This is a genomic window from Allobosea massiliensis, from assembly GCF_042655245.1.
Classification (GTDB): Bacteria; Pseudomonadota; Alphaproteobacteria; order Rhizobiales; family Beijerinckiaceae; genus Allobosea; species Allobosea massiliensis.
Genome location: NZ_JBHSLU010000022.1, coordinates 1 through 55573, shown reverse-complemented (window position 1 = coordinate 55573; position 55573 = coordinate 1). Strand labels below are relative to the sequence as shown.

Sequence of the window (55573 nt, the reverse complement as noted above, 5' to 3'; positions counted from 1 at the left end):
GGGCCGGGACGCCGTCCGAGGGCCAGCGATCGAGCGCCAGCCGGAAGGCTTCCGCAAGCGCATCCTCGGCCGCTGCCAGATCGCGCCAATCGCGGGCCAGCAGCGAGAGCAGGCGGCCATAGGAGGCGCGGGCGGCGAGATCGGCCGCCCTCCGCGCCTCGTCGGCGGCGCCGGCCTCCGCTGTCATCAGGCGGAGGGCTGCGGCGGAGGCGGTAGCACCGGGCGCACCTCGGTCGAGCCATAGGACGAGGCCGGGCTGCGCGCCGCCCAGTCGAGCGCGGCGTCCAGATCGGGGACGTCAATGACGAAATAGCCGCCGAGCTGCTCCTTGGTGTCGGGATGCGGGCCGTCCTGGACCTGGCGCTGGCCGTTACGAACGCGCACCATCGTGGCGCTGTGAGGCGGTTGCAGGCCCGCGCCGCTGACCACGATCCCGGCCTGGTTGAGCGCACCGACATAGGCCATCCAGGAGGCCCAGTAGGCCGGCCCCTTGGCGGGGTCGTCGCGCAGGCCGAATTCGCTGTCCGTCTCGCGGAAGATCAACATGTACTGCATGGGGCGAACTCCTTGCCACCTGACGCCGGAGAACCATCCCCCGGCTGCCATGATGACGTCCAGCCCCGGCCGGTTTCGACAGGCGGTCGAAAAAAATCCGCCGGCGTCCGATCTCAGCCCTTCGCCAGCCGTTCGGCGTGCCAGGCGATATGCTGGGCCATGAAGGTCGAGATGAAGTTGTAGGAGTGGTCGTAGCCCTCGCGCATCTGCAGCTCGAGCGGAATACCGGCCGTGGCGCAGGCGACCTCGAGCAGCTGCGGCCGCAGGCCCTCATCGAGGAAGCCGTCGGCGGTGCCCTGATCGATCAGCAGATCCTTGACCCTGTGGCCGTCGGCGATCAGCAGCGTCGCATCATAGGCGCGCCAGCTGCGCTCGTCGGGGCCGAGATACTTCTCGAAGGCCGGGCGCGACCAGCCGGCGGTCGAGGGCTGGGCGATGGGCGCGAAGGCGGAGACAGAGGCGTAGCGATCCGGGTTCTTCAGCGCGAGCGTGATCGCGCCATGGCCGCCCATGGAATGGCCGAAGATGCCCTGGCGGGTCATATCGACCGGGAAATGCCGCGCGACCAGCTCCGGCAGCTCGTCGCGGATGTAACTCTCCATCCGGTAGTTGGTGTCGTAGGGCGCCTGCGTCGCGTCGAGATAGAAGCCGGCTCCGGAGCCGAACTGCCAGTTGCCCGGCTCGTCGGGCACATGCTCGCCGCGCGGGCTGGTATCGGGGCAGATGATGGCTATGCCGTTGGCGGCCGCCGCCGCCCGGTACTCGCCCTTGTCCATGACGTTCTGATGCGTGCAGGTCAGCCCCGAGAGATACCAGAGCAGGGGAACGGGCCCGTCCTCGATCTGCGGCGGCAGGAAGATCGCGAAGGTCATCGGGCAGGCGCAGGCCGCGCTGTCATGGCGATAGACGCGCTGCGAGCCGCCGAAGGCCTTCGAGGACGAGACGAGTTCCATGGGGTGTTCCTTATGGTTGCGCGACCTCTGTCATTCCGGGGCTTCGCGAAGCGAAGAACCCGGATCCCCTGACCGGGCGATCGCGCCCGGCTACTCTGTCAAAGGTCGCACCCAGTCGTGGGTTCCGGGTTCGGCGCTGCGCGCCGCCCCGGAATGACAGGCTGTATTGCCCTGCCGATAAGGCCGGAAAGCGGCGCTCAGTACACCACCACGCTGCGGATCGACTTGCCCTCGTGCATCAGGTCGAAGCCGTGGTTGATCTCGTCGAGCGACAGCTTGTGGGTGATCAGGTCGTCGATGTTGATCTTGCCCTCCATGTACCAGTCGACGATCTTCGGCACGTCGGTGCGCCCGCGCGCGCCGCCGAAGGCCGTGCCCTTCCAGACGCGGCCGGTGACGAGCTGGAACGGGCGCGTCGCGATCTCCTTGCCGGCTTCGGCGACGCCGATGATGATCGACTCGCCCCAGCCGCGGTGACAGCATTCCAGCGCTTGGCGCATGACGTTGACGTTGCCGGTTGCGTCGAAGGAGAAGTCGGCGCCGCCGCCGGTGAGATCGACGATCGCCTGGACGACCTTGTCGTTGCCGACCTCCTTCGGGTTGACGAAGTCGGTCATGCCGAATTTGCGCGCCATCTCCTGCTTGGCCGGGTTGATGTCGACGCCGATGATCTTGTCGGCCCCGACCATGCGGGCGCCCTGGATCACGTTGAGGCCGATGCCGCCCAGCCCGAAGACCACGACATTCGCGCCCGGCCAGACCTTGGCGGTGTAGATCACCGCGCCGATGCCGGTGGTGACGCCGCAGCCGATGTAGCAGATCTTGTCGAAGGGCGCGTCCTCGCGGACCTTGGCGAGCGCGATCTCGGGCAGGACGGTGAAGTTCGCGAAGGTCGAGCAGCCCATGTAGTGGAAGACCTCGCCGCCATCGCAGGAGAACCGGCTCGTGCCGTCGGGCATCACGCCCTGGCCCTGCGTGGCGCGGATCGAGGTGCAGAGATTGGTCCGGCGCGACAGGCAGGACTTACAGCTGCGGCATTCGGGCGTGTAGAGCGGGATGATGTGGTCGCCGGGCTTCAGCGATGTCACGCCGGCGCCGACCTCGCGGACGATGCCCGCGCCTTCATGGCCGAGGATCGCCGGAAACTTCCCTTCCGAATCCATCCCCGACAGCGTGTAGGCGTCGGTGTGGCAGATGCCGGTCGCCATGACCTCGACCAGCACCTCGCCGGCCTTGGGGCCGCCGATCTCGATGGTCTCGATGGTGAGCGGCTTGCCGGCTTCCCAGGCGACGGCGGCGCGGGTCTTCATCGGGCGGTTCCTTCCTCGGTTTTGCGGGTCATTTCAGGTAGGGGCGGATCACACGCATGATCTCGCCGATCTCGGCCGGCTCGCTCGCGGGAGCATGGTCGTGGGCGTCATGGTCGCCGCAGGCCTGGCCCGTCAGCGTCTCGCGCAGATGACTTTCCAGAACTTCGGCCATCAACCCAGTGGCGGCGCCGCGCAGGGCCGAGAGCTGCTGCAGCAGCGCGCCGCAGGGCTCGCCGCGCTCGACGGCGGCGATCAGCGCATCGGCCTGGCCGCGGATGCGTTTCAGCCGCGTCACCGCGCGCTTCTTTTCCTCGGGGGTATGCGGCATCGGCGCCCTGATACTGGGGTGGAGTATCTGCCGCCTGTTCTAGAAGGGTCGCGGGCGGGCGTCAACGCGGGCCGTGGCGCCAACACAAAAGGCGGACGCATCGCTGCGCCCGCCTTGATGGAGAGGTTTCGTGACGCGAGCGTGGCGCGCGTCGGTGGCCCGTGGTCAGAAGCTGTAGGCGGCCTTCACCTTGACGAGGTGCTGGCTGAAATTGGTCAGGTCGAGATCGCCCGGCTGGCCCTTGGCCTTGCCCGCCACCTGGATGTTGTAGGCGGCCGAGATCGCGAACTGCTTGCTCGCCTGCCAGAAGATGCCGGGGCCGGCGAAGGTGGCGTAGCCGGCCTCGTTGCCGAAGCCGAGATCGGTGTAGCGGCGCTGGTGGCGGACCTCGCCGCTGAGATAGACGCCGTCCAGCGCCTGCCAGGCGAGCGCGCCGCCGACCGTGAAGGTCGAGGAGCGGCCATAGGGGTCCGGGCCCGTCCAGGTCATGTCATGCGACAGGTTCAGCGCGGCATAGAGCTTGCCGGGAACCAGCGTCTTGTCGGCGAAGAGGCGGATGCCGGTGTTGTAGGTGGTGAAGCGGCCGGCGCCGTCGGGGTCGGTGCGGTTGACGCTGGGGTCGAGCACCACGGTGAGGCCGAGGCCATGCAGGTCGCGGCCGAGCAGGCGGTACTTCATCTCGACGCCGGCGCCGTAGCTGGTGGAGTCGGCGCTGACGCCGCCCAGGGACGCATTGGTGTAGCCGCCGAGCAGATAGGGGCCGACCTCGAGGCAGGGCAGCAGGCCGTAGGAACCCTGCAGCTGCAGGCCATGGCCATTGGACGAGCCGGTGCGCGTGCCATAGGCGCCGCCATAGGTCAGGCTGGCGCCGAAGGAGCCCTTCTCGGCGACATCGGAGCCGGTGGTGAAGCCGAAGGCGTCGGTCGGGATGCCCTCGCTTTCGGTGCAGGCCGACAACACCGGCGGCGCGACGGGAGCTCCCTTGCGCGACGGCAGGTCGGCGGCGGATGCGAACGTCGCGGAGGCCAGCAGGATCGCGACGAATGAGAGGGCGGAGGGTTGCAACGTCATGGCGCGATTCCTGTTGCAGCGGCGCGGTGATCGGCCGACGACGAGCCCTTGCGCGGCGCGTCCAATCGTGGAGGAAGATGGTTAACGCTTCGTCATCCTGTGATGACGGGCTCATGATGCGGTGCGGGAGCAGGGCGCGTCCAGACCTCCCCCCTCCTCATGATTGTTATATTGTTACATGTTGCCGTTCTGCGACAGGCCGCCGGGCGGCGTCAGGCTGCGGATCCGCGCGAGGCCGAGCGGGGCGATGTCGGCGAGTTCGGCGAGAGGCTTCCAGGCGGCGGCATGGACCTCCTCGATCTGCGCGACGAGCGGCGCCTCCGGATCGGCCAGGAAGAGATATTGCAGGTCGTGATGGATATGGGCCGGCTCGCCGCGCGCGGGCTTGCCGGGCACGTCATGGCTGTCGACGACGAAGGGGATATCGCTGCCCTTGTGCCAGGGATGCAGGCGCAGGCCCTGCACGCCGGTTTCCTCGAGCGCCTCGCGAGCGGCCGACTCGGCGAAGGTCGCGGCCTCCTCCCAATGCCCTCCCGGCTGGAGCCAGCGGCCGATCACGACATGGTCGATCAGCAGGATGCGGGCATGATCGGGCGAGAGCACATAGGCGCTGGTCGTGACATGGCCGGGAAAGGTGTCGCGCGAATCCAGCGCATGGCCCTGATCGATCTGCCAGCGCAGCAGCGAGAGATGTTCGCGCGGGCCCGCGACCTCGGCGCGATAGTGCTCGACGGCTTCGGCGAGGCGGACGGCGAAGGCGGTCTGGCTCATTGTCGGATCACCCTGTTGGTTTCGTTCGCCTTGTAGCGTTCCGCGGCGGACTTGCACGCGACTTGAAGTTGTGGCTTTGAGCCTGCGCCCGGCTCGGGCCCTGCGAGTACGCCGTGTCGAACCAGCTCGTCTGCCCCTATTGCGACGCCGAACTCAACCCCGGCGCGATCTCCTGCCGCTGCTGCGGGCGCGACCTGACGCCGGTGCTGCCGCTGCTGCGCCGGCTCGACGCCGCCGAACGCCGGATAACCGGGCTGGAGGAGGCGTGCGCCGCGCTCGAACAATCCCTCGACGAGGTCCGCCGCTCCAAGGCCGAAGCCGTGCCCGCGCCCGCCGCGCCGGGCGAGGCTGCCCCGGCGGCGACCGACGAGGTGGCGCTGGCCGATGCCGCCGATGCAGCAGCCGCCGCGCTGGCGCCGCCGCCCCGCCGCCGCCTGCTGGCGCTGCCGCTCGGCTTCCTCGTCCTGCTCGGGGCCTATGCCAGCGTCGTGTTCTGGCTCGACCTGCCGCTCTGGGTGCTGCGCACCGCCTCGATCGTCGTGCCTTTCGCCACGGGCGCCGCCTATCTCGGCGTGCGGCCGCGGCTGGGGAAGCGCGACATCGCGGTCGCGGTGAGCTTCGCGATTATTTCTGTCGCGACCATGAACGCGTGGCTCGGCTGGAGCGACAACATCCCCGTGCTGCCACAAGGAGTCGCCGCCTGGCGCGAGACCATGTTCTATGCGCTGAGCATCGGCGCCTCGTTCTTCGCCGGCATGCTGCTGCGCGTGTCCCAGGCCGCTCTCAGCGCCAAGGGGCTCGCCTCGCTGCCGGGGCTGCGCCAGGGGCTGTCGACCGTTCACGGAAAACTGCCGCTCGAAACGCTGAAGACGATCGAAACCGCCATCCTCATGGCCAGCACTGTTCTCTCCGTCGCCGCCGGCCTGATCGCCGGCCTCCTGGGATTGAAGTGACCGCGATGATCCAGCCGACCGCCTGCCGCCTTCTGCCTGCCGCCTTCCTCCTCGCCTGCGCCCTGCTGCCCGCACCGTCGCCCGCGGGGGCTGCCGAACCCGTGCAACTCATCACCCGCGAGGAGGCCGGCCCGCCGGCGCCCGATGCCGCGGGTGTGCCGACGCGCAACCTGACGCGCGGCCCCGGTGTCGACACGCAGGGCACGCATGGCAGCGGCGTCGCCGGCAAGCCGCTGCGGCTGGCGGTGAAGTTCCTGCCGAGCAATGGCGTGCCGGTCGATCCCGAGAAGGTGCAGGTGATCTACCGCCGCCAGCCGGCGCTCGACGTCACCGCCCGCGTCAAGGCCTTCATCACGCCCCAGGGCATCGAGGCGCCCGCCGTTCTGGTGCCGCCGGGCAAGCACGTCATCGAGATCCAGGCTGTCGACAAGGAAGGCCGCATCGGCCGCGCCCAGATGACGCTGACGGTGGCGCCGGCGCCGTAGGGCCGCGCGCGTCATGCTCGGGCTCGACCCGAGCATCTCGGGACGAGCGAGGCTCCTCGCCCTTATCGGCCTGAGATTCTCGGGTCTGCGCGGAGCCTGTCCTTGGGCCGGCCGAAGGCCGGACCCGAGGGCTTCGCCCGAGAATGACGGACACACCAAATCCCCGCCCGCGCTCGCACGCAGGCGTAACAAACGAGGGGCAGCGGAGCGCCGCGAGGCGCGTAGTCTGAAATCCGCATCCGTTGAGCCAGGATGCGGCGCGGGCAGATTGAGCCACTGCCCGCACGCCCCGTGGCGCTCCGCTTGTCGGCGATTTTGGGCTCCGGGCCGCGCTTATCGGGTCGAAGGCCAGCCTTCGCCGCGAGCCCTTTCGACGCCAGTTCCCCTCATCGGGTTGTCGCGTCTATTCGGGCATGGGACGAAGGCGTGATGCCGCCGACCGGTCCAGCGAGCTCCTCGCACAGGGGCCGTAGTACCCCCAGGGCGGTGCCCCGAAGCCTCCCGAGTGCGGGGTGCAAACCCGCCCGCAGGCGCCGCGCCCACCCCCACCAACGGCTTGCCTTCCGGATGGCTGCCCCTCGGGGGTGAGGTGGTGGCAGAGTAAGGGCGGTGTGGGAGGCGGGGATAAACTTCAGTCGTGGATTCGGTTTCGGCGCTTTCTCTTAGCTGTGCGAGCCTGCTAAGAGCGCTATGGTGCGGTTGTCGAGAACCCGGACTCTGAGCGTGCAATGCGAATAGACCAATCCTCCGTCGATATTTCGACCCTTGTCGATAAAGTCCGGCGAAGCGAGATCGATCTACAGCCGAGTTTCCAACGCGGCCAAGTGTGGGCTGAGTCAAAGAAGCGGCGCCTCATCGATACGATTTTGCGGCAATGGTATGTGCCAGCCATTCACATTGTGGTAGTAGATGAATTTGACCGAGAGGAAATTCTTGACGGTCAGCAAAGGCTTAGAGCAATAATCGATTTTATGGAGGATAGATTTACAGTAGACGGTCGCATTGAGCCGGAAGACGAAGAAATAATATCTCTTCACGGTTCATTTTACTCGCAGCTACCTGAAAGAATAAAGTCAAAATTTCGTCGATTTACAATAACTACGGTCAGGCTTAGGGATTTTAATCCAGAGGAACCGGGCGAGCTATTTTTCAGACTGAATCAGCTGACGGCATTGACTGCTGCTGAGCAGCGAAATGCTTTGATAGGGGCGCCTCGTAATCAGGTTCGTGATTTAGTACGCCTTTTAGAAGAACAGATATCAGGCTATGGTATCGGTTTTACTAATGCTCGCATGAATTTTGACGACACTATCGCGCGCGTTGCAATTTATCTTGAACTTGGATCTTTAAGTGAGAAGGTTACAGCTAGCGTGCTCGAGAGACGATATAGGGCCGGAAATTCGTTTCCGTCCGGCATTCTAGATCGAATTGCGCGTTCAATATTTGCGATATCTAAATTAATAATTGTAAATAACGTTAGAACTCGGCTTAATAAAGCTAGCTTATTCTCCTGGTTGTATTTTTATTCATATTATGGAGTCGGGCAAAGCGAAGAAGCGCAATCCGATTTTTCGGAGTTTTTTGCTGCATTCGAAGCTGTTCGACTCGGACTGAGTGACACCAGTTGGTTAAAATCTAGGTTGAGTGATAGCGTGGGGGTTCGAACGCTGGAGGTTATTGCTTCGATATTTAACGATCGAGCCTCTTCTCGCGTGAATGATACTGCCTCTGTGGTTTTGAGAGATATGTGCCTTGCTGTTTCTTTCGTTGCTGCTTACCCATCATTCTTAAGGCATTCTCCGACTCTTGGCGATCGGATTGAGGTTGTAAATAGTACTCTGTATATTTTATCGGAATTTCCAAGCGACGTAGCGGAGCGCGCAATGGCGGAGTATCGCTTAGCGCGCCAGTGGGAGTCGCGCCGTGCGATTGGCTGAACTCAATAAACTGCGAGAAGATCTCAGCTCTCGTCACAAAGCAGCGGCTCCATCTATCGAATCGTTTAGAATCAAGAACCTCTCCGGCTTTGCAGATTGTGTTATCAATCCAAAAGGAGGCTTCTTGGTCATCTGCGGTGGAACAGGTGTCGGAAAAACAACGCTGTTGGAGCTACTCTATTCGTCGCTCCGCGGCGAAGATGACCCCGCGCCGAGGAATATGAGTCGATTATCCGGGGCTTTTGCTGAGGTGAATGTCGCGTTTCCAGCTGAAATGAAGGGGGATTACAGAGGGATATTTACATTAGATCAGGCTCCGGCAGGAGTTCAGACGGGAGTCCGTTTTGTGGGACTTGAGGCGAGAACTGCGGAGATTCAGTTTGCGCTTGCGGATGAGGATTTCGACGTACTTAAAGAAGGAGCAGGTCGGAAGTTTTTTGATAGAAGCTTGGTCGATTTGGTTTCTTTGGTTTGCTCTAAGTCTTATGATAGAATTTCATTTTATGAAACAGAGATTGGTGATAGAAACGTGCCAATTTTTGAAGTTGAAATGGATGGCCTGATTTACAATTCAAATTCGATGGCGACAGGGGAGCTTTCTGTATTTTATCTTGCATGGGTTATTTCCACGGCGCCTCCTTATAGTATTCTTATAATTGAAGAACCTGAAGCTCATCTTCCGCCGCTGAGTCATTTTGCAATATTTGGTTTGCTTGCGAGATATACTTTAAAACTTAAGCTGTGTCTTGTTATTTCTACGCACTCTCCCACTATTGCTTCAGAGGTGCCGGATCGTTCGCTGGTTTCGATTCGGCGCGCTGGAAGGCAGTCGATATTGCCTGTTGGCATAGAATCGAAAACAAAGATTTTGGCGCGTCTCGGTCTCCAACCCAGGCGTCAAGCCGTGCTGTTCGTAGAAGATAACCTCGCTCGAGATGTCCTTTACGAGCTAATTGCGGAACATGAAATCAATAGTGCTTGCTTTGTTGAGATCCATGTCTGTATAAACGGTGCTGGTGAGATTAAAACAAGACTTGAGAATATTCCATCAGGACTAACGTCTATATCATTTGTGGGCGTATTGGACGGGGATATGAGGCAGAAATCGGCGAGTTGGAAGACTGCAAATCCGATCGTGTTTTTACCTTTTGTAAAGGAGATGGAAGTTGAATTTTTAGATTCGGCTGAATCTAGCTTAGCTAATTTTACCAAACGAATTGGACGAAAGGTCGACAATCTAGAATATTCTTTGTCTTCGACTCAAGGTCAAAATTATCACGATAGGTATAAAAACGTTTCATATAAATTGAGAATGGATGAAATTGCGTTCACTAACCATGCTCTGAAGCATTGGGTTTCTAAAAAAGGCCGTACGCGCGCCGTCAAGCGCTTCATGTCTTCTTTGTCTAAGGCTATCGGATTGAATGGTATTTAGTTCTCTATCAAAAAATACATTTTGATATTCTATTATATGAGTATTTGAAAAAATTTAATCTTATTAAGTGCGTGGATCGGTTTGATTTTTTTGCTTTGCTCCGCTGCACGCGATTCAAGGCGAAAAAGGCGCCGCCTCGCGGCGGCGCCCTCGCATCATTAGTGCCTTAGCCCCTCACAGCTTCCCATAGGCCGGCAGGGTCAGGAAATCCTCGAACTGCGGAGCGAGCGAGAGGTCCGAGAACAGCGCGATCGCCTCGGGGAAGCGGCCCTTGTCGTAGGCTTCGGCGCCGAGTTCGGTCTTCACGCGGGCCATCTCCTCGGTGAGGCAGCGCCTGAACAGGTCGGGGGTGACCTTGGTGCCGCCTTCGAGTTCGACGCCGTAGCTGACGAACTGCCAAATCTGGGCGCGGCTGATCTCGGCCGTCGCGGCGTCCTCCATCATATTGTAGATCGGCACCGCGCCGCGGCCGCGCAGCCAGGCCTCGAGATACTGGACGCCGACGCGGATGTTCTCGCGGAAGCCCTCTTCGGTGCGCGTGCCCTGATGGACTTCGAGCAGGTCCTGCGCCGTGACCTGCACATCGTCGCGCTTCTTGTCGAGCTGGTTGGCCTGCGGCATCAGCCGGTCGAAGACCTCCATGGCGACGGGGACGAGGTCGGGATGGGCGACCCAGGTGCCGTCATGCCCGTTGCCGGCCTCGCGCTCCTTGTCGGCCTTGACCTTGGCGAAGGCGGCGGCGTTGGCCTCGGGATTGTTCTTGACCGGGATCTGCGCCGCCATGCCGCCCATGGCGAAGGCGCCGCGGCGGTGGCAGGTCTTGATCAGCAGCAGCGAATAGGCGTTCAGGAAGGCCTTGGTCATCACGACCTGCGAGCGGTCGGGCAGGACATAGGCCGGGTTGCGGGCGAGCTTCTTGATGAAGGAGAAGATGTAGTCCCAGCGGCCGCAGTTCAGGCCGGCCATGTGGTCGCGCAGCTCGTAGAGGATCTCGTCCATCTCGAAGGCGGCCGGCAGCGTCTCGATCAGGACGGTGGCCTTGATCGTGCCGGTCTTCAGACCGAGCGCTCCTTGCGCCGCGACGAAGACGTCGTTCCAGAGGCGCGCCTCGAGATGGCTCTCGAGCTTGGGCAGGTAGAAATAGGGGCCGGAGCCCGCCGCCAGGGCGGCCTTGGCGTTATGGAAGAGATAGAGCCCGAAATCGACCAGCGAGCCCGAGGCCTCCTCTCCATCGATCAGAATATGCCGCTCCGGCAGGTGCCAGCCGCGCGGGCGGATGATCAGCACGGCGGGCTTGGCCGACAGCTTGTAGGCCTTGCCGGTGGTCGGGTCGGTGAAGTCGATCGCGTTTGCCCAGCGGTCCTTCAGGTTGATCTGGCCCTCGACCATGTTGGCCCAGACCGGCGAGGAGGCGTCCTCGAAATCGGCCATGAAGACCTTCGCGCCGCAGTTCAGCGCGTTGACGATCATCTTGCGGTCGACCGGGCCGGTGATCTCGACGCGGCGGTCGAGCAGGTCGGCGGGGATCGGCGCCACCGTCCAGTCGCCCTCGCGGATATGGCGGGTCTCGGCCAGGAAGTCCGGCGTCTCGCCGGCGTCGAAGCGCTTCTGCCGCTCGGCGCGCAGCGCCAGCAGGCGCTTGCGCGTCTCGTTGAAGCGGCGGTGCAGATCGGCGACGAAGGCGAGCGCATCATGGCTCAGCACCTCGTCATAGCGCGCGGCGAGCGCGCCCTTGACGACGACGCCCTTGGGTAGGGTGAGGGAAGCTTCGGTCATGGCTCGCGCTCCGGCTGGCTTGTGCTGGCGCCCCTTATCGCCCGCAAGCATCCTTCACGAAAGAGCGCAAAAAGGTCAGGACCTTTGCCCAAATGGAAAGAATGGGCTGACGTGCCCCATCGAACGACCTGACCATTTTTCATCAAAAGCCGTCCACCAGGGCGATCCCGACAATTCGAGCGATCGGATTCAGCCGGCTGCAACAGAGGCTCCTTCTTGATGGTGGCGGGTATCGGGGGATAGCCATGAGAGTGCCTGCCATGCTGAAGCGGTTGAAATGGCTGAGGCGTCTGCGCTCGGACGAGCGCGGCAATGTGATGGTGATGTTCAGCTTCGCCATGGTCCCGATCATTGGGCTGACGGGCGCGACCATCGACTATTCCCGCGCCAGCGAAGCGCGGATGATGCTGAACTCGGCGGTCGACTCGGCGGCCCTGATGGCGGCGCGCGACGCGACCAAGCTCAGCGACAGCGAATTGCGCGAGCGGATCAACAAGTGGATCGCGGCCAATCTCAGCGGCGAGGCGGCCAAGAGCTTCACCAGTGCCACCATCTCCATCGACCGCACCAACCGCATCATCACGGTGGGCGCCAACCTCGCCGTCGACACCAGCCTGGCGCGGGTGATGGGCCAGAACAGCATCGCGGTGGCGAGCTCGGCCCAGTCGACCTGGGGCACCAATACGATCGAACTGGCGCTGGCGCTCGACAATACGGGCTCGATGGCCTCGTCCGGCAAGATGGACGCGCTGAAGGCCGCCTCGCTCGACCTGATCAAGATCATGAAGGAAGCGACGCTGACGACGGACCAGATCCGCATTTCGGTCGTGCCCTTCGCCACGCAGGTCAAGGTCTCGACCTCGCTGAAGGACGAATCCTGGCTGCGCTTCGACCAGACGCAGACGACCTGGTCCCGCGACCGCTGGGGCAACTGGATCGCCAACACGGTCACAATCAACAAGTCGAGCTGGACCGGCTGCATCAGCGACCGCGACCAGCCCAACGACGTCAAGGACAATGAGTCCGTCTCGGCTTATGCGACGCTGTACCCGGCGGATTTCTGCGCGCAGTCGACGCTGGCGCCGATCACGCCGCTGACATCCGACTGGACGGCCCTGACCAACGCGATCAATGCGATGACTCCGGTGGGGAACACCAACGTCACCATCGGCGCGAACTGGGGCATGGCGACGCTGACGCCGGGCGCACCCTTTACCGGGGCGAAGGCCTTCAACACGCCGCGCCTGCAGAAGTACATGATCCTGCTCACCGACGGCGAGAACACGCAGAACCGCTTCACGACCAATGGCAGCGCAATCGACGATCGCACCAAGCTCGCCTGCCAGAGCGCCAAGGATGCCGGTATCCGCGTGTACACGGTGCGCGTGATCAATGGCGACCGCACCTTGCTGCAGAACTGCGCCAGCACGCCGAGCATGTATTACGAGGTCAGCAACGCCGCGCAGCTCACGCCCGTCTTCCAGCAGATCGCCCGCGAGATCAGCCAGATCCGCCTGACGCAGTGAGCGCCGCGAAGCGCGCGAGGAAGCGCTCCTGCGCGGCCTGGGTGTCGAGCGGCTGCAACAGCACGGTTACCGCCCGCGGCAGCGCCTGCGGCCGGCCGAAATAGCGCAGCGCCTCGTCGCGCGAGAAGCCGGCCAGTTCCGTCGCCTCGAGGAAGGCGGCGATGGTGTCGGCCTCCTTGGTCTTGCGCTTCTGCATCGCGGGCGGGGCCGCCGGCAGGCCGAAGCGCAGATGAATGGCGCCGAGGAGGCGCGTCTCCACCGCCTTATAGGCGTCGCCCATTACGAGTTTGAAGGGCGAGATCATGTCGCCGATGACGTATTCCGGCGCGTCATGCAGCAGCGCCATCAGCTTCCAGGCCTGCGACCAATTGGGGTTGAGATGATCGGCGATCGCCTCGACCAGCAGGCTGTGCTGCGCCACCGAAAAGGAGTGCGGCCCTTGCGTCTGGCCATTCCAGCGCGCGACGCGGGCGAGCCCATGGGCGATGTCCTCGATCTCGACATCGAGCGGGGAGGGGTCGAGCAGATCGAGCCGGCGTCCGGACAGCATGCGCTGCCAGGCGCGAGGCGGGGCGGGGGCGCGGGCCATGGTCAGGCGGCGGGCTTGAGGTCGCGCGCCAGGGCGGCGCATTCCTGCCAGCGGAAGCAGCCGGTGAGGTGGTCGTTGACCAGCCCGCAGGCCTCCATGAAGGCGTAGACGATCGTCGGGCCGCAGAAGGTGAAGCCGGCCTTCTTCAACTCCTTCGCCATCGCCTCGGAGATCGCAGTCTGCGTCGGCACCTCGCCTTGCGTGCGGAAGCTGTTCTGCAGGACGCGGCCGTCGAGATGCTTCCAGAGGAAATCCGCGAAGGGCTCGCGCTCGCTGATGGCGAGATAGGCGCGCGCGCTCTTGATCGTGCCCTCGATCTTGCCGCGATGGCGGATGATGCCGGGGTCGGCGAGCAGGCGGGCGACATCGGCTTCCGTGAAGCGCGCGACCTGTTCCGGATCGAAGTTCGCGAAGCCGGCGCGGAAGGCGTCGCGCTTGCGCAGGATGGTGATCCAGGACAGGCCGGCCTGAAAGCCGTCGAGGATCAGCTTCTCCCAGAGCGCGCGGGAGTCGTATTCCGGCACGCCCCATTCGGTGTCGTGATAGGCGAGATAGAGCGGGTCGCTGCCCGGCCAGCGACAGCGGAACTTGCCGTCGGGCCCTGCGATGGCGACGCGCTCCTCGCCGGCAGTGATCGCATCGCTCATGCCGCGGCTCCGAAGCCCGCCTCGCCCGGGAAGGGGAAGCGGATGAAATCCGGCTTCACCAGCGTGAAGGCCATGCCGCCGCCGAGCAGGGGCTCTCCGGCCGCCTGTGCCTCGGCGACACGGTCGAGCCGGAGCAGAGCGAGCGCGCGGCCGTTGGCGCCGGAGCCGATCCGGCCCAGCGGCTTGCCGCCGGCTATCGCCTCGGCGCCGGTCTCGGCCGCGATGCCGCCCTCGAAGACGACCGGCACGACGCGGGTGCGGGCGGTGCCGCGATGCTGCATGCGGGAGACGACCTCTTGGCCGATATAGCAGCCCTTCTTGAAGGAGACGCCGCCGGTCTGGTCGAGCAGCGCCTCATGCGGGAAGGCGTCGCCATAGGCGAAATCGCGCCCGCCCTCGGGGATGCCGAGCGCGACGCGCCGCGCGTGCCAGTCGTCGGCGGGGGCGGTCGCGATCTCGGTGACGGCGTCGCGGTCGATCAGGGCGCGCTGGCCCAGGCCCGGCAGGCGCGGATCGGCATAGACGAGGCCGCTATCGGCCGGTAGCGCGCCGCCATCGGTCGCGGCGACCACGGCTGTCGCCTCCGTGAGGTCGTCCAGCGTCACCTTGGCGCGCAGCTTGTAGAGCTTGAGGCGTTTCATCAGGTCGGCGGTCTGGAGCAGGGGCGTGTCGAGCAGGAAGCCACCGCCCTCGTCCTCGGGGACCGCGACGATGAGAAAATCGCAGATGATCTTGCCCTGCGGTGTCAGCAGCGCGCCATAGCCGGCCTTGTCCGGCGTCACCGCCTCCAGGTCGTTGGTGACGAGGTTCTGCAGGAAGGGGCGAGCCTCCTCGCCGGCGACACGGATGACGCCACGGTCGATCAGATGGGTGACGGGCATGGCATCGGCTCCAGCGGACAGAGGCGATAGGTAGGCGGCTTCGCGCGCGTTCTCAACTCGCCAGCGCCCGTCGTTTCGGCTAATCGCGGTTCATTGCAGACCGACCGGGAGACCCGCCATGCCGCAGACCTTCGACGTGATCCTCAAGGGCGGCACGGTGGTGAACCATGACGGGCGCGTGCAGCGCGACCTCGGCATCACCGGCGGCAAGATCATGGCGCTCGGCGATCTCTCGCGCGCCTCGGCCGGGGAGGTCGTCGATTGCACGGGGCTGCACATCCTGCCTGGCGTGATCGACAGCCAAGTGCATTTTCGCGAGCCGGGGCTCGACCATAAGGAGGATCTCGAGACCGGCTCGCGCGCGGCCGTGCTGGGCGGCGTCACCTGCGTCTTCGAGATGCCCAACACGAATCCCCTGACCACGAGCGAGGCGGCGCTGGCCGACAAGATCGCGCGCGGGCAGCACCGCATGCATTGCGACTTCGCCTTCTGGGTCGGCGGGACGCATGAGAATGTGAAGGACATCCCCGAACTGGAGCGCCTGCCGGGCGCGGCCGGCATCAAGGTCTTCATGGGCTCGTCGACCGGCAACCTGCTGGTCGAGGACGATGAGGGCGTCGCCGCGATCCTGCGCCAGACGCGCCGGCGTGCCGCCTTCCACTCCGAGGACGAGGCCATGCTGCGCGAGCGGATGGGCCTGCGCGTCACGGGCGACCCGGCGAGCCACCCGGTCTGGCGTTCGCCGGAGGTGGCGCTGACCTGCACGCAGCGTCTGGTGCGGATCGCGCATGAGACGGGGGCCAGGGTGCATGTCCTGCACATCTCGACCGGCGACGAGATGCTGTTCCTGAAGGACCACAAGGATGTCGCCACGGTCGAGGTGCTGCCCAACCACCTGACCCTGGTCGCGCCGGACTGCTACGAGCGGCTCGGCACCTATGCCCAGATGAACCCGCCGATCCGCGACGACAGTCACCGCCAGCGCATCTGGTGGGGGCTCACACAGGGCATCGTCGACGTGCTCGGCTCCGACCATGCGCCGCACACGCATGAGGAAAAGCACCACGCCTATCCCGCCAGCCATTCCGGCATGCCGGGCGTGCAGACGCTGGTGCCGATCATGCTCGACCATGTGAATGCCGGCCGCCTGACGCTCGAGCGCTTCGTCGATCTCTCCAGCCACGGGCCGCAGCGCATCTTCGGGATGGAGGGCAAGGGACGCATCGCCGCCGGCTACGACGCCGACCTCACCATCGTCGATCTGAAGCGGCGCGAGACGATCACCAACGCCTGGGGCGCCTCGAAATGCGGCTGGACGCCCTATGACGGCGTCACCGTCACCGGCTGGCCGGTTGGCACCTATGTGCGCGGCCGCAAGGTGATGTGGGAGGCCGAGATCGTGACACCCTCGCAGGGCGAGCCGGCGCGGTTCCTCGAGGCGCTGCCGCGGGGGTGAGGGTTCGCGATTGAACCACTGTCGTCATTGCGGGGCAGGCCGAAGGCCTGAGCCCGGAACCCATGAACACTGTCCATGACGAGACGGGCGGCGATCGCCCCGCCTATTGCTGAACCATCAGCGGATCTGGGTTCCGGGCTCTTCGCTGCGCGAAGCCCCGGAATGACGGTGGAGGTTCACCCAAGCGTCACCGTCTCGGTAATGCGCCAGTCGGCTATGGGCACGTCCTGGCCCGACGTCACCACACAGAGGCGGTCGAAGCGGATCGGGCGGCCGGTGAGCGCGGTCGACACCTGCGCGGCGGCCTCCGCTTTCGGGCCGGCGGGGACCGGGCCGTAGAGCAGCGAGACATGCGGCAGGAAGGGCTCGCGCGCCTGCGGGTCGAGCCGCTGCTTGAGCGCGGCCAGCGGGGCCGACACGGCAAAGCGCGCATAGAAGGAGCGGAAGAAAGTCTCGCTCGTCTCGATCCCCAGCACCTCCCCGGAGAAAGCCGCGACCTCGTCGGCTGCGGCTGCGGCTGCGATCTCGGTCGCGAGCTGCGTCACCGGCCTGTCGGTATCGCCTGCGATGGTGAGGTGTGGCGTGAAGAGGGGCGTGCCGAAGCGGGCGGAGAGATCGGCGAGGACGCTCGCGAGCCGGGCGCCGTCTTCGGCCGCGGGCATGAGCCAGAGGGAGTGGATCGGGGCTGTCATCAGAGCTTCATAAACCTATTGCACACGGTCCGACACAGACGTTATGTTTGCTCCAAGCGTATCGGAAATGGAAGGTTCATTCCATTTCAGCCGAGCAAAATGCGCGTTTAGGGAGATGGCACCGTGCCAACCGACATGCCCAACGGGCCGCGCAGCGGCGCGTCGATCGCCGTGCGCGACCTGAAAGTCGCCTATGGCGGCACGCGGGTGCTGCATGGCGTCAGCCTGGATTTCGAGCCGGGCAGCTTCACTGCGCTGCTGGGCTCTTCTGGTTGCGGCAAGACCACTCTGCTGCGCGCCCTGTCGGGCTTCGTGCCGGTCGAGTCCGGCGCGATCCTGGTCGGTGGGCAGGACGTCGCCCCGTTGCCGCCCGAGAAGCGCGGCATGGCGATGGTTTTCCAGTCCTATGCGCTGTGGCCGCACATGACCGTGCTGCAGAACATGGGCTACGGGCTGAAGCTGCGCGGCGTGCCGAAGGCGCAGATCGCGGCCAAGGTCGGCGCGCTGCTCGCGATGCTCGGCCTTTCCGGCTATGAGGACCGCAAGGTCACGGCGCTGTCGGGCGGGCAGCGCCAGCGCGTCGCGCTCGGCCGGGCGCTGGCCATCGACCCCGGTATCCTCCTGCTCGACGAGCCGCTCTCCAATCTCGACGCCAAAATCCGCATGGTGATGCGCCACGAGATCCGCGCCATTCAGCAGCGGCTCGGGCTCACCGCGGTCCATGTCACGCATGACCGCGAGGAGGCCATGACCATGGCCGACCGGCTGGTGATCATGCAGGCGGGGCGCGTCGCCCAGGTCGGCACGCCGGAGGAGGTCTATGACCGTCCGGCCAGCGCCTTCGTCGCCAATTTCATGGGCGCGGAGAACGTTCTGCCGCTGCATGTGGCGCGCGCCGAGGGCGGCGCCTCTGTCATCGCCGGCACGGCGATGGCGCGGCTCGCGCCGGAGGCAGCCCAGGCGCTGCCGGCCGGCGAGGCGGTCGCCTATTTCCGCGACGATGTCGCCAGGCTCGACGCCAGCGACGCAGCGGCGGGCGGGGATCTGCTGGTCCCCGCCACAATCGCTGCGCGCGCCTATCCGGGCGGGGTCTATCGCTACCGGGTCGAGGCCGCCGGCCGCCAGATCACGGTCGACGACGCCGACCGCCACGAACTCGGAACCACGATCGGCCTGCGCATCCCGCTGCAGCGCCTGCACATCTTCCCGGCGTCCGAGGCCGGGATCGCCGCCTGACGTCCCACCACAGGAGTCTCCCATGCGCATCCTCACGATTGCCTGCTCGCTCGCGGCGCTGATGGCGGCATCCCCGCTTTCGGCCCAGACCCTCAACGTCGCCTCGGCCGGCGACCAGAACATGGTCGACTACGTCAAGGACTTCCTCGGCCCGATGTTCGAGAAGGCCAATCCCGGCGTGAAGGTCGTCTCGGTCGGGACCGGCGCGGGCGATTCCGGCTCGCAGAAGATCTACGAGAAGCTCGACGCCCAGAAGGGCTCGGCGACGACCGATTTCGACGTCGTCGTGATCCACCAGAAGGCCGCCGGCCAGATGGTCAGGGAAGGGCTGCTCGACAAATACACCGCCAATGTCCCGACGGCGAAGCTCGCCACCGGCGAGGCGGCCAAAAATGCGCTCGGCACCGACGTCTCGGGCTATGTCATCCCGATGTTCCAGTCGCAGACGGCGCTCGCCTACAATGCCGACATGGTCAAGACGCCGCCCTCGACCTTCGCCGAGCTGGCGGAGTGGGCGAAGAAGAACCCGAAACAGTTCGGCTATAACGGCATCAAGGGCGGCATGTCCGGCGTCTCCTTCGTCGCCGGCTGGGTCTACGCCTTCGGCGGCGACGCCGAGAAGCTGATGAAGGGCCCCTATGACGCTGCCACCAAGACGACTTGGGACAAGGCCTTCGCCGATCTCAAGGAGTTCAACAAGAACGCCACGATCACCCCCGGCAATGCCGGCACGCTCGACATGCTCAACCGTGGCGAGATCGCGATCGGCCCGGTCTGGGTCGACATGTTCTATTCCTGGCAGGCCGACGGCAAGCTGCCGCCGAACATGAAGCTGAAGCTGATCTCGCCCGGCATGCCCGGCCAGCCGATGTACTATGCCGTGCCCGCCAAGGCCGGCCAGAAGAAGCTGGCCGAGGCCTTCATCGCGCTCGCCACCTCGCCGCAGGTCCAGGCCGACGGCATCGTCAAGAAGTTCAACTGGTATCCGGGCATCGACGCCGCCAACCTCGAGGGCAAGCTCGACAAGGCCGCCTGGGACAAGCTCTTCGTCGACGTCACCCCGGCCGACCTCGCCAAGAACGGCAAGGCCTTCCCGATCGCGCCCTACTTCAACGACATCCTCGAGGGCTACGAGAAGAAGGTCGCGAACTGAGACGGCATCCCACGCCACGTCATTCTCGGGCGAAGCGCAGCGCAGACCCGAGAATCTCGGCCTCTAGCCCGCTGGTCTGAGAGATGGTCGGGTCAAGCCCGACCATGACGCAAGCCTCCGTCCCGGCTCGATGCCGGGCCGCTCCTCCTTCGAAAAGCGCAGTGGAATGAGCCTCTCCCAACGCCATCTGGCGCTGCTGCTGATCACGCCCGGCCTCGTGCTTGTCGCGGCGCTGTTTCTGTATCCGCTCGGCTTCTCGCTGATCTCCGCCTTCAGCAAGGACGGCGCGTTCACGCTGGAGTGGTTCGCCAAGGCGTTCGAGCTCTACTCGACCGACATGGTCTTCACGGTGGTGATCGTGCTCACCTCCTGCGCGCTGACGGCGCTGGCCGCCATCATCATCGCCGGCACGCTGACGCTGGGCGAGAACCGCTACATCGTCGGCACGCTGAAGGCGCTCTATCGCTGGCCGCTGTTCATTCCCTTCATCGTCGCGGCGCAGTGCATGCGCACCTTCCTCGCCAAGAACGGGCTGATGAACAACAGCTTCGTCTCGCTGGGGCTGATGGAGCCGCTGCAGGCGGTGAGCTATCTCGACTGGCGCGGCATCATCGCCACCTTCGTCTGGAAGCAGACGCCCTTCGTGGCGCTGCTGCTGGCGGGGGCCCTCGCCTCGATCGACCGGGCAACGCTGGAGGCCGGCCGCAATCTCGGCGCCTCGCGGCTGCGGGTGCTGATCGAACTCGCGCTGCCGCAGGTCATGCAGACGCTGCTGGTCGCGCTCGTGCTCTCCTTCGTGACGATGCTCTCGGTGCTGTCGGTCCCGCTGATGGTCTCGGGCTCGCAGCCGACCATGCTGACCGTCGACATGGCCTTCCGCATCAACGCCTATGGCGACTACGCCACCGCCAATGCGCTCGGCGTCATCACCTATCTGATCAGCGCGGGGGCCGCGATCCTGTATCTGCGCCGCGGCCTGTCGCAGGAGGCGCCGCGATGACGAGACTGGCCTCCTCCGCCCGCACGGTCCTGGCCGCGAGCCTGCTCGCCGCCTTCGCCTTCGTCCTGATCGGGCCGATCCTGAACCTCGCGCTCTGGTCCGTCGCCGAGCGCTGGTACACGCCATACAAGCTGCCGGTGACCTATGGCACGCGCTATTGGGAGCAGGTCTTCCGGCCGACGGGCGACGCCATGGCCTCGCTCGGCACCAGCGTCTGGATCGCGGTGCTGACGGTGCTGTTTGCGCTCGCCCTGTCGATTCCCGCCGGCTATGCGCTGGCGCGCTTGAGGCTGCCGATGCGGGCGCTGTTCATGCTGATGTTCCTGCTGCCGCAGGCGTTTCCGTCGGTGGCGATCTACATCAACGTCGCCCGGATCTTCTACCAGCTCGGCATCAACGGCACGGTGCTGGCGGTGGTGCTGGTCCATGCCGCGCATGGGCTGGTGTTCTCGGTCTGGATCGCGGCGGCGGCCTTTGCCGCGGTCGACAAGGATCTCGAACTGGCGGCGCGCAACATGGGCGCCTCGCCGCTGCGGGCCTTCTTCACCGTGACGCTGCCGCTGGCGGCGCCGGGCATCATCGCGAGCGGCATCTTCGTGTTCCTGGAGTCGCTCGACGAGTTCACCGGGACCTTCTTCGTCGGCGTGCCGCAGGTCACGACGCTGCCGCTGCTGCTCTACAATGCGGCGATGGGCGGCAACTATCAGGTCGCCTCGATCACGGCGCTGATCCTGCTCGTGCCCTCGGTGCTGTTCATGCTGTTCATCGAGCGCTTCCTGCGGGCCGACGTGCTCGCCAAGGTCGGGACGTGAGGGGCGGGCTTTCGCGGATCGCGGCTACAGGGTCTTAAGCTTTGCGCCCTTATCGTCGGTCTCGGCCCCTGCGGCCGGAAGGGCCAGCGGAGCGGCATGTCGATCACGGCGGGCGAGACGAAGGGCGGCGAGGGCGCGATCGATCCGCGCGCGGCGCAGGCTCGTGCGCGGGCGATTGCCGCCTTCCTCTCGGGCTTCGGGCTGTTCCTGCTGCTGCTGACGCTGCAGCCCTTTGCCGGGCCGCCGCAGACGCTCGAAGGCGAGTCGAGCGGCAACATCGTCAACCAGATCGGCTATGTCACGCTCGCGCTGATCTATGGCGGCGCGATGGCGGCGTTCTGCGAGCGGGCGGCGCTGGCGCGGCTGGGGACGAGCAGCCTGATTATCGTCTTCGCGGTCGCGGCGTTCTCGCTGCCGCAGGCGGTCGATTCCGAGGCTTCCTTCCGGGCGCTGCTGCTGGCGAGCTTCGCCATGGTGCTGGTCGCCGGCGTGCTGCTGCTGCCCTGGAGCGAGCAGAGCTTCGCCACCGCGGCGGCGCATGCGACGCTGGCGCTGCTCGCTCTGGTCTATGCCGCGCTGCTGCTGGCGCCGTCGCTGGCGATCCATGGTTCGGAAGGTGTCGAGGGCGTGCATGCCGGCCACTGGCGCGGGCATCTCACGCACAAGAACTACGCCGCCCCGGTGTTCTCGATGGTGGCGATGATCGGGATCTATGTCTGGCGCATGGGGCTGCGCTGGCGCGGCGCGGCGATCGTGCTGCTCAGCGTCGTCTTCGTGCTCAACAGCGGGTCGAAGACGACGATGGGGTTCCTGCCGATCGCGATCGGGCTCGTGCTGCTGGCGCGCCTGACGGGGCGGCCGCGGCTGATGCTGATCATGCATGCCTGCATGGTGCTGCTGGTCGGCGCTCTGACGGTGGGCACCGTGTTCTCGCCGGCGCTGCTCAAGCTTTCCGCGGCGATCAACGCCGACCCGACCTTCACCGGGCGCGACGAGATCTGGAAATTCGCCGCCGCCAAGATCGCCGAGAAGCCCTGGCTCGGCTATGGCTATGTCAGTTTCTGGCAGACGCCGGTGGTGACCCGGCTGGAGGAGAACTTCGAGGCGAGCTGGGACATCCGCGGCATCGGCTCCGGCCATAACAGCTATCTCGACGCGCTGCTGATGTTCGGCGTCCCCGGCGGTCTGGTGATGATCTATGTGCTGATGATCAAGCCGCTGGGGAATTATCTCGCCGCGCAGGCCGACCCGCAGCGCCGCCGCCTCGCCGATCTCGGAGCGATGATGGTGATGTTCCTGACCTATGTCGGGATGCTCGAATCCTTCTTCCTCAACCGGGCCGAGCCGATCTGGCTGCTGGCGGCCTTCTCCGTCCTGACACTGGAACTCACCAGCCGGATGGGCGTGCGACAGGGCTGAGGCCGCAGTCGCTGCACCGGCTTCAGCGCGCGGCCGCGGGTGCGATGGTCTCGGCGGTCGGGCCGGCCGCCGGCATGACGATGCGTCGCTTCAGCCTCAGGAAGGGCTTCTCGACGTAGAGCCAGGACAGCAGCGCGAAGATGATCGTCAGGGGCAGCGAGGCGGCGAAGAGCAGCGCTCCGGAGCCGTGGAGGATGGCGAATTTGGCGATCAGCGCCTGCTGGATCGGGAAGCCGTAGAGATAGATGCCATAGGAAATGTCGAGGCGGTTGATCGACGTCGGCAACTGCAGCGGCAGCAGGCCGATATAGATCACGCAATAGGTCAGGAACGGCGCCACGAGGAAGCCCAGTTCGCGATCGCCCGCCATCAGCAGCATCGCCGCAGCGAGAGCGCCAAGGAAGAGCAGCCAGTGCATCTTCAACGCGTCCCGCCACTGGTAGAAGACGCAGCCAGCGAGGAAATGGAGCACGGCCACCGACCAATGGTAGTTGCCGGGCTGGGCCCCGAAGCCGAAGCGATAGGCGGCCGCCGTTCCGGCACAGGCGAGGCCGAGCAGCCCGAAGGGCAGCAGCAGCCGGTGGCGCAGCACGCCGACGCCGATCATCAGCGCCATCAGGATGTAGCAGTAGAATTCCGGCTTCAGGGTCCAGAGGTTCTGGTTGACCGTGTTGGGCAGGGGATTGGTTTCGAAGACGCCCGGCAGCTCGAAGCGGATGCGGCCGACGATGTTGCCGAAATACTCGATGAAACGGATGTCGCGGACATAGTCGATCAAGGGATAGGTGGTGAAGAGCGGCCCCAGAACGATCGCCGAGAGCGAGACCTCGACCAGCAGGGCCGGCGCGATCCGCAAAATGCGCAGACCGAGGAAGGGCGTCACGGCCGCAACGCGGACGGCGCTGCCGGTGACGAGAAACCCGCTCAGCGCAAAGAAGGCCGGAACCAGGCTGAGCAGGAGGATGCCTTTTAGGCCGGTCCAGTCCTGGCTGACGTCGGCGCCCGCAATCCAGCCGGAATGGGCCGCGAGGATCAGGATCGAGAGGTAGAGGCGCAGCGCGTTGAAGCCCGGACCTTCGCCGCGATGGGCACGCAGGATGTCGCCTGCACTCGGAGCCGGACGGCTGGAGCCGATCATGTCAGGAAAAACTCCGCCGATCGGCGCGGGATGGTTAACGCCGTCTTAACGTTGTGCACGGCGACAGGGTGAAAGCCCACCGCCGATCGGCTTTATGGTTAACGGAGGGCCTCCGCCCGCGGGCCGGTGACCCCGGTTCCGTGCTTGCGGCAGGGCCTCCATCGCCGCACACTCGCGCGGCATGAAACTTGTGTCCGGCGGAGGGACCGCGCGGTCGCGTCTGCGCCAGGAAGCCTTCATGAGCTACGATCTCGTCATCGCCGGCGGCACGGTCGCCACCGCCTCCGACACCTTCTCCTGCGATATCGGGGTGCGCGACGGGACGATCGTGGCGCTGGGGCATGATCTCGGGCCGGCCAAGGAGACCATCGACGCCACCGGCCATCTCGTCCTGCCCGGCGGTATCGACAGCCATGTCCACATCGCCCAGCCGAGCGGCGAGGGCATCGTCATGGCCGACGATTTCGCCTCGGGCACGCTCTCGGCCGCCTTTGGCGGCAACACCACGGTGATGCCGTTCTGCATGCAGGAGAAGGGCACGTCCCTGCGCCAGACGGTGAAGGACTATCACAAGCTGGCGGAGGGGCGCTGCTACACCGACGTCTCCTTCCACCTCGTCATCTCCGAGCCGAGCGAGCAGGTGCTGGGGCAGGATCTGCCGGCGCTGATCGAGGACGGCTACACCTCCTTCAAGGTCTTCATGACCTATGACGGGCTCGCCCTGAACGACCGCGAGATGCTGGAGGTGATGTCGGTGGCGCGCGAGACCGGCGCGCTCGTCATGGTCCATGCCGAGAACTACGACGCGATCCGTTTCCTGACCGACCGGCTGGAGCGGGGCGGCCATATCGCGCCGAAGTTCCACGGCACCTCGCGGCCGATTCCCGTCGAGCGGGAGGCGACGCATCGCGCGATCTCGCTCGCCGAACTCGTCGATGTCCCCGTGATGATCGTCCATGTCTCGAACCGCGAGGCGATGGAGGAGATCGCACGAGCCCGGTCGCGGGGCCTCAAGGTCTATGGCGAGACCTGCCCGCAATATCTCGTGCTGACCGAGAAGGACATGGACGGCCTCAACATGGAGGGCGCGAAATATGTCTGCTCGCCGCCGCCCCGCGACACCGCCAGCCAGCAGGCCTGCTGGGAGGGGTTGTCGAACGGCATCTTCAACGTCTTCTCCTCCGACCACTGTCCGTTCCGCTATGACGACCCGGCCGGCAAGCTGATCCCGAAGGGCAGGACGTCGTTCCGCTGGGTGCCCAATGGCATCCCGGGCGTCGAGACAAGACTGCCGATCCTGTTCTCTGAAGGCGTCGGCAAGGGGCGGATCACGCTGAACCAGTTCGTCGCGCTGTCCTCGACGAACCACGCCAAGACCTATGGGCTGACGAAGAAGGGCTCGATCGCGATCGGCATGGATGCCGACATGGCGATCTGGGACCCGAAGCGCGAGGTCACGATCAGCCAGTCGCTGCTGCACCATGGCAGCGACTACACACCTTATGAGGGCATTGCGGTGACGGGCTGGCCGGTGACCACGATCCTGCGCGGACAGGTGCTGGTGCGCGACGGCCAGCTCGTCGGCAAACCAGGGCAGGGCGGGCATGTCGCGCGCGAGCGCTCGGCTTTGGCCGCGCCCGCTGGTCAGTTGCCGACATCGTTCGCGCCGGCCGGGCGCTACCGGTGACGGAGCTGCCTTAGCCGCGCGAGCGGATCAGCGCCACGCCGCTGGCGACGACGATGGCCGCCCCCAGCAGGGTCGCCACTGTCGGCACCTCGCCGAAGGCGAGATAGCCGATCAGGCAGGCGGCGATGATCTGCGAATAGATCATCGGCGAGATGACCGCGGTCGGCGCGCGGCGGAAGGCCTCGATCAGCAGGAGATGGGCGAGCGTGCCGAAGGCTCCGCCCACCGCCAGCACGCCCCATTCCCAGGGCTCCATCCGCGACCACGACCAGGGCAGGGCGAGCGAGGTCAGCAGGAAGGCGAAGAAGCCGACCTGGAAAAGCATCGCCAACGGGTCTTCATCGGCGGCGATAGCGCGCGTCAGCACGTGATAGCCGGCATTGCACAGCGCCATCGCGAGGGGGAAGATCAGAAAACTCCCGGCGCCCGGTGCCGTCGGCTGCAGCGCGACCATGACGCCGCCAAAGCCGATCAGGATCAGGGCCCAGCGCCTGAGCGATGGGCGCTCCTTCAGGAAGACCATGGCGAGGATGGTCGCGATCAGCGGCGCCGAGAAGGTGATCGCATAGGTCTGGGCCAGCGGCATGGATTTGAGCGCCAGCACGATGAAGACCGTGGTGCCGACCAAGGCCGCGCCGCGGCCAAGCTGGATGACGGGATGGCGCGTCACCAGCATCCGGCGCGCGCCGAAGAGCGGCATGACGGCGACCAGATAGATGACCTGGAAGAGGTTGCGGCCCCAGGCGAGGAACAGCACGTCATGCCGTGCCGCGAGTGCCTTCAGGATCGAATCGAGGCTGACGAAGCAGAAGGTCGACACCACCATCAGCGCGGCACCGATAAGGATGTCGCGCCGGGCTTTGGTGGCGGCTGCGCTCTCCGCCTCAGACAAGGGCGACCTGCCGGGGCAACGCAGCTTTCGCGAGCGGAGAGATCATCGAGCGGCGCGTTCCTAGCGGCGTCTCATCGGCACCACAGATCCAAGCGGATGGCCAGAGCCATGCCGTGGGGGTGGCCCTGCTGCGCCTGCGCATCGGCTCCAACAAAAAGCGCCCCGGCGAGCCGGGGCGCGAGGCAGTCGGGAGGTTTGTGGCCGGGACTTACTTCTTCTTGCCGTCCGGGCCGAACTGCTTGAGATAGGCGATCAGATTGGTGATCTGGGCATCGTCCTTGAGGCCCGGATAGATCATCTTGGTGCCGGGCGTGACGCCGCGCGGATCCTTGATGTAGACGCGGAAATTGTCCTCGTTCCAGACCTTGTCGAGCGACTTGTAGGCCGCCGAATAGGTATAGCCGGGATGCGTCCCGGCCTTTCGGTTGTCGAACAGCCCGTTCAGCACGGGGCCGACGGCGTTCTTGGCCGTTTCGCCGACCTGATGACAGGTCCGGCACTGGAGGAAGACCTTCTCGCCGGCGGCGACATCCTGTGCCTGGGCGGTGGCGGGCAGGAGTGAGAGGAAACCGGCTGCGGCTGCGTAGGCAAGCTGTCTCATGGCGTGTGACCTTTCCGAGACTTCGTCCAATTCCAACGAAGACGATACGCGCGAAAAGGTTCCGGCGATCACCCCGTCGTCGCTCATTCTGGTCTTCAGGCCTCGCGCCTCTTGCGGATCGTCGGGGGCCAACCGTCCAAAAAGCACGACCAAAGCGATTGCATGTCGTGCGACTCCTTCGTAGTGTATCGACAGCTTGACATCAATATGTAAATTCAAGCTGACACATCAGGCGCGAAGGGGAATGGAATGCCAACGACCCCGCTTCTGGACGGCATCGCCTCTCCTGCCGATCTGCGCCGCCTGTCACCATTCCAGCTGAAGCAGCTCGCCGACGAGCTGCGGGCCGAGACGATCGATGCGGTCTCCGTCACCGGCGGCCATCTCGGCGCCGGCCTCGGCGTCGTCGAACTGACGGTCGCGCTCCACCATCTCTTCGACACCCCGCGCGACACGCTGATCTGGGATGTCGGCCACCAGGCCTACCCCCACAAGATCCTGACCGGGCGGCGCGACCGTATTCGCACGCTGCGCCAGGGGGGCGGGCTCTCCGGCTTCACCAAGCGCGAGGAGAGCGAATACGACCCGTTCGGCGCGGCCCATACCTCGACCTCGATTTCGGCCGGGCTCGGCTTTGCCGTCGCACGCGACCTCAAGGGCGCGGACGGACATGTCGTGGCCGTGATCGGCGACGGCGCGATGTCGGCCGGCATGGCCTATGAGGCGATGAACAACGCCGGGGCGCTCGGCAAGAGGCTGATCGTCATCCTCAACGACAACGACATGTCGATCGCCCCGCCGGTGGGAGCGCTGTCGGCGCATCTGGCCAAGCTGCTCTCCGGCAAGACCTATCTCTCGCTGCGTGATCATGGCCGCCAGCTCACGCGGCGGCTGGGGCGCGGGCTCGATTCGAAGATCACCCGCGCCGTCGAGCATGCGCGCGGCTACCTCACCGGCGGCACGCTGTTCGACCAGCTCGGCTTCTACTATGTCGGGCCGATCGACGGCCACAATCTCGACCATCTCATTCCGGTGCTGCGCAATGTCCGCGACGCGCCGAACGGGCCGATCCTCGTCCATGTCGTGACGCAGAAGGGTAAGGGCTATGCCCCGGCCGAGGCGACGGCGGACAAGTACCATGCGGTGGTGAAGTTCGACGTCGCGACCGGGCAGCAGGAGAAGGCGCCGGCCGCCGCGCCCTCCTACACCAAGGTCTTTTCGCAGTCCCTGCTGCGCGAGGCGGCGCGCGACGACAAGATCATCGCCATCACCGCGGCCATGCCCTCGGGCACGGGGCTCGATGCCTTCGCGAAGGCGTATCCGTCCCGCTTCTTCGATGTCGGCATCGCCGAGCAGCATGCGGTGACCTTCGCGGCCGGGCTCGCCTGCGAGGGGCTCAAGCCGGTCTGCGCGATCTACTCGACCTTCCTGCAGCGCGCCTATGACCAGATCGTCCACGACGTCGCGCTGCAGAAGCTGCCGGTGCGCTTCGCGATCGACCGCGCCGGGCTGGTCGGCGCCGATGGCGCGACCCATGCGGGGGCCTTCGACACCGCCTATCTCGGCTGCCTGCCCGGCTTCGTGCTGATGGCGGCGGCCGACGAGGCCGACCTTGTCCATATGGTCGCCACCGCCTGCGCCCATGACGAGGGGCCGATCGCGCTGCGCTATCCGCGCGGGGACGGCGTCGGCCTCGCACTGCCGGATGTCGGTGTGCCCCTAGAGATCGGCCGCGGGCGGGTGCTGCGGGAGGGCACGCGGGTCGCCATTCTCTCCTATGGCACGCGGCTGGGCGAATGCCTCGCGGCGGCCGAGCGCCTCGACGCGATGGGGTTGTCCACCACCGTCGCCGATGCGCGCTTCGCCAAGCCGCTCGACCGGGCGCTGATCCGGCGCCTGGCGCAGCATCACGAGGCGCTGATCACGGTCGAGGAGGGCTCGGTCGGCGGCTTCGGTTCCTTCGTGCTGCATGCCCTGGCCGATGACGGGCTCTTCGAGGCCGGGCTGAAGATCAAGACGCTGACGCTGCCGGACCGCTTCCAGGACCAGGATACGCAGGCGCGGCTCTATGCGCAGGCCGGGCTCGATGCCGATGCGATCGTGGCGGTGGCGACAGGGCTCTGCCGACCGGCCGCGCGGCGGAGCGCCATGGCGGCCGCGGCAGGCCTGCGGCTGGTGCCGGGGCACGCCTCCGGCACCGTCCCGCTGCACGAGGCCTCGACATGAACGCCGTGACGCCCTTCAAGCGCCCGCTGACGGTGCTCCTGGCCAAGCCGCGCGGCTTCTGCGCCGGCGTGGTGCGGGCGGTCGAGATCGTCGAGCGCGCCATCGCGCAGACGGGCGCGCCGGTCTATGTCCGCCACGAGATCGTCCACAACACCCATGTCGTGGACGGCCTGCGCGCCCAGGGCGCCGTCTTCGTCGGCGAGGTCGACCAGATCCCGGCGGGCGCGACGACGATCTTCTCGGCCCATGGCGTGTCGCGCGGGGTCGAGGCGGCGGCGGCGGCGCGCGGTCTCGACGTGATCGACGCCACCTGCCCGCTCGTTCAGAAGGTCCACAATCAGGGCCGGCGCTATGCGCAGCTCGGCTACGACGTCGTGCTGATCGGCCATGAGGGGCATGCCGAGGTCGAGGGCACGCGCGGCCAGATCGACGGGCGGCTGCATGTCGTCGCCACGGCCGCCGAGGTGGCCTCGCTGGTCGTCGCCGATCCCGAGAAGGTTGCGTATATCAGCCAGACGACGCTGAGCGTGCAGGATACGCGCGAGGTCATCGCCGCGCTGACCGCGCGCTTCCCGGCGATCGTCGGCCCCGACATCCGCAACATCTGCTATGCGACCCAGAACCGGCAGGCGGCTGTGCAGGCGATGGCGCCGCATTGCGACCTCATCCTCGTCGTCGGCTCGCGCTCCTCCTCCAACACGACGCGGCTGCGCGAGGTCGGCGAGATCGCCGGCGTCGCGAGCCATCTGATCGAGGGGCCGGATGCGATCGATCCGGACTGGTTCGATTCAGTCGAGACCGTCGGCTTCACGGCGGGGGCCTCGGCGCCCGAGCGGCTGATCCAGGATGCGATCGACCGGCTGCGCGGCTTCCGCTCGGTCACGGTGCGGGAGCTCGAGGGCGTCGACGAGGAGGTGGTGTTCCGCCTGCCGCCGCGGCTGGTCGAGGCGATGGCGTCCTGAAACGGGGAGAGACGGCGATGGACGGGCTCCTGGATCATGCGGATGTCGTCGGGCGCTCGTCCCGCGAGGAGCCGCAGCCTGTCGAGACGGAGCGGCCCTCCGGACCGGCGCGGGCCGTCGCAATCCGCAGAACGGCGCAGCGCGCCGCAGCCGCGACAGCGACCGCTTCCACCGATGGCCGTCCGCCGCCCTTCCCCTTCTCCGCCATCGTGGCGCAGGAGGAGATGAAGCGCGCCCTGCTGCTGGCGGCCATCGACCCGACCATTGGCGGCGTCCTGATCTTCGGCGATCGCGGCACCGGCAAGTCGACCGCCGTACGCGCGCTCGCCGCCCTGCTGCCGCCGATGCGCGCCGTGGTCGGCGATCCCTATCACCGGGCCCCGCAGCCGGGCCTGCGCGGCCAGAAAACCCATCTCGTGCCGGTGCCGGTGGTCGATCTGCCGCTGGGGGCGACGGAGGACCGTGTCGTCGGTGCGCTCGATCTGGAGAAGGCGCTGGTCAGCGGCGAAAAGGCCTTCCAGCCCGGGCTGCTGGCACGCGCTCATCGCGGGTTCCTGTACATCGACGAGGCCAATCTGTTGGAGGACCATCTCGTCGACGTGCTGCTCGATGTGGCGGCCTCGGGCGAAAACGTCGTCGAGCGCGAGGGGCTGAGCATCCGCCATCCGGCGCGCTTCGTCCTCGTCGGCAGCGGCAATCCCGAAGAGGGCGAGTTGCGCCCGCAACTGCTCGACCGGTTCGGCCTCTCCGTCGAGGTCGCGACGCCCGCCGATCTGCCCACCCGCATCGCGGTGGTGAAGCGCCGCGACGCCTATGACCGCGATGCGCATGGCTTCGCGGCGCAATGGCGGGCGGCCGATGCGGCGCTGGGGCGGAAACTCATAGCCGCCCGCAAGCGGCTGACCCTGGTCGAGACCTCCGATGCCGCGCTCGGCCGTGTCGCCGAACTCTGCCTGCATCTGGGCACCGATGGGCTGCGGGGCGAGCTGACGCTGATGCGGGCCGCGCGTGCCTTCGCCGCGTTGGAAGGCGACATGGCGATCGGCGACAGCCATATCCGCAGCGTCGCTCCGGTCGCGCTGCGTCACCGGCTGCGACGCAACCCGCTCGACGAGGCCGGCTCGACGGTGCGGATCGAGCGCGCTCTGGCCGAGGTGTTCGGGCCGTGAGCGCGGCCGGCGCCGGTGCGGAGCGTCCGGCGCTGTCGCCCTGGCGGCTGGCCGAGACGGCGGCCGCGCTTCTGGCGCTGGATGGTGCCGCGATCGGCGGGCTGACCTTGCGGGCACCGGCCGGGCCGGTGCGCGACGCGTTTCTTGAGCGGGTGGCAAGCCTGAGTGGGGATCGGCGGCTCCTGAAGATGCCGGCCGGCATCGGCGATGCGCGGCTGCTCGGCGGGCTCGATCTCGCGGCCACGCTGTCAGCGGGACGCCCCGTCGGCGAGCGCGGGCTGCTGGTGGAGGCCAATGGCGGGATCGTCGTGATCGCGATGGCCGAGCGCCTCGAGATCGGGACGGCAGCCCGCATCGCCGCCGTGCTCGATGCCGGTGCGGTCACCGTCGAGCGCGACGGGCTGGGTCTGACGCTGGCCAGCCGCTTCGGCGTGCTGGCGCTCGATGAAGGCCTCTCTGAGGAGGAGCGGCTTCCCACGGCGCTCGGCGACCGGCTCGCCCTGCGGATTGACCTGACGGCGCTGTCGCATCGCGACATCGAGGCCGAGGTCATTTCGCCTGCGGAGATCGCGGCTGCGCGCGCGCGTCCGACGGCTGCGATGGCCGACGACATGCTCGCCAGCCTGTGCGCGGCCGCCTTCGCGCTGGGGATCGACTCCTTCCGTGCGGCGCTTCAGGCGGTGACGGTGGCCCGGCTGAGCGCCGCCCTCGCCGGACGCGACACGGTAGCGGAGGCCGACGCGGCGCTGGCCGCTGCACTGGTGCTGGCGCCGCGCGCGACGCGACTTCCCGCCGTGCCGGAAGACGAACCGGATTCCCAGACGGATCGGCAGGATGATCCGCCCCCCGCGGATGACGAGACCGCTTCCGGCGAGGCGCCGCGCGATCTCGACGATCTCGTGCTGGCCGCCGCGCGTGCGGCCCTGCCGGCCGGGCTTCTCGCCCGGCTGCTCGCTTCCGGCGGACGGGTGAAGGCGCGTGCTCCCGGTCGGGCCGGGCAGATGCAGAAAGTGGCGCGGCGTGGCCGTGTCATCGGCTCGAAGGCGGGCGATCTGCGCGGTGCGGCGAAGCTCGATGTTGTCGAGACCCTGCGCGCGGCGGCCCCCTGGCAGAAGCTGCGGCGCTGCGAGGCGGCGATGGCGGGCCGCGAGGGGCTGATCGTTCGCCGCGGGGACTTCCGCGTCGCGCGTCACAAGCAGCGCAGCGAAACCGCGACACTGTTCGTCGTCGATGCCTCCGGCTCCTCGGCGCTGCAGCGGCTCGCCGAGGCGAAGGGCGCCGTCCGGCTGCTGCTGGCGGAGTGTTATGTGCGGCGTGACGAGGTGGCGCTGATCGCCTTCCGGCGCAGCGAAGCCGAGATCGTGCTGCCGCCGACACGTTCGCTGGTCGCGGCCGAGCGGGCCTTGTCGGGCCTGCCGGGTGGCGGCGCCACGCCGCTCGCCACCGCCATCGAGGCCGCCTCTGCGCTGGCCGACGCCGTGCGGCGCAAGGGACGCACCCCGGCGCTGGTCTTCATGACCGACGGCCGCGCCAATATCGACCGCGCCGGAAAGCAGGGGCGGGCTCAGGCGCAGGCCGACGCGCTGGCTGCCGCGCGGGGCCTGCGCGGCGAAGGCTTCAACGCGATCCTGATCGACACCTCGCCGCAGCCGCAGCCGCAGGCAGCCGAAATCGCGGCGGCGATGGGCGGGCTCTATGTGCCGCTGCCGCAGGCCGATGCGGCGGGCGTCGGCCGTGCCGTCGGCGCGGCGCTGGCGGCCGCGCGATGAGCGCGGCGCTGTCCTGGGCGAGCGAGGGGCGGGACTGGCCGAACCGCGCCGCCAGCCGCTTCGTCGCGGCCGGTGGCCTGTCCTGGCATGTGCAGGAGATGGGGCAGGGGCCGACGCTCCTGCTGCTGCACGGGACCGGTGCCTCGACTCATTCCTGGCGCGATCTGTTGCCGCTGCTGGCGCGCGATTTCCATGTCGTCGCGCCGGATTTGCCGGGCCACGGCTTCACCGAGGCGCCCGAGCGCGACCGGCTCTCGCTCCCGGCGATGGCGCGTTCGCTCGCCGCGCTGCTCGGCAAGCTCGGGGTCGAGCCGGAGGGTGTCGTCGGCCATTCCGCGGGCGCCGCCATTGCGATGCAGATGGTGCTGACCGGGGCCGTCGCACCCTCCTGCCTGATCAGCCTGAACGGTGCGCTGCTGCCGTTCAGGGGCGTGGCGTCCCAGCTCTTTCCGTCGGTCGCGCGGCTGCTCGTGCTCAACCCGCTGGTGCCGCGCTTCTTCGCCTGGCGGGCGGGGAGTGCCGATGCGGTGACGCAATTGCTGGAGGGCACTGGCTCGCGGCTCGATGCGCGCGGTCAGGAACTCTATCAGCGGCTGTTCTCCAACCGCGTCCATGTCGCCTCCACGCTGGGGATGATGGCGAACTGGGACCTCGAGACGCTGGGGCGGGGTTTTCCCCGCCTCGACCTGCCGGTGCTGCTGGTCGTCGGCGCCGGCGACCGGGCGGTGCCGCCCGCCGATGCGCGCGAGGTCGCGCGGCGCCTGCCCCAAGCGCGCATCGAGACGGTGCCGGGCGCGGGCCATCTCGTCCATGAGGAAAAGCCGGCGGAGATCGCGGCGCTGATCGGCGCCGAGATGCTGCGCCACAGGGAGGCGGTCGCGTCATGCTGAGCGAGCTTCATCCGCCGAGCCTGGGGGCCGGCACCCGCCAGCCCGAGGCCGACCGTCGGCCCCATGCCGTGGTGATCGGCTCCGGCTTCGGCGGGCTCGCAGCCGCCATCCGGCTCGGCGCGCGGGGCTACCGCGTCACAGTGCTGGAATCGCTCGATCAGCCCGGCGGCCGGGCGCGCGTGTTCCGGCAGGACGGTTTCACCTTCGATGCCGGGCCGACGATCGTCACCGCGCCCCATCTCTTCGAAGAGCTCTGGGCGCTGTGCGGGCGGCGGATGGAGGACGATGTCAGGCTGACCGCGCTCGATCCCTTCTACCGGCTGATCTTCGCGGACGGCTCGAGCCTCGACTGCTGCGGCGACGAAACGAAGATGCGCGCGCGGATCGCCGCCTTCGCGCCCGGCGATTCCGCCGGCTACGAGGCCTTCATGCGCGATGCCGAGGCGATCTACGGGGTCGGTTTCGAGCAGCTCGCGGATGTGCCCTTCGGCACGCTCGTCGATATGCTGAAGGCCCTTCCCGCGATGGCGCGGCTGCGGGCCGACCGCAGCGTCTATGGTCTCGCCGCACGCCATGTCCGCGACGAGCGGCTGCGGACGGCGCTGAGCTTCCACCCGCTTTTCATCGGCGGGAATCCCTTCGCGACGACGGCGATCTACGCGCTGGTGATCCATCTCGAGCGCAAGTTCGGCGTTCATTTCGCGCAAGGCGGAACGGGGGCTCTCGTCGCGGGGCTGGTAAAGCTGCTGGAGGGCCAGGGGGCGACGCTGCGCTACGGCGCGGAGGTGGCGGAGATCACCGTGGCCCACGGTGCCGCGACCGGGGTCCGGCTGGCGGATGGTCAGGCGATCGCCGCCGATGTCGTCGTCTCCAATGCCGATGCCGCCTATACCTACGGCACGCTGCTGAAGGCGCAGCCGCGCCAGCGCTGGAGCGATGCGAAGCTCAAGCGGGCGCGCTATTCGATGTCGGTCGTGGTCTGGTATTTCGGCACGCGCCGCCGCTACGACAGCGTTCCCCATCACAGCATCCTGTTCGGCCCGCGCTATCGCGGGCTGGTCGATGACATCTTCGAGCGGAAGGTGCTGTCTCAGGATTTCAGCCTCTATCTGCATCGTCCGACGGCGACCGACCCCACCCTCGCGCCCGAAGGCTGCGACGCCTTCTATGCGCTCGTGCCGGTGCCCAATCTCCAGAGCGGCACCGACTGGGCGACGGAGGTCGAGCCTTTCCGGGCCCGCATCCAGCAACGGCTCGAGGCGACCCTGCTGCCGGGGCTCGGCGACAGCCTCGTCAGCTCGCGGCTGATGACGCCGCCCGATTTCCGCGACGAACTGCTCTCGGTCCATGGCGCGGCCTTCGGGCTGGAGCCGCGGCTGCTGCAGAGCGCCTGGTTCCGGCCGCACAACCGCAGCGAGGAGGTCGACCGGCTCTATCTGGTCGGCGCGGGGACCCATCCCGGCGCCGGGCTGCCCGGCGTCCTCTCCTCTGCAGCCATTCTCGATACGGTGGTGCCTCATGCGACCCGACTGGTCTGATCCGCGTCTTGCGGGCCCCTCGGCGGAGGATTTCGCCGCCTGCGACGGCATGCTCCGCGACGGCTCGAAATCCTTCCGGGCGGCGGCGCTTTTGCTGCCGCGGGCGATCCGGCGGCCGGCGACGGCGCTCTACGCCTTCTGCCGGCTGGCGGACGATGCGATCGACGAAGGTCCGGGCGATGCGGCGACGGTGGCGCGGCTGGAGCGGCGGGTCGAGAGAGCCTATGCGGCACGCCCTATCGACCATCCGGTCGACCGCGCCTTCGCCGAGACCGTGCGCAGGTTCGGCGTGCCGCGCAGCGTCGTGATGGCGCTGATCGAGGGGCTCTCCTGGGACGCGCAGGGCAAGCGCTACGAGACGCTGGACGAGCTCTGCGGCTATGCGGCGCGCGTCGCCGGCTCGGTCGGCGTGATGATGGCGGTTCTGATGGAGCGGCGCTCGGCCGATGTGCTGGCGCGGGCGGCGGATCTCGGGGTGGCCATGCAGCTCAGCAACGTCGCCCGCGATGTCGGCACCGATGCGGCGATGGGGCGGATCTATCTGCCGCTCGCCTGGCTGCGCGAGGCGGGGATCGACCCCGAGGCCTTCCTGGCCCGGCCGCAATTCACGCCGGCGCTCGCCTCCGTCGTCGTGCGTCTGCTGGCGGAGGCGGAGCGGCTCTATGCGCGTGCCGATGCGGGGATTGCGGCTTTGCCGGCTGGCTGTCGCCCCGGCATCCGGGCGGCGCGGGCGATCTATGCCGAGATCGGGCATGAGGTGGCGCGGCGCGGGCATGACAGTGTCTCGCAGCGCGCTGTCGTGCCGGCGCGGCGCAAGCTCGTGCTGCTTGCAGGCGCGCTCGTCACCGGCTCGGGGGCGGACAATCTGGCCGCGCCTGCGCTGCCGGGCACGGCCTATCTGGTCGCGTCGGCTGCAATGTCGCAGGCGGCGCGCCCGGCCTTGCGCGGTGCGCCTCCGGCATGGTGGAATCTGGTCGGCCGGGCGACGGCGGTGATCGAGATGTTCGAGCGTCTCGGCCGGGTCGAGCGCTCCGTCGTCAGGGGGCCGTGAGGGAGGGTTCGTCCGATGTCGTCCAGTGCGCTGATCATCGCCGAGATGGTCCTGACGCTCGGGCTGTGCCTCGGCTTCGGCTTCTACCAGCTCTGGGACCTGCGCCGCGAGAAGGCCAAGGACGCCGCCAAGGCGGCGGAGGCCGCGCGAGCGGGCGCCGAGCCGGCGGTCAAGACCTCCGCGGCATCCTGAAGGGCAGCATCGCCTGCACGACCGGATTTGCGAAGCGGTCGAGCGACAGGCTTTCATGCATGGCCGTGACGCTCTCGCCCGCGAGCGAGGTCTTCACCAGCGAGCGCGCATAGAAGGGCGTGTCCTCCAGCGTCTCGACCAGTACGGCCGGCCGGCCACGATCGCTGCGGGTTTCGCGGGCGATCCGCCAGCCGCTCCCGGGGAGGGCGGCGACTGGGCCCGGCTGGATGGGGGTCGCGCTGCCGGCGCCGTCGAAGCGCCAGCCGAGATCGAAGACCGAGCCGTCCCGGCGCGTGCCGCCATAAAGAACGGCGGCGCCGTTGACTGTTGCGGCCCGCGACCAGTGCCAGCTCCGGAAACCGTCGGCGAGCGGCGCATCGCCCTGGTTCATGTCGAGATAACCCGGCCCGTTCCAGCTCAGATCGGGCTCGCTCAGGTCGACCTCGACCCGCGAGAGCGGGGCGACCGGCCACCAGCGATGGGCGCCATCCGGGTTCAGCGTCACGACATGGTCGGTGATCGCCTGCGGCGTGACGCGGACCGTGCCGCGGACGCGGCGGGGCACCGGCAGCGGCATGCCGATCTCGTCGATCGCGATGGTCAGCGACGACCCATCCCAATGCAGGGCGCTGGGGCCGATAAGGAAGCGCTCAGGCGCGACATCGACATGACGCCGGCCGCGCTCGGTCATGGTCCAGCGCCGGGCGCCGGGGCCGTAGAGACCGACATTCAGCGCGCAATGATCCAGCGGGTCGGGCCGTCCGCGCCGCCGCGCCCAGGCGTAATAGGGCGAGAAGACGCTGCCGACGAAGGCGATGATGCTGAGCCCGTAGCGGCCGTCGTCGCTCAGCGCGTCGACATACCACCAGGCATAGCCGCCGGACGGGACCGGGATGTCGAAGCGAGGTCCGCCATGAGGCTCTGCACGGCCAGCAGGCCCGAGAGCGCCACCATCGGGACGCCCGGCCCCGGATGGACGCTGCCGCCCGTCCAGTAGAGCCCCGGCAGGCGGCTGCGCGAGCCCGGCCTCTCGAAGCTCGCCATCGCGCCATGGGTCGAGCGGCCATAGAGACCGCCCCCCGTCGCGGGAAACAGCGCCTCCCAATCCGCCGGCTGGGTCGCCAGCGTCGCTTCCGGCTGGGGGGAGACCGCCAGCCCGCATTGCGCCAGCCGCGCGAGGCTCCTGTGCAGGCATGACTCGATCTCCTCTGGCGGGAAGCGGGCACGGTCGCCGCACGGCGGGGCGTTGACGAGGACGAGCAGGCGCTCGGGGCCGTCCGGCCCATGGCCGGACTCGTCGCGATCCTGCGCGCAGACATAGACGGTGGGCTCGCCGGGCAGCCGGTCCTGGCGGAAAATCGCCTCGAACTCGGCGGCGTAGTCGTTCGAGAAGAAGACGTTGTGCCGCTGCAGCGGGAAGCCGGAGCTGCGCGCGACCATGGCGAAGGTGACCGCCGAGAGCGAGCGCTGCGTTGGCCGCGTCGGCGGCGCGTGGCGGCTCGCCTCGCGGCCGAAGCGGCCGATGGCGATGGCGTTCACATCGGCATTGCTGACGATCGCGTCGGCCTGCAGGACCTCTCCTCCGGCGAGGCGGACGCTGGCGGCGCGACCGCCTTCGACGAGGATCTCGCTGACGGCCTCGCCATAGCGCAGCGTTGCGCCCTTCGCCTCGGCGAGCGCGGCCAGGGTGCGTGCGAGCCGGTGCATCCCGCCCTCGACCAGCCAGACGCCCTCCTGCTCGACATGGGCGACCAGCATCAGCGTCGCGGGCGCCGCGAAGGGGGAGGAGCCGCAATAGGTGGCGTAGCGGCCGAAAAGCTGGCGCAGGCGCGGATCCTGAAAGCTGTTTCCGAGCGCGTCCCAGAGCGTGCCGAAGGGGCTCGCGCCCCAGAGCTGGCGCAGGCCGGCGATCCCGGCATGCTGCACCAGCCCGAGCAGGCTCGGCCGCTCGCGTGCCATGAAGCTGTCCTTCAGCGCATCGTGCAGGCCGCGCGCCTGGTCGCAGAAGGCGAGGTAGTTGCGCCCCTCGGCGGGGCCGGCAAAGGCGGCGATCGCATCGGCCGAGGCCGCGCGGTCGGCGAAGAGATCGAGCCGCTCGTTCTCGCTCCAGGCGTGGCGGGCGAGGATCGAAGCCGGGGTCAGGGTGAGGTGATCGTCGAGCTGCGCGCCAGCCTCAGTGAAGACGCGGTCGAAGACCCAGCGCATCGTCATCACGGTCGGGCCGGCATCGAGCCTGCGTCCGCCGACGGCCACTTCGCGCATCTTGCCGCCGGGGGTCGCCGCCTGGTCGACCACGGTGACGTCAAGGCCGCGTGCGGCGAGCAGCAGGGCCGAGACCAGCCCGCCGATCCCCGCGCCGATGACGACGATGCGTCCCGTGTCCACTGGCTCTCCGCGTGCCCGTTGACTTCACTGCGAAACTGTCCACTCTTATTGACACATAGAATGTCAGTTTGAAAGAACGCTCATTCGGAGGGTCGCATGGATACCGGGACACGGATCGAACAGACCCTCGAGGCGGCGCTGGCCGCGGGGCATCGTCAGAACTGCCCCCCGCTGCTGGCCCAGGCGATGCGCCATGCCGTGTTTCCCGGCGGGGCGCGCATCCGCCCGCGGCTAACGCTGGCCGTGGCGCGGGCCTGCGAGGATGCCGATCCCGCCATGGCCAGTGCGGCGGCAGTGGCGATCGAGTTCCTGCATTGCGCCTCGCTCGTCCATGACGACCTGCCCTGTTTCGACGATGCCGACATGCGGCGCGGGAAGCCCTCGCTGCACAAGGCCTATGGCGAGCCGCTGGCGGTGCTGGCGGGCGACGCGCTAATCGTGCTCGCCTTCGAGACGCTGGCCGAGGCGCCGGCCCGTCGGCCGCAGAGCCTCGGCACGGTGCTGCGGGTCGTCGGCGGCGCCGTCGGCAGCCGCGGCGGGATCGTGGCCGGGCAGGCCTGGGAATCGGAACCCGCGATCGACTGCGCGCTCTATCACCAGGCCAAGACCGGGGCGCTGTTTGCCGGAGCCACCATGGCCGGCGCGGCGGCGGCGGGCGTTGCGCATCAGGACTGGCGCGGTCTGGGCGAAAAGCTCGGCGAGGCCTTCCAGGTCGCCGACGACATCCGCGACGTCGCCGCTACGCCGCAGGAACTGGGCAAGCCCTGCGGGCAGGATGCCGCGCATCTGCGCCCGAACTATGCGCTGGCCCATGGGCTCGGCCCGGCGATCGCGCATCTCGATGCGCTGGTGCTGGAGGCGATCGCCGCCATCCCTGACTGTCCGGGCCGGCAGGATCTCGGCACGCTGATCGGCCTGACGGCCAAGAGCTTCCTGCCCGAGAGCCTGCAGCGCCGCGCGGCCTGACCGTGCCCCCGGCCTTGGTCCCAGCCGCCGGGCCTGTCGCGGAACCGGCCCGGCCGGTCTCGCTGGCCGACCGGTTGGCGGGATGGCGCAACCGGCTGGTGGCGAGCCCGCGCTTCCAGCGCTTCGCCGCCTCTTTTCCGCTGACCAGGCCGATCGCGCAGCGGCAGTCGCAGGCGCTGTTCGATCTCTGCGCCGGCTTCGTCTACGCGCAGGTGCTGCAGGCCTGCATCCAGCTCGACCTGTTCCGCATCCTCAACGAGGCGCCCCGCAGCGCCGCCGAACTGGCACCCCGGCTCTCGCTGACCGAGGCCGCGACCGAGCGTCTGCTCGGCGCCGCGGCCGCGCTCGACCTGGTCGAGCGGCGCAGCGGCGGACGCTACGGGCTCGCCATGCTGGGGGCCGCGCTGCTCGGCAATCCCGGCGTCGGCGCCATGATCGCGCATCACCGGCTGCTCTATGACGATCTCGCCGACCCGCTCGCGCTGCTGCGGGGCGAGAACGGGCCCACCGCGCTGTCGGGCTACTGGGCCTATGCGACGGCCGAGCGGCCGGCGGCCGCGCCTCCCGCAGACGTCGCGGCCTATAGCGCGCTGATGGCGCAGTCCCAGCATTTCGTCGCCGACGACATCCTCGCGGCCTATGACTTCTCGCAGCATCGCCGGATCCTCGATGTCGGCGGCGGGGAGGGGGCCTTCCTCTGCCGCGTCGCCGCCCAGGCTGCGGCGCCGGCGCTGATGCTGTTCGACCTGCCGGCGGTGGCCGAGCGGGCGCGGCTGCGCTTCGCGGCGGAGGGACTCTCGCTGCGCGCCGAAGTTGCCGGAGGCGACATGCACCGCGAATCGCTGCCGGGAGGCGCCGATCTCGCGACGCTGGTCCGCGTGCTGCACGACCATGACGACGCGGCGGTGCGTGCGCTGTTGCGGCGGGTGCGCGCCGCCCTCGCGCCGGGCGGAACGCTGCTGATCGCCGAACCGATGGCGGGCTCGCCCGCGACCCGGCGCATGGCGGAGGCCTATTTCGCCTTCTATCTGCTCGCCATGGGTAGCGGCCGCGCCCGCAGCCCCGCGGAACTGACGGTTTTCCTCCGGGAGGCCGGCTTCAGCGACATCCGCTCGCTGCGCACGCGGCGGCCACTGCTGACCGGCGGCCTGACCGCCCGCGCCGCCTGACACAGTATGTGTAATTTAAGATTGACACATGACCTTGTTCCGCTAGCTTGACACTCAGGTGACGGAGCCCGGCCAGGCGGCTGGCTCCCCGACCTCGAAAGTGCTCCCGATGCATGCGCTGGCAGTCCTCGTCGAAAGGCCCGAGCATCTGGTTCTCAGCCAACTGGAACTGGTTGCGCCCGCGGATGGCGATGTCGTCGTCGCGACCGCCTGGAGCGGCATTTCGACCGGCACCGAACGCCTGCTCTGGTCGGGCCGCATGCCGCCCTTTCCGGGCATGGGCTATCCGCTGGTGCCGGGCTATGAATCGGTCGGCCGCGTCGTCGAGGCGGGCCAGTCCTCCGGGCGCAGCGTCGGCGAGCTCGTCTTCGTGCCCGGCTCGCGCGGCTTCAAGGACGCGCGCGGCCTGTTCGGCGGCGCTTCCTCCCATCTCGTCGTGGCGGGCGCCAAGGCCGTACCCATTCCCGAGACACTGGGACCGTCAGGCGTGCTGCTGGCGCTCGCGGCCACGGCCCAGCATGCGCTGGCCGGCGGCACCCTTCCCGAGTTGATCATCGGCCATGGCGTGCTCGGACGGCTGCTCGCCCGGCTCGTTCTCGCCCATGGCGGCCAACCGGTCGTCTGGGAAAGCAACCCGCTGCGGGCGACGCCGGCGCAAGGCTACACGGTCGTCTCCGCCGAGGCGGATGCCCGCAAGGACTATCGCGTGATCTGCGACGTCAGCGGCGACGCCTCGCTGCTGGACACGCTGATCGCAAGGCTGGCGCCGCAGGGCGAGATCGTGCTGGCGGGCTTCTACGACCAGCCGATCGCCTTTTCCTTCCCGCCCGCCTTCATGCGCGAGGCGCGGCTGCGCGTCGCCGCCGAATGGCGCCAGACCGACCTCGACATCGTCATGACGCTGATTGCCGACGGACGGCTCTCGCTGGACGGGCTCATCACCCACAGCGCCCCGGCGAACGATGCGCCGGCCGCCTATCGCACCGCTTTCAGCGATCCGTCCTGCCTCAAGATGATCCTGGACTGGAGTGCCTGCTCGTGAACATCCAGATCCGAAATCCCGTCCCGTCGCCCGCCGCCGCCATGGCCGCCCGCCTGCGCGACGAGGCCGCCCAGCCGCAGGACGCGGTCGTCACGACCGGCCCGACCAAGGACACGCAGATCATCGCGATCTACGGCAAGGGCGGCATCGGCAAGTCGTTCACCCTGGCCAATCTCAGCTACATGATGGCCCAGCAGGGCAAGAAGGTCCTGCTGATCGGCTGCGATCCGAAATCCGACACCACCTCGCTGCTCTTCGGCGGCAAGGCCTGCCCGACGATCATCGAGACCTCCTCGCGCAAGAAGGCGGCGGGCGAGGAGGTGAAGATCGGCGATGTCTGCTTCAAGCGCGACGGCGTCTACGCGATGGAGCTCGGCGGGCCGGAGGTCGGCCGCGGCTGCGGCGGGCGAGGCATCATCCACGGCTTCGAACTGCTGGAGAAGCTCGGCTTCCACGACTGGGGCTTCGACTTCGTGTTGCTCGACTTCCTCGGCGACGTGGTCTGCGGCGGCTTCGGCCTGCCGATCGCCCGCGACATGTGCCAGAAGGTCATCGTCGTCGGCTCCAACGATCTGCAGAGCCTCTACGTCGCCAACAATGTCTGCTCGGCGGTGGAGTATTTCCGCAAGCTCGGCGGCAATGTCGGCGTCGCTGGCATGGTCATCAACAAGGATGACGGTACCGGCGAGGCCCAGGCCTTCTGCGACAAGGTCGGGATTCCGGTGCTCGCCGCCATCCCCGCCCATGATGACATCCGCAAGAAGAGCGCCAATTACGAGATCATCGGCCGGCCGGGCGATGTCTGGGCGCCGCTGTTCGAGGAACTGGGACTGAACGTCTCCGAGGCGCCGCCGGTGCGGCCGGCGCCGCTGACGCAGGACGCGCTGCTGGGCCTGTTCTCCAGCGAAAGCACCGGCCGCGACGTCGTGCTGGTTCCCGCCACGCTGGAAGACATGTGCGGCCCCTCCGCCCTCAAGAAGGCGACCCTCGAAGTCGTCTACGACCAGGTCTGAGGCGCATCATGACCGTGCATCAGCCCCTGCCCGACGCCGCCTCCGCCCCCGCGATCAACGCGGCGGCGACGACAGGCGACGGGCTGGGCTGCCATTCCGGCCAGGAGGCGATGCGCAGCGCCGCCACCGCGGCCGGCAACGCCGAAATGCTGGAGCGCTTCGCGAAGGATTATCCGGTCGGGCCGCACGACAAGCCGCAGAGCATGTGCCCGGCCTTCGGTTCGTTGCGTGTGGGCCTGCGCATGCGGCGCACCGCGACGGTGCTGTCGGGCTCGGCCTGCTGCGTCTACGGGCTGACCTTCACCTCGCATTTCTACGGCGCGCGGCGCTCGGTCGGCTATGTGCCGTTTAACTCCGAGACGCTGGTCACGGGCAAGCTGTTCGAGGACATCCGCGAGGCGGTGTTCCTGCTGGCCGATCCCGCGCTCTACGACACCATCGTCGTCACGAATCTCTGCGTGCCCTCGGCCTCGGGCGTGCCGCTGCGGCTCCTGCCCAAGGAGATCAACGGCGTCCGCATCATCGGGATCGACGTGCCGGGCTTCGGCGTGCCGACCCATGCCGAGGCCAAGGACGTGCTGGCGGGCGCCATGCTGGCTTATGCTCGCAAGGAGGCCGAGGCCGGCCCGGTCCAGGCGCCGCGCGCCGGGCGCGAGGAGCGCCCGACGGTGACCCTGCTCGGCGAGATGTTTCCGGCCGACCCCGTCGGCATCGGCATGATGCTGGAGCCGCTGGGGCTGGCGGCCGGCCCGGTCGTGCCGACGCGGGAGTGGCGCGAGCTCTATGCCGCGCTCGACTGCGCGGTCGTCGCGGCGATCCACCCCTTCTACACGGCTTCCATCCGCGAGTTCGAAGCGGCGGGGCGCAGCATCGTCGGCTCCGGCCCGGTCGGCGTCGAGGGCACGGTCGCCTGGCTTTCGGCGATCGGCGCGGCCTGCGGCGTGGCCAAGCCCCTGGTCGAGGCGGCGCAGAACCGGCTCGTCCCGGCGATCCGTGGCGCGCTCTCGGCGATGCCGATCAGCGGCCGGATCACGCTCTCGGGCTATGAGGGGTCGGAGCTTCTGGTGGCGCGGCTGCTCGTCGAGAGCGGCGCCGATCTGCGCTATGTCGGCACCGCCTGCCCGCGCACGCCCTGGTCGGAGCCCGACCGCGAGTGGCTGGCGGCACGCGGCGTGATGGTCAATTTCCGTGCGACGCTCGAGCAGGATCTGGCGGCGATGGCCGAGTTCCAGCCGGACCTCGCGATCGGCACCACGCCGGTTGTGCAGAAGGCCAAGCAGCTCGGCATCCCCTCGCTCTACTTCACCAACCTGATCTCGGCGCGGCCGCTCTTCGGGCCCGCCGGCGCGGGTTCGCTCGCCCAGGTCGTCAACGCGGCCATCGGCAACAAGGGCCGCATGGACGCGATGAAGGCCTTCTTCGCCGGGGTCGGCGAGGGCGACACCGCCGGCACCTGGCAGGACACGCCGCAGCTGCATCCCGATTTCCGCGAGAAGTTCGCCCGCCGCGCCGCCAAGGCGAAGGCGGCGGCCGAGGAGATTCCGTGATGCTGATCCAGGATCACGACAGGGCCGGGGGCTATTGGGGCGCGGTCTACGTCTTCTGCGCCATCAAGGGCCTGCAGGTCGTCATCGACGGCCCGGTCGGCTGCGAGAACCTGCCGGTGACCTCGGTGCTGCATTACACCGACGCGCTGCCGCCGCACGAACTGCCGATCGTTACGACCGGTCTCGGCGAAGAGGAACTCGGCCAGCACGGCACGGAAGGCGCAATGAAGCGCGCCAATGCGGTGCTCGATCCGCATCTGCCGAGCGTGGTCGTCACCGGCTCGATCGCCGAGATGATCGGCGGCGGCGTGACGCCGGAAGGCACCAACATCCAGCGCTTCCTGCCGCGCACGATCGACGAGGACCAGTGGCAATGCGCCGACCGCGCGCTGTTCTGGCTCTGGGGCGAATACGGCGCCAAGCGCGGCATCGTTCCCAAGGCCAAGCCCCGCAAGGAGGGCGCGAAGCCCAAGGTCAACATCATCGGCCCGGCCTATGGCATGTTCAACATGCCCTCCGACCTCGCCGAGGTGCGCCGCCTGATCGAGGGCATCGGCGCCGAGGTCCACATGACCTTCCCGCTCGGCTCGCATCTCGCGCAGGTGCAGCGCCTGGCCGATGCCGAGGTCAATGTCTGCCTCTATCGCGAATATGGCCGGCTGCTCTGCGAGGCGCTCGAGCGGCCCTATCTGCAGGCGCCGATCGGGCTGCATTCGACCACCGCCTTCCTGCGCTCGCTGGGCGAGCTGCTCGGGCTCGACCCCGAGCCCTTCATCGAGCGCGAGAAGCACACGACGATCAAGCCGCTCTGGGACCTCTGGCGCTCGGTGACGCAGGACTTCTTCGGCACGGCTTCCTTCGCCATCGTCGCCAACGAGACCTATGCGCGCGGAATCCGCCACTTCCTCGAGACCGAGATGGGGCTGCCCTGCACCTTCTCGGCCTCGCGCTGCGCGGGCCAGAAATCCGACAACGACGCGGTGCGCGCCTCGCTCAAGGAGAAGCCGCCGCTCGTGCTGTTCGGCTCGTTCAACGAGCGCATGTACATGGCCGAGGCCGGCGGGCGCGGGATCTACATTCCCGCCTCCTTCCCCGGCGCGGTGATCCGCCGGCACACCGGCACGCCGTTCATGGGCTATGCGGGCGCGACCTACCTGGTCCAGGAGGTCTGCAACGCGCTGTTCGACGCGCTCTTCCACATCCTGCCGCTGGGCACGCAGATGGACGCCGTCGAGGCGACGCCCGCGCGCCTGCACCGCGAGCTGCCCTGGTCGGAAGAGGCCAAAGCCCTGCTCGAGGACTGCCTGGAGCGGCAGCCGGTGCTGGTGCGGATCTCCGCCGCCAAGCGCCTGCGCGATGCCGCCGAGGCCCGCGCCCGGCAGGCCGGCGCCGCCCGCGTCCAGGCCGACCATCTCGATCGTGTCGCCAGTCGCGAAGGAGCCTTCGCATGAGCGCACCGAGCCAGCATCGACGGCGAGACGGCCGCAGCAGAACCGTTCCCGAGGGGAGGAGAGACGCATGACCATGCAGTTCACCGCGCGCCATTCGGAGCAGGATCATCTGCGCCGGGTGAAGTCGCTGGCCTCCGACCGGCGCATGTGCCGGCGCCTGACCACCCTGTCGATGCCCTTCTTCCTCGCCGCCGCGCTGGCGCAGAGGGTGCTGCGCCCCGCTCCCGCCGGCCCCCGGATTTCGCTGGTCGCCGAGGCGCGCGCCCAGGCCAACGCCACCATTCCCTTCATGTTCATGGGCTGAGGCCAGGACGCGAGGGGGCACGCGCTTTCGCCCGGGTTTCGGGCGGAAGGAACTGCCGGGGGTCGAAGCCCGGCAGCCAGCCGCACGGCTTCGTGCGGTAACGGCCGCAAGGCCAAAGGAGAGAAGATCATGACAGAGAGAGACTCACTGTCAGGGTTGACCGAAGCGGAAGCCAAGGAATTCCACGGCTTCTTCATCACGAGCTTCATCGCCTTCACGGTCATCGCCGTGATCGCGCATTTCCTGGTCTGGTCATGGCGGCCCTGGCTGCCCGGACCCAACGGATATGCGTCCCTCGATGAAGGCGTGAAGACGGCCCTGACCACCGCCGTTTCGCTGATTTCATAAGAAAGGAGCGGAACCATGTGGAAAATCTGGCTGCTGTTCGATCCGCGTCGCACGCTGATCGCGCTGTTCACCTTCCTCTTCGGGCTCGCGATCCTGATCCACTTCATCCTGCTCTCTACGAACAGGTTCAACTGGATCGAAGGCCCGCGGAAGGCCGCCGCCGTTCTGCAGATCGAGGCTCCGACCTCGGATGTGACGATCTCGCGGATCGGCTGACGACACTGGTGGACGGGGTACGGGATTCGTCCCGGTCCCGTCTGCCGCTCCGACCGGCCCCTGCCGGGACCACACCGTTCAGACGAGGCGCGGCCCTGAATGCCGGCGCCCGCGGAGGGATGCGACGATGGCTCTGCTCAATTTCGAACGCAAATACCGCGTCAGAGGCGGCACGCTGATCGGAGGCGATCTCTTCGACTTCTGGGTCGGCCCCTTCTATGTCGGCTTTTTCGGCGTCGCGACGGTGTTCTTCGCGGCGCTGGGCACGGCGCTGGTGTTCTACGGCGCGGCGATCGGGCCGACCTGGAACCCCTGGCTGATCTCGATCAACCCGCCCTCGCCGGAATACGGGCTACGCTTCGCGCCGCTCAAGGAAGGCGGGCTCTGGCAGATCATCACGATCTGCGCGACCGGCTCCTTCGTCTCCTGGGCGCTGCGCGAGGTCGAAATCTGCCGCAAGCTCGGCATGGGCTATCACGTGCCCGTGGCCTTCGGCTTCGCGATCCTGGCCTATGTGACGCTGGTGATCATCCGGCCCTTCCTGCTCGGCTCCTGGGCCTATGGCTTTCCCTACGGGATCTTCAGCCATCTCGAATGGGTCTCGAATGTCGGGTACCAGTATCTCCAGTTCCACTACAACCCGGCGCATATGATCGCGGTGAGCTTCTTCTTCACCAGCGCGCTGGCGCTGTCGCTGCATGGCGGCCTGATCCTCTCGGCCACGAATCCCAAGCGCGGCGAGCCGGTGAAGACGCCGGAGCACGAGAACAGCTTCTTCCGCGACACGATCGGCTATTCGATCGGCACGCTCGGCATCCACCGTCTCGGTCTCTTCCTGGCGGTCTCGGCCTCCTTCTGGAGCGCGGTCTGCATCGTCATCAGCGGGCCCTACTGGAGCGAGGGCTGGGCCGAATGGTGGGACCTGTCGCGCCACTTCTCGATCTGGCGCTGAACCCGCCTCACGACGCCTGGCCGCGGCGCGCCGCGGCCTCCTCATCCCGGTTCTTCAAGGATCAAGGCGATGGCCACCTACCAGAACATCTTCACCCGGGTTCAGATCCATGGCGCACCGGATCTCGGCGTGCCGATCCCGAGCCGTGGGTCCCGCCGCGGGACGGCGACCCGCGTCGTGCATCTATTCGGCATGATCGGCGACGCGCAGGTCGGCCCGATCTATCTGGGCTGGACCGGCGTCACCTCGATCGTCTGCGGCATCATCGCCTTCGAGATCATCGGGCTCAACATGCTGGCCTCGGTGAACTGGGATCCGATCCGCTTCGTGCGCGAGCTGTTCTGGCTCCAGCTCGCGCCGCCGCTGCCGCAGCACGGGCTGACCATCCTGCCGCCGCTGAAGGAGGGCGGCTGGTGGCTGCTCGCCGGCTTCTTCCTGACGACCTCCATTCTGCTCTGGTGGGTGCGAACCTATAACCGGGCGCGGGCGCTCGGCATGGGAACGCATGTCGCATGGGCCTTCGCCTCGGCGATCTGGCTCTATCTCGTGCTCGGCTTCATCCGGCCGCTGCTGATGGGGAGCTGGAGCGAGGCGGTACCCTTCGGCATCTTCCCGCATCTCGACTGGACGCAGAATTTCTCGCTGCGCTACGGCAACCTCTTCTACAATCCCTTCCACGCGCTCTCGATCGCCTTCCTCTACGGTTCGGCGCTGCTCTTCGCGATGCATGGCGCGACGATCCTGGCGGTCTCGCGCTATGGCGGCGACCGCGAGATCGAGCAGATCGTCGACCGCGGCACGGCCTCGGAGCGCGCCGCCCTGTTCTGGCGCTGGACGATGGGCTTCAACGCCACGATGGAGTCGATCCATCGCTGGGCCTGGTGGTTCGCGGTGCTCTGCACGCTGACCGGCGGCATCGGCATCCTGCTCAGCGGCACGGCGGTCGACAACTGGTACGAATGGGCGATCAAGCACAAATTCGCCCCGAGCGATCCGACGATGTGGCCGGCGACGCCGGTTCCCCCCGCGCGGCCCTGAGCACGCCGCGCGATCCTCGACCGCGAACGAGCGGACGATCCCTGGGAGGCCGGCGACGGCCTCCCTTTTTCATGCCGCCAGGGCGTCGGCCGAGGGTTGCTTGCAGCCTGCGCAGGACGCCGAAGGGGACCTTCCCAACGGAAAAGGCCGGGCGCTGGGCCCGGCCTTGTCGTGTCCGCAGCGGGAGATCCGTTTCAGGCGGCGCGGCGCAGCCCCACCTGGCCCCAGATCGCCGCCAGCGCGCCGACCAGCGCCTCGATGTCGGCGTCGGCGTGCAGCGGCGACGGCGTGATCCGCAGCCGCTCGGTGCCGCGCGGCACAGTCGGGTAGTTGATCGGCTGGACGTAGATGTCGAAGCGCTCGAGCAGCTCGTCACTGATGCGCTTGCACAGCACGGGATCGCCGACCATCACCGGGACGATGTGGCTGGGGTTCGGCATGTGCGGGATGCCGGCGGCGTCGAGCCGGGCCCGCACGGCGGCGACGCGATCCTGCTGGCCGGCGCGCTCGGTCTGGCTCGCCTTGAGGTGACGCACCGAGGCGAGCGCCCCGGCGGCGAGCGCCGGCGGCAGCGAGGTCGAGAAGATGAAGCCCGAGGCGAAGCTGCGGATGAAATCGCAGGTCGCGGCGCTGGCGGCGATGTATCCGCCCATGATGCCGAAGCCCTTGGCCAGCGTGCCCTCGATCACGTCGAGCCGGTGGCTCAGGCCCTCGCGCTCGGTGACGCCGCCGCCGCGCGGCCCGTAGAGGCCGACCGCATGGACCTCGTCGATATAGGTCATGGCGCCGAATTCCTCGGCGAGATCGCAGAACGCCGCGATCGGGGCGATGTCGCCATCCATCGAGTAGACGGATTCGAAGGCGAGCAGTTTCGGCCGGCGCGGATCGATGGCCTGGAGCTTGCGGCGCAGATCGTCGGGATCGTTATGGGCGAAGACGACCTTGTCGGCCCGCGAATGGCGGATGCCCTCGATCATCGAGGCGTGGTTGAGCGCGTCGGTGACGACGACGCAGCCCGGGATCCGGGAGGCCAGGGTCGAGAGCGAGGCCCAGTTCGACATGTAGCCGGAGTTGAACAGGAGCGCGGCTTCCTTGCCGTGCAGCTCGGCGAGCTCGCGCTCGAGCAGCACATGGTAGTGGTTGGTGCCGCTGATGTTGCGCGTGCCGCCGGCGCCGGCGCCGCAGCCGTCGATCGCGCCATGCATCGCAGCGAGCACGTCGGGGTTCTGGCCCATGCCGAGATAATCGTTGGAGCACCAGACCGTGACGTCGCGCGGTCCCTCCGTGCCATGGAAAGTGGCGCGGGGAAACTGCCCGGCCTTGCGCTCCAGATCGGCGAAGACGCGGTACCGGCCTTCCTTGTGGAGCCCGTCGAGTTCCTGGCGGAAGAACATCTCGTAATCCATCGGCGGCCTCCAGATGCGCGCTGTCGCGCTATGCGACGAGGGTTGGCGGGGGAACGGCGCGCGGAGTCGCGAGGCCGGTGGCGGGGGGCAGGACAGGCCGGGCGCCGGCAGCCGGGTGTTCGGCGCCCGCGGTTTCGCGCGAGCGCAGGCCCCAGGCCCAGAGATCGGCCACCGGAAGCGGCAGCACCAGGAACCAGTGCTCGATCACGCCGAGCACGGCGAAGGTCGCCAGCAGAACGAAGCCGGTGACCAAGAAAGGGTCGTTCGCGCGCACGACGCTGTGGACGAGCCAGGCGCTGAGCAGCGTCGCGGCCGTGACCGAGAGCGGGAACAGCAGGTTCATCGCGCGCTGGCGAAAATGGCTCTTCAGATAGGCGAGGTGGTCGGGCAGAAACTCGACCGTCGTATTGGGCACGCCGAGGAAGATGTTGAGCTTGGTCGAGAGCCGCATGGCGAAAAGCAGGGCGAAGGTGGCGAGCCCGAAGCGGTTGGCGCCGCCGGCTGTGAGCAGCGCGACCAGTGCCAGGGAGGCGAGCAAGGCGAGCTCGTGATGCAGGATCGCCCGGGTCGCGGCGGCGAAACGCGCGCGCCCCCGCAGCGCAGGGTCGCAGGGTGCGCGGTTCGGCCCCGCGACATAGCCGAGCAGGAAGGCGAGCTCGTTCCAGCCCCAGACGACGAGGGCGCTGAACACGGCGAGATAGGCGCCGGCGACGCTGGTGTCGCCGGCGGTGGCGGCCAGTCCCCAGAAGGCAGCAAGCAAAGCGAGCGTGGCGCCCGCCAGGCTCCAGCGGAAGGTCGCCTTCGGCAGCCCGTCGAGATAGAGGATCGCCCCGGTGGAGAACCACCAGGCGATCAAGGTCGCGACGATCGGCAGCCCATAGGTGACCAAGACGAAGGCTCCCTTCAATAGGCCGGCTGCAGCCGGCTGGTGAGCGGGATCTCGTTCTTGATGGTCGGCAGCATATAGAGTTTCAGCAGCGCATAGCCGACCTGGGCCTGATAGGCGCGCATCCGGATCTGCGCGGCCAAACCACCCTGTTCGGACGATTCGGCGATCTTGCCGGCGAGGATGCGAACGCGTTCCAGCCCGGCGCGGAACTTCGGGTTGTCCGTGTCGAGGACGACCGGGAAGACCTGGCGGGAGATTTCCGAGGTGATGCGGTAGACCTCGAAATCATACTCCGTCGGGTCGATGTCGAGCGCCTTGTGGAACTCCGGCCGGACATGGTCGCGCACATACATCGTCGCGTAAACGGCGAGCAGGAAGAAGCGCACCCAGAGCTTGTTGCCGCCGGTCAGCAGATGCGGGTTGGCCCGCATCAGCAGCGAGAAGGCCTCGCCATGGCGGAACTCGTCGTTGCACCACTCCCGGAACCACCGGAAGATCGGGTGGAAGCACTTGTCGGGATGGCGCTCGAGGTGCCGGAAGATGGTGATGTAGCGGGCGTAGCCGATCTTCTCGGAGAGATAGGTCGCGTAGAAGATGAATTTCGGCTTGAAGAAGGTGTATTTCTTGGCCTTCGTCAGGAATCCGAGATCGACGCCGATGCTGAACTCCTTGAGCGCGTCGTTGATGAAGCCGGCATGGCGGGCCTCGTCGCGGCTCATGTATTTGAACAGCTCGCAGATGTCGGGATTGGTGCCGCGCTTGCGCATCTCTGCATAGAGGACGCAGCCGGAGAACTCGGCCGTCAGCGACGACACGAGGAAGTCGATGAACTCCTTGCGCAGCGGCTCGGGGATCTTCTCGAGCTCCAGCTTCCAGTCGGCGTTGCGGGTGAAGTGGCCCTTGTTGGGGTCGCTCTTCATCTCGGCGATCAGCACGTCCCATTCGGCCCGCACCGGCGTGACGTCGATCTTGTCGAGCTCGTCGAAATCGGTGGTGTAGAAGCGCGGCGTCAGCATCGTGTCCTGCTGGGCCATGCGGGTGGCTTCGTTGGGGGCCTCGCGCATGGCGCCGGCCGGGAAGGTTGCGGCAGTCATAGCTTGCTCCTTTCCGAGAAGCTGAATTCGAGAAGCTCCATGAATTCGGCGCGTCCGGAGATCTTGGTCCAGAGCTGCTCGAGCCAGCCGGCGCGCTTCACCGTCGCGATGCGGCGGAAGGTCTGGACCTCGCCGTAAGGGACCTTGATCGGCTCGCCATGGACGATGACTTCGTCGCCGGGGCGGATCTTGATGTCGCCGTCGAGCGTCACATGGGCGTGCAGGCTCTCGAAGGTATGGGACACCTCGATGGTACAGCCGACGTCGAACTGCTTCGGCTCGGCCATGGTTCTGTCCGTCAACGTGAAATCGGTCATGGGCGGTTCTCCCGGGAGGACAGGAAGCGCGCGAAGGTGGCGGCGTTGCCGGGGCCGAAGGCGTCGAGCTCGATGCGTCCGCCGGTGGCGGGATCGCTCAGGCTGAGCCGACCGTTCTCGCGGCGTTCCAGACGAAAGGGCAGGTCCCGCGGCAGGCCGGCCTGTTTGCGCTGGCGCGCCAGGCTTCGCATCGTGCCGCGGATGAAGCCGTCGGCGCCGACGGCGATGGTCTCGAGTTCCCGGCCGGCGCCGTCGCGGACGAGGACCGAACCGTCCTCCCGGTCCTCGAAGCGCAGATCGGCCATGGCAATGGTCGGGCTGTCGGGGATCCCGGTGGCGCCGATGCCGGTCTGGCGCGCGAGGCCGGCGATGGCGATCGTCGCGACAGCGAGCACCGCCATGCCGACCAGAGCCCAGCGCGGCGGCGACAGGCTGGCCGAGGCGGGTGGGGGAAGGGCCGTGTCGCTCATCGCCGCCTCCTCAGCTCGCGGCGGCCATGCCCTGCGGCAGGCGCGCATCATTGGCGGCGGTCGCGGGCTGGGGCAGGGAGACCGCGCTGCCGGCATGGGTGGCGAGCGCGCGGGCGAGGATGCCGGCGGCGCGCTCGGCCTCGGGCAATTCGCGCAGCATCGGTTCCGGACGGGCGAGCCGCCAGGGCCGGGCATGGGGCCAGAGCACGATGTAGGAAATGCGCTCGCCCGGCACGAGGCCGACCGGAATGTCGCCGCTGCCGCCGCGACGCAGCTTCAGCCCCGCCTGCGCGACGAGCGCGAAGGGCAGGTTGATCGTCATCGGCAGGGCGATGCCGAAGCGGAGCACGAGGCGCCGGCTGGTGATGGTGTAGACCGTGCCGCGCGCCGCGAGGAAGGCGAGCCCTGCGAGGAGGCCGGCGGCGATGCTGCCGGCGAGCGTCAGCCAGGTCATCGGCAGCAGCGTGGCCGCGAGCGGCGTGCCCTGAACCAGGGCCAGCACCGGCTGTGCCGCGACGAGGGCGCCGAAATAGCAGGTGACCTCGCGCAGATGGAAGGCGCGCCAGGCGAGGCCCCGCCAGTCGGGCCCCCCTTGCCAGAGGATGGTCTCGCCCTCCGGGGGCAGGGCAGGCAGGCCGGGGACCGGCTCGAAGGCGAAATCGTCCTGGCTCATAGCAGCGGCTCCGCACGGTGCGGCGTCGCATAGAGGGTGCCGGCGCCGTAATAGGCGCAGATCTTTTCCTCCTCGAGCCGGGTCACGGAGTCGGGCTTGCGGAGCGCCGGCACATCGGCGAACTGGCTCGCCAGCAGCGCCTCGACCTTGATCCGCCCGACGCCCGGCTTCACGCCGCGCTTGATGTCGGAGAAGGTCACCGGCAGCAACACGTTGCGTCCGTTCGGGAGGGCGACCTCGAAATAGCGCAGCAGCGCCTCCGAGCGGTCGACCCAGAGATCGACGATCTTGCCGGCCACCTTCATGTCCGCGCCGATGACGTCGTAGCCGCGGGGATCTTCCTCGGCCGAGACCGCGTAGCCGGTGGCGACGCGAACGGGCAGGATCTTGATGTGGTTGTCGTAGCTCATCTCCGGCGCGTCGACCCGCTCCGCCCAGGAGCCGGGGCCGATCGAGTCCAGCATCGGATTGGCGCCGGTGGGGGCCAGCGGCGCGCCGGGGAATTTCGCCGTCGGCCGCGCCGCCAGCACCCGGCCGTCGGGGCGACCGTTCGGTGCCTGGACGGTGGTGCCGTTGGAGAGGTGGAAGGTCTTGGGCGCCGGGAAGAAGACCAGGCTCGGCGGCAGGAACTTGCCGGGATGGGTGTCGGATTCGAGCGGGTAGCCCTCGCGCCGGTCCTCGCGGCGCAGATAGACCACGAGCCCGGCGAAGAAGATCCAGAACAGCCAGATCGTGACCTGGGCGACGTCGATATATCCCATGATCTCACGCATCAGAGAGCCCTCCTTGCAGGGTCTTCGTTCGGGTCGCGGTCATCCTGGAAACTCCGCCAGGCCGAACCGTGTCGCGGGGAGAGGCCGTGCGACGGCAGCGCTTCGCACCAGCGGGCCGATGGCGACCAGCGTGGCGAAGAGCAGCGCGACCTCGATGTGATAGACGGCGTGATAGGCGGCCGCCGGCTCGGCCAGGCCCGGTCCCAGCGTGCCGCTGCTCGCGAGCGCCGCGAAACCGTCCCGGATGGCGCCGCCGAGCGCGATGGCAAGCCCTGCGGCGGTTGCCTGGGCGGCACCCCAGATGCCGACGGCGAGCCCGGCCTGAGAGCCCGTCCCGAAAGGGTTGAGCGACTGGGGCACTCGTGATTCCAAGGGGTTGTTCAGGCCATCTTGGAGCGAGCGATGTGGACCCCAGCCACT

The 55573-nt window shown here is 67.6% G+C and carries 56 protein-coding genes (1 of these 56 cut by a window edge); 31 read left to right on the top strand and 25 right to left on the bottom strand.

Annotated elements, in window-relative coordinates; genetic code table 11:
• The 7 genes from ACFPN9_RS10945 to ACFPN9_RS10915 form a co-directional block, all read right to left on the bottom strand.
• Positions 1–187 carry the 5' portion of an RNA polymerase sigma factor gene (locus ACFPN9_RS10945; protein ID WP_066726338.1) on the bottom strand. Its footprint begins 1103 nt before the window's first position, so only the first 187 of its 1290 coding nucleotides appear in the window; its start codon is at positions 185–187; the stop codon falls past the left edge of the window.
• Positions 187–555, bottom strand: a complete 369-nt coding sequence (locus tag ACFPN9_RS10940) for a YciI family protein (RefSeq protein ID WP_066726341.1) — start codon at positions 553–555, stop codon at positions 187–189. The genes ACFPN9_RS10945 and ACFPN9_RS10940 overlap by 1 nt, the downstream gene beginning before the upstream one ends.
• Before the next feature lie 113 nt (positions 556–668).
• Positions 669–1508, bottom strand: coding sequence for an S-formylglutathione hydrolase (fghA, locus tag ACFPN9_RS10935; RefSeq protein ID WP_066726344.1), 840 nt, complete (start codon positions 1506–1508; stop codon positions 669–671).
• Positions 1509–1705: 197 nt separating this feature from the next.
• A complete protein-coding gene (locus tag ACFPN9_RS10930) occupies positions 1706–2818 on the bottom strand; it encodes an S-(hydroxymethyl)glutathione dehydrogenase/class III alcohol dehydrogenase (protein WP_066726346.1) in 1113 nt (370 codons plus the stop codon).
• A 28-nt stretch (positions 2819–2846) separates the two neighbouring features.
• Complete coding sequence (locus ACFPN9_RS10925) at positions 2847–3146, bottom strand: metal-sensing transcriptional repressor (protein WP_066726348.1); 300 nt, start codon at positions 3144–3146, stop codon at positions 2847–2849.
• A gap of 165 nt (positions 3147–3311) precedes the next feature.
• The gene (locus ACFPN9_RS10920) at positions 3312–4217 is read right to left on the bottom strand and encodes a hypothetical protein (protein ID WP_066726350.1); all 906 of its coding nucleotides are present in this window, start codon (positions 4215–4217) and stop codon (positions 3312–3314) included.
• Positions 4218–4391: 174 nt separating this feature from the next.
• Positions 4392–4988 carry an NUDIX hydrolase gene (locus ACFPN9_RS10915; RefSeq protein WP_066726352.1) on the bottom strand — a complete coding sequence of 199 codons (597 nt, stop codon included), beginning with the start codon at positions 4986–4988 and terminating at the stop codon, positions 4392–4394.
• 113 nt (positions 4989–5101) lie between these two features.
• Between ACFPN9_RS10915 and ACFPN9_RS10910 the strand changes: the two genes are divergently transcribed.
• From ACFPN9_RS10910 to ACFPN9_RS10895, 4 genes are all read left to right on the top strand, one after another.
• Positions 5102–5941 carry a zinc ribbon domain-containing protein gene (locus ACFPN9_RS10910; RefSeq protein WP_066726355.1) on the top strand — a complete coding sequence of 280 codons (840 nt, stop codon included), beginning with the start codon at positions 5102–5104 and terminating at the stop codon, positions 5939–5941.
• A 5-nt stretch (positions 5942–5946) separates the two neighbouring features.
• Positions 5947–6426, top strand: a complete 480-nt coding sequence (locus tag ACFPN9_RS10905; RefSeq protein WP_066726358.1) for a hypothetical protein — start codon at positions 5947–5949, stop codon at positions 6424–6426.
• A gap of 728 nt (positions 6427–7154) precedes the next feature.
• Entirely contained in the window at positions 7155–8363 is a 1209-nt protein-coding gene (locus tag ACFPN9_RS10900; protein WP_082735147.1) for a DUF262 domain-containing protein, read from the top strand.
• The gene (locus ACFPN9_RS10895; protein ID WP_377816910.1) at positions 8350–9798 is read left to right on the top strand and encodes an ATP-dependent nuclease; all 1449 of its coding nucleotides are present in this window, start codon (positions 8350–8352) and stop codon (positions 9796–9798) included. Before ACFPN9_RS10900 ends, ACFPN9_RS10895 begins: the two co-directional genes overlap by 14 nt.
• Positions 9799–9972: 174 nt before the next feature.
• On the opposite strand, the gene aceB is transcribed toward ACFPN9_RS10895, so the two are convergent.
• Positions 9973–11574 carry a malate synthase A gene (gene aceB, locus ACFPN9_RS10890; RefSeq protein ID WP_066721587.1) on the bottom strand — a complete coding sequence of 534 codons (1602 nt, stop codon included), beginning with the start codon at positions 11572–11574 and terminating at the stop codon, positions 9973–9975.
• A 245-nt stretch (positions 11575–11819) separates the two neighbouring features.
• Between aceB and ACFPN9_RS10885 the strand changes: the two genes are divergently transcribed.
• Positions 11820–13100: a vWA domain-containing protein gene (locus ACFPN9_RS10885; RefSeq protein WP_082735145.1), complete on the top strand. Its 1281-nt coding sequence runs from the start codon at positions 11820–11822 to the stop codon at positions 13098–13100.
• Here ACFPN9_RS10885 and ACFPN9_RS10880 read toward each other — a convergent pair.
• The 3 genes from ACFPN9_RS10880 to ygfZ are packed head-to-tail and all read right to left on the bottom strand — an operon-like array spanning position 13075 to position 15217.
• Positions 13075–13689 carry a YfbR-like 5'-deoxynucleotidase gene (locus tag ACFPN9_RS10880; RefSeq protein WP_066721583.1) on the bottom strand — a complete coding sequence of 205 codons (615 nt, stop codon included), beginning with the start codon at positions 13687–13689 and terminating at the stop codon, positions 13075–13077. The two genes, ACFPN9_RS10885 and ACFPN9_RS10880, sit on opposite strands and share 26 nt — an antisense overlap.
• 2 nt (positions 13690–13691) lie before the next feature.
• Positions 13692–14336 carry a DNA-3-methyladenine glycosylase I gene (locus ACFPN9_RS10875; protein ID WP_082735144.1) on the bottom strand — a complete coding sequence of 215 codons (645 nt, stop codon included), beginning with the start codon at positions 14334–14336 and terminating at the stop codon, positions 13692–13694.
• Positions 14333–15217 (bottom strand): CAF17-like 4Fe-4S cluster assembly/insertion protein YgfZ, encoded by an 885-nt coding sequence (gene ygfZ / locus ACFPN9_RS10870; RefSeq protein ID WP_066721581.1) that lies wholly within the window; start codon positions 15215–15217, stop codon positions 14333–14335. Before ygfZ ends, ACFPN9_RS10875 begins: the two co-directional genes overlap by 4 nt.
• Positions 15218–15335: 118 nt before the next feature.
• On the opposite strand from ygfZ, the gene ACFPN9_RS10865 reads away from it, so the two are divergent.
• The gene (locus tag ACFPN9_RS10865) at positions 15336–16673 is read left to right on the top strand and encodes a dihydroorotase (RefSeq protein WP_066721579.1); all 1338 of its coding nucleotides are present in this window, start codon (positions 15336–15338) and stop codon (positions 16671–16673) included.
• A gap of 176 nt (positions 16674–16849) precedes the next feature.
• On the opposite strand, the gene ACFPN9_RS10860 is transcribed toward ACFPN9_RS10865, so the two are convergent.
• Positions 16850–17365 (bottom strand): hypothetical protein, encoded by a 516-nt coding sequence (locus tag ACFPN9_RS10860; protein ID WP_066721578.1) that lies wholly within the window; start codon positions 17363–17365, stop codon positions 16850–16852.
• 123 nt (positions 17366–17488) lie between these two features.
• Here ACFPN9_RS10860 and ACFPN9_RS10855 point away from each other — a divergent pair, with 123 nt between their 5' ends.
• The 5 genes from ACFPN9_RS10855 to ACFPN9_RS10835 all read left to right on the top strand — a co-directional run bounded on the left by ACFPN9_RS10855 (position 17489) and on the right by ACFPN9_RS10835 (position 22985).
• Entirely contained in the window at positions 17489–18601 is a 1113-nt protein-coding gene (locus tag ACFPN9_RS10855; protein WP_245282427.1) for an ABC transporter ATP-binding protein, read from the top strand.
• Between the two features lie 22 nt (positions 18602–18623).
• Entirely contained in the window at positions 18624–19754 is a 1131-nt protein-coding gene (locus tag ACFPN9_RS10850; protein WP_066721573.1) for an ABC transporter substrate-binding protein, read from the top strand.
• A gap of 166 nt (positions 19755–19920) precedes the next feature.
• Entirely contained in the window at positions 19921–20754 is an 834-nt protein-coding gene (locus ACFPN9_RS10845; protein WP_066721571.1) for an ABC transporter permease, read from the top strand.
• Complete coding sequence (locus tag ACFPN9_RS10840) at positions 20751–21566, top strand: ABC transporter permease (protein ID WP_066721568.1); 816 nt, start codon at positions 20751–20753, stop codon at positions 21564–21566. The genes ACFPN9_RS10845 and ACFPN9_RS10840 overlap by 4 nt, the downstream gene beginning before the upstream one ends.
• Positions 21567–21662: 96 nt before the next feature.
• A complete protein-coding gene (locus ACFPN9_RS10835) occupies positions 21663–22985 on the top strand; it encodes an O-antigen ligase family protein (protein ID WP_066721567.1) in 1323 nt (440 codons plus the stop codon).
• Between the two features lie 22 nt (positions 22986–23007).
• Here ACFPN9_RS10835 and ACFPN9_RS10830 read toward each other — a convergent pair whose 3' ends face one another.
• Entirely contained in the window at positions 23008–24123 is a 1116-nt protein-coding gene (locus tag ACFPN9_RS10830; RefSeq protein WP_066721566.1) for an acyltransferase family protein, read from the bottom strand.
• 238 nt (positions 24124–24361) lie between these two features.
• Here ACFPN9_RS10830 and hydA point away from each other — a divergent pair, with 238 nt between their 5' ends.
• Positions 24362–25810 (top strand): dihydropyrimidinase, encoded by a 1449-nt coding sequence (gene hydA, locus ACFPN9_RS10825; RefSeq protein WP_066721564.1) that lies wholly within the window; start codon positions 24362–24364, stop codon positions 25808–25810.
• 10 nt (positions 25811–25820) lie between these two features.
• On the opposite strand, the gene ACFPN9_RS10820 is transcribed toward hydA, so the two are convergent.
• Positions 25821–26702: a DMT family transporter gene (locus ACFPN9_RS10820; protein WP_066721562.1), complete on the bottom strand. Its 882-nt coding sequence runs from the start codon at positions 26700–26702 to the stop codon at positions 25821–25823.
• A 208-nt stretch (positions 26703–26910) separates the two neighbouring features.
• The gene (locus ACFPN9_RS10815; protein WP_066721560.1) at positions 26911–27303 is read right to left on the bottom strand and encodes a c-type cytochrome; all 393 of its coding nucleotides are present in this window, start codon (positions 27301–27303) and stop codon (positions 26911–26913) included.
• A gap of 249 nt (positions 27304–27552) precedes the next feature.
• On the opposite strand from ACFPN9_RS10815, the gene dxs reads away from it, so the two are divergent.
• From dxs to ACFPN9_RS10775, 8 genes are all read left to right on the top strand, one after another.
• Positions 27553–29529, top strand: a complete 1977-nt coding sequence (gene dxs, locus ACFPN9_RS10810) for a 1-deoxy-D-xylulose-5-phosphate synthase (RefSeq protein WP_082735143.1) — start codon at positions 27553–27555, stop codon at positions 29527–29529.
• Positions 29526–30491 carry a 4-hydroxy-3-methylbut-2-enyl diphosphate reductase gene (gene ispH / locus ACFPN9_RS10805; RefSeq protein ID WP_377816897.1) on the top strand — a complete coding sequence of 322 codons (966 nt, stop codon included), beginning with the start codon at positions 29526–29528 and terminating at the stop codon, positions 30489–30491. Before dxs ends, ispH begins: the two co-directional genes overlap by 4 nt.
• Before the next feature lie 224 nt (positions 30492–30715).
• Positions 30716–31660, top strand: coding sequence for a magnesium chelatase ATPase subunit I (locus ACFPN9_RS10800; protein WP_067254807.1), 945 nt, complete (start codon positions 30716–30718; stop codon positions 31658–31660).
• Positions 31657–33429: a magnesium chelatase subunit D gene (locus ACFPN9_RS10795; protein WP_066720209.1), complete on the top strand. Its 1773-nt coding sequence runs from the start codon at positions 31657–31659 to the stop codon at positions 33427–33429. The genes ACFPN9_RS10800 and ACFPN9_RS10795 overlap by 4 nt, the downstream gene beginning before the upstream one ends.
• Positions 33426–34319: an alpha/beta fold hydrolase BchO gene (gene bchO / locus ACFPN9_RS10790; protein WP_066734783.1), complete on the top strand. Its 894-nt coding sequence runs from the start codon at positions 33426–33428 to the stop codon at positions 34317–34319. The genes ACFPN9_RS10795 and bchO overlap by 4 nt, the downstream gene beginning before the upstream one ends.
• Positions 34313–35857 (top strand): phytoene desaturase, encoded by a 1545-nt coding sequence (locus tag ACFPN9_RS10785; RefSeq protein ID WP_066718827.1) that lies wholly within the window; start codon positions 34313–34315, stop codon positions 35855–35857. The genes bchO and ACFPN9_RS10785 overlap by 7 nt, the downstream gene beginning before the upstream one ends.
• A complete protein-coding gene (locus ACFPN9_RS10780; protein ID WP_066718830.1) occupies positions 35838–36908 on the top strand; it encodes a phytoene/squalene synthase family protein in 1071 nt (356 codons plus the stop codon). The genes ACFPN9_RS10785 and ACFPN9_RS10780 overlap by 20 nt, the downstream gene beginning before the upstream one ends.
• A gap of 15 nt (positions 36909–36923) precedes the next feature.
• Entirely contained in the window at positions 36924–37100 is a 177-nt protein-coding gene (locus ACFPN9_RS10775) for a hypothetical protein (RefSeq protein ID WP_156446480.1), read from the top strand.
• On the opposite strand, the gene ACFPN9_RS10770 is transcribed toward ACFPN9_RS10775, so the two are convergent.
• Together ACFPN9_RS10770 and crtD are read right to left on the bottom strand one after the other, a co-directional pair.
• Positions 37078–37995 (bottom strand): hydroxyneurosporene synthase, encoded by a 918-nt coding sequence (locus ACFPN9_RS10770; RefSeq protein ID WP_067254810.1) that lies wholly within the window; start codon positions 37993–37995, stop codon positions 37078–37080. The genes ACFPN9_RS10775 and ACFPN9_RS10770 overlap by 23 nt on opposite strands.
• Complete coding sequence (gene crtD / locus ACFPN9_RS10765) at positions 37947–39485, bottom strand: 1-hydroxycarotenoid 3,4-desaturase CrtD (RefSeq protein ID WP_066726473.1); 1539 nt, start codon at positions 39483–39485, stop codon at positions 37947–37949. Before crtD ends, ACFPN9_RS10770 begins: the two co-directional genes overlap by 49 nt.
• 96 nt (positions 39486–39581) lie before the next feature.
• On the opposite strand from crtD, the gene ACFPN9_RS10760 reads away from it, so the two are divergent.
• The 11 genes from ACFPN9_RS10760 to pufM all read left to right on the top strand — a co-directional run bounded on the left by ACFPN9_RS10760 (position 39582) and on the right by pufM (position 49531).
• Entirely contained in the window at positions 39582–40451 is an 870-nt protein-coding gene (locus ACFPN9_RS10760) for a polyprenyl synthetase family protein (protein WP_066726471.1), read from the top strand.
• Positions 40452–40465: 14 nt separating this feature from the next.
• Positions 40466–41620, top strand: a complete 1155-nt coding sequence (locus ACFPN9_RS10755) for a methyltransferase (RefSeq protein WP_348626288.1) — start codon at positions 40466–40468, stop codon at positions 41618–41620.
• 109 nt (positions 41621–41729) lie between these two features.
• Positions 41730–42662, top strand: coding sequence for a chlorophyll synthesis pathway protein BchC (gene bchC, locus ACFPN9_RS10750; RefSeq protein ID WP_066726467.1), 933 nt, complete (start codon positions 41730–41732; stop codon positions 42660–42662).
• A 41-nt stretch (positions 42663–42703) separates the two neighbouring features.
• Positions 42704–43675 carry a chlorophyllide a reductase iron protein subunit X gene (locus tag ACFPN9_RS10745; RefSeq protein WP_066726476.1) on the top strand — a complete coding sequence of 324 codons (972 nt, stop codon included), beginning with the start codon at positions 42704–42706 and terminating at the stop codon, positions 43673–43675.
• A gap of 8 nt (positions 43676–43683) precedes the next feature.
• Positions 43684–45222 (top strand): chlorophyllide a reductase subunit Y, encoded by a 1539-nt coding sequence (bchY, locus tag ACFPN9_RS10740; RefSeq protein WP_066726464.1) that lies wholly within the window; start codon positions 43684–43686, stop codon positions 45220–45222.
• Positions 45222–46673, top strand: coding sequence for a chlorophyllide a reductase subunit Z (bchZ, locus tag ACFPN9_RS10735; protein ID WP_066726461.1), 1452 nt, complete (start codon positions 45222–45224; stop codon positions 46671–46673). Before bchY ends, bchZ begins: the two co-directional genes overlap by 1 nt.
• 67 nt (positions 46674–46740) lie before the next feature.
• Positions 46741–46977, top strand: a complete 237-nt coding sequence (locus ACFPN9_RS10730; protein WP_066726456.1) for a hypothetical protein — start codon at positions 46741–46743, stop codon at positions 46975–46977.
• Positions 46978–47106: 129 nt separating this feature from the next.
• Complete coding sequence (gene pufB / locus ACFPN9_RS10725) at positions 47107–47325, top strand: light-harvesting antenna LH1, beta subunit (protein WP_066726453.1); 219 nt, start codon at positions 47107–47109, stop codon at positions 47323–47325.
• Between the two features lie 15 nt (positions 47326–47340).
• Complete coding sequence (pufA, locus tag ACFPN9_RS10720; RefSeq protein WP_066726450.1) at positions 47341–47541, top strand: light-harvesting antenna LH1, alpha subunit; 201 nt, start codon at positions 47341–47343, stop codon at positions 47539–47541.
• 127 nt (positions 47542–47668) lie between these two features.
• Positions 47669–48493: a photosynthetic reaction center subunit L gene (gene pufL / locus ACFPN9_RS10715; RefSeq protein WP_066726447.1), complete on the top strand. Its 825-nt coding sequence runs from the start codon at positions 47669–47671 to the stop codon at positions 48491–48493.
• Between the two features lie 69 nt (positions 48494–48562).
• The gene (pufM, locus tag ACFPN9_RS10710; protein WP_066726445.1) at positions 48563–49531 is read left to right on the top strand and encodes a photosynthetic reaction center subunit M; all 969 of its coding nucleotides are present in this window, start codon (positions 48563–48565) and stop codon (positions 49529–49531) included.
• A gap of 194 nt (positions 49532–49725) precedes the next feature.
• Here pufM and hemA read toward each other — a convergent pair whose 3' ends face one another.
• Genes hemA through ACFPN9_RS10670 form a run of 8 tightly spaced genes read right to left on the bottom strand, consistent with a single transcriptional unit; the run spans position 49726 to position 55513 of the window.
• Positions 49726–50937: a 5-aminolevulinate synthase gene (gene hemA / locus ACFPN9_RS10705; protein WP_066726436.1), complete on the bottom strand. Its 1212-nt coding sequence runs from the start codon at positions 50935–50937 to the stop codon at positions 49726–49728.
• Positions 50938–50965: 28 nt separating this feature from the next.
• Positions 50966–51826 carry a putative photosynthetic complex assembly protein PuhE gene (gene puhE, locus ACFPN9_RS10700; protein ID WP_082735491.1) on the bottom strand — a complete coding sequence of 287 codons (861 nt, stop codon included), beginning with the start codon at positions 51824–51826 and terminating at the stop codon, positions 50966–50968.
• 14 nt (positions 51827–51840) lie between these two features.
• Positions 51841–52920: a magnesium-protoporphyrin IX monomethyl ester (oxidative) cyclase gene (acsF, locus tag ACFPN9_RS10695; RefSeq protein WP_066726431.1), complete on the bottom strand. Its 1080-nt coding sequence runs from the start codon at positions 52918–52920 to the stop codon at positions 51841–51843.
• Positions 52917–53237: a hypothetical protein gene (locus ACFPN9_RS10690; RefSeq protein ID WP_066726428.1), complete on the bottom strand. Its 321-nt coding sequence runs from the start codon at positions 53235–53237 to the stop codon at positions 52917–52919. The genes acsF and ACFPN9_RS10690 overlap by 4 nt, the downstream gene beginning before the upstream one ends.
• Complete coding sequence (gene puhC, locus ACFPN9_RS10685) at positions 53234–53707, bottom strand: photosynthetic complex assembly protein PuhC (RefSeq protein ID WP_066726425.1); 474 nt, start codon at positions 53705–53707, stop codon at positions 53234–53236. The genes ACFPN9_RS10690 and puhC overlap by 4 nt, the downstream gene beginning before the upstream one ends.
• A gap of 10 nt (positions 53708–53717) precedes the next feature.
• The gene (gene puhB / locus ACFPN9_RS10680) at positions 53718–54380 is read right to left on the bottom strand and encodes a photosynthetic complex putative assembly protein PuhB (RefSeq protein WP_066726421.1); all 663 of its coding nucleotides are present in this window, start codon (positions 54378–54380) and stop codon (positions 53718–53720) included.
• Positions 54377–55153 carry a photosynthetic reaction center subunit H gene (puhA, locus tag ACFPN9_RS10675; protein WP_197426728.1) on the bottom strand — a complete coding sequence of 259 codons (777 nt, stop codon included), beginning with the start codon at positions 55151–55153 and terminating at the stop codon, positions 54377–54379. The genes puhB and puhA overlap by 4 nt, the downstream gene beginning before the upstream one ends.
• Before the next feature lie 39 nt (positions 55154–55192).
• The gene (locus ACFPN9_RS10670) at positions 55193–55513 is read right to left on the bottom strand and encodes a PucC family protein (protein ID WP_377816880.1); all 321 of its coding nucleotides are present in this window, start codon (positions 55511–55513) and stop codon (positions 55193–55195) included.
• Positions 55514–55573 lie beyond the last annotated feature (60 nt).

Coding starts and splice junctions, on each gene's coding strand:
- ACFPN9_RS10860 (WP_066721578.1), bottom strand. CDS start 17,365: ATGACAGCCCCGATCCACTCCCTCTGGCTCATGCCCGCGGCCGAAGAC.
- ACFPN9_RS10920 (WP_066726350.1), bottom strand. CDS start 4,217: ATGACGTTGCAACCCTCCGCCCTCTCATTCGTCGCGATCCTGCTGGCC.
- ACFPN9_RS10815 (WP_066721560.1), bottom strand. CDS start 27,303: ATGAGACAGCTTGCCTACGCAGCCGCAGCCGGTTTCCTCTCACTCCTG.
- acsF (WP_066726431.1), bottom strand. CDS start 52,920: ATGACTGCCGCAACCTTCCCGGCCGGCGCCATGCGCGAGGCCCCCAAC.
- bchC (WP_066726467.1), top strand. CDS start 41,730: ATGCATGCGCTGGCAGTCCTCGTCGAAAGGCCCGAGCATCTGGTTCTC.
- dxs (WP_082735143.1), top strand. CDS start 27,553: ATGCCAACGACCCCGCTTCTGGACGGCATCGCCTCTCCTGCCGATCTG.
- ACFPN9_RS10885 (WP_082735145.1), top strand. CDS start 11,820: ATGAGAGTGCCTGCCATGCTGAAGCGGTTGAAATGGCTGAGGCGTCTG.
- ACFPN9_RS10940 (WP_066726341.1), bottom strand. CDS start 555: ATGCAGTACATGTTGATCTTCCGCGAGACGGACAGCGAATTCGGCCTG.
- ACFPN9_RS10730 (WP_066726456.1), top strand. CDS start 46,741: ATGACCATGCAGTTCACCGCGCGCCATTCGGAGCAGGATCATCTGCGC.
- ACFPN9_RS10875 (WP_082735144.1), bottom strand. CDS start 14,336: ATGAGCGATGCGATCACTGCCGGCGAGGAGCGCGTCGCCATCGCAGGG.
- ACFPN9_RS10865 (WP_066721579.1), top strand. CDS start 15,336: ATGCCGCAGACCTTCGACGTGATCCTCAAGGGCGGCACGGTGGTGAAC.
- ygfZ (WP_066721581.1), bottom strand. CDS start 15,217: ATGCCCGTCACCCATCTGATCGACCGTGGCGTCATCCGTGTCGCCGGC.
- hydA (WP_066721564.1), top strand. CDS start 24,362: ATGAGCTACGATCTCGTCATCGCCGGCGGCACGGTCGCCACCGCCTCC.
- ACFPN9_RS10840 (WP_066721568.1), top strand. CDS start 20,751: ATGACGAGACTGGCCTCCTCCGCCCGCACGGTCCTGGCCGCGAGCCTG.
- pufL (WP_066726447.1), top strand. CDS start 47,669: ATGGCTCTGCTCAATTTCGAACGCAAATACCGCGTCAGAGGCGGCACG.
- fghA (WP_066726344.1), bottom strand. CDS start 1,508: ATGGAACTCGTCTCGTCCTCGAAGGCCTTCGGCGGCTCGCAGCGCGTC.
- aceB (WP_066721587.1), bottom strand. CDS start 11,574: ATGACCGAAGCTTCCCTCACCCTACCCAAGGGCGTCGTCGTCAAGGGC.
- ACFPN9_RS10745 (WP_066726476.1), top strand. CDS start 42,704: ATGGCCGCCCGCCTGCGCGACGAGGCCGCCCAGCCGCAGGACGCGGTC.
- ACFPN9_RS10785 (WP_066718827.1), top strand. CDS start 34,313: ATGCTGAGCGAGCTTCATCCGCCGAGCCTGGGGGCCGGCACCCGCCAG.
- ACFPN9_RS10900 (WP_082735147.1), top strand. CDS start 7,155: ATGCGAATAGACCAATCCTCCGTCGATATTTCGACCCTTGTCGATAAA.
- puhB (WP_066726421.1), bottom strand. CDS start 54,380: ATGAGCCAGGACGATTTCGCCTTCGAGCCGGTCCCCGGCCTGCCTGCC.
- pufA (WP_066726450.1), top strand. CDS start 47,341: ATGTGGAAAATCTGGCTGCTGTTCGATCCGCGTCGCACGCTGATCGCG.
- bchY (WP_066726464.1), top strand. CDS start 43,684: ATGACCGTGCATCAGCCCCTGCCCGACGCCGCCTCCGCCCCCGCGATC.
- ACFPN9_RS10690 (WP_066726428.1), bottom strand. CDS start 53,237: ATGACCGATTTCACGTTGACGGACAGAACCATGGCCGAGCCGAAGCAG.
- puhC (WP_066726425.1), bottom strand. CDS start 53,707: ATGAGCGACACGGCCCTTCCCCCACCCGCCTCGGCCAGCCTGTCGCCG.
- ACFPN9_RS10905 (WP_066726358.1), top strand. CDS start 5,947: ATGATCCAGCCGACCGCCTGCCGCCTTCTGCCTGCCGCCTTCCTCCTC.
- bchO (WP_066734783.1), top strand. CDS start 33,426: ATGAGCGCGGCGCTGTCCTGGGCGAGCGAGGGGCGGGACTGGCCGAAC.
- ACFPN9_RS10930 (WP_066726346.1), bottom strand. CDS start 2,818: ATGAAGACCCGCGCCGCCGTCGCCTGGGAAGCCGGCAAGCCGCTCACC.
- pufB (WP_066726453.1), top strand. CDS start 47,107: ATGACAGAGAGAGACTCACTGTCAGGGTTGACCGAAGCGGAAGCCAAG.
- ACFPN9_RS10915 (WP_066726352.1), bottom strand. CDS start 4,988: ATGAGCCAGACCGCCTTCGCCGTCCGCCTCGCCGAAGCCGTCGAGCAC.
- ACFPN9_RS10880 (WP_066721583.1), bottom strand. CDS start 13,689: ATGGCCCGCGCCCCCGCCCCGCCTCGCGCCTGGCAGCGCATGCTGTCC.
- ACFPN9_RS10775 (WP_156446480.1), top strand. CDS start 36,924: ATGTCGTCCAGTGCGCTGATCATCGCCGAGATGGTCCTGACGCTCGGG.
- ACFPN9_RS10925 (WP_066726348.1), bottom strand. CDS start 3,146: ATGCCGCATACCCCCGAGGAAAAGAAGCGCGCGGTGACGCGGCTGAAA.
- ACFPN9_RS10800 (WP_067254807.1), top strand. CDS start 30,716: ATGAAGCGCGCCCTGCTGCTGGCGGCCATCGACCCGACCATTGGCGGC.
- ACFPN9_RS10780 (WP_066718830.1), top strand. CDS start 35,838: ATGCGACCCGACTGGTCTGATCCGCGTCTTGCGGGCCCCTCGGCGGAG.
- ACFPN9_RS10830 (WP_066721566.1), bottom strand. CDS start 24,123: ATGATCGGCTCCAGCCGTCCGGCTCCGAGTGCAGGCGACATCCTGCGT.
- puhA (WP_197426728.1), bottom strand. CDS start 55,153: ATGCGTGAGATCATGGGATATATCGACGTCGCCCAGGTCACGATCTGG.
- ispH (WP_377816897.1), top strand. CDS start 29,526: ATGAACGCCGTGACGCCCTTCAAGCGCCCGCTGACGGTGCTCCTGGCC.
- pufM (WP_066726445.1), top strand. CDS start 48,563: ATGGCCACCTACCAGAACATCTTCACCCGGGTTCAGATCCATGGCGCA.
- ACFPN9_RS10850 (WP_066721573.1), top strand. CDS start 18,624: ATGCGCATCCTCACGATTGCCTGCTCGCTCGCGGCGCTGATGGCGGCA.
- bchZ (WP_066726461.1), top strand. CDS start 45,222: ATGCTGATCCAGGATCACGACAGGGCCGGGGGCTATTGGGGCGCGGTC.
- hemA (WP_066726436.1), bottom strand. CDS start 50,937: ATGGATTACGAGATGTTCTTCCGCCAGGAACTCGACGGGCTCCACAAG.
- ACFPN9_RS10760 (WP_066726471.1), top strand. CDS start 39,582: ATGGATACCGGGACACGGATCGAACAGACCCTCGAGGCGGCGCTGGCC.
- ACFPN9_RS10835 (WP_066721567.1), top strand. CDS start 21,663: ATGTCGATCACGGCGGGCGAGACGAAGGGCGGCGAGGGCGCGATCGAT.
- ACFPN9_RS10845 (WP_066721571.1), top strand. CDS start 19,921: ATGAGCCTCTCCCAACGCCATCTGGCGCTGCTGCTGATCACGCCCGGC.